Source organism: Ligilactobacillus saerimneri DSM 16049 (genome assembly GCF_000423265.1).
Classification (GTDB): Bacteria; Bacillota; Bacilli; order Lactobacillales; family Lactobacillaceae; genus Ligilactobacillus; species Ligilactobacillus saerimneri.
The window spans coordinates 1-49251 of sequence record NZ_AUHQ01000013.1 but is presented as its reverse complement, the minus strand read 5'-3'; the positions used below and the strand labels follow the sequence as shown (position 1 = coordinate 49251).

The following is a 49251-nucleotide window of genomic DNA, read 5'->3' as shown; positions in this document are numbered from 1 at the left end:
GATTAGTCGCTTGAGGTTAGCCGTTAATGAGCATTTACGACCACGATAACTAAGTTTAGTTTCGTGGTCGGCTTGCGCACTAGTCGCATGGTATTCACCCTTTAACCGGTGAATTTCATTAAAGATAGTAGTCTTACTAAAGCCCAGGTAATCAGCGATATATCGAAGAGATCGCTTTTCATGACGAAGCGTTTCGATGACAATGCGGTCTGAAAATGATAAGATAGTGGTGCCCATAAAGGTCCTTCTTTCTAATGGAATGTTGTAACGACACCATTAAAGACCTTTATGGGTTTTTCTGTCCACTAAAATGTTCAACTTAAATTTTACAATCTGCCATTTTAAATTGTTAATAAAAGAATATAATAAAGCCAAAAGAGGAAAGTTAGGGAGGAAATTGCTTGGAAAAAGAAATTTATCCAGGAGTAACACTAACGGTTATTCCTACAAAGCAGTTCACAACAACACAAATCATTGTTTCATTTACGGGAGTTATTCCTGATGCAAATTATTTAACGACCCGGTCGTTACTGGCATACATGCTTGAAACAAGTAGTCAAAAGTGGCCTACTCAAAAAGCCGTTGCTCAGAAGCTATCCCAGATGTATGGGGCAAGCTTTGGAACGACAATCAATCGCCGCGGACGGACCCACAGTTTAAGTTTTGTTGCGGGAGTAGTGCATGATAAATATTTGCAGACTGATACAGATTTAGTACAGGAAGCAGTGATGTTTTTAAAAGAAATGATTTTTCATCCCTTAGTTAAGGAAGGGGCTTTTGATGAGGATACCTTTAAGTTGCAAAAAAGCAACTTGGCAACGTATATGGAATCAGTAGATGAAGACCCCCGGTTAATGGCCTTATACGGCTTGCGATCGCACTACTTTGATGATCCTAGCCAAAAAGTACCACAGTTTGGGACACCAGCAACACTGAAAGATGTAACCAACCAAGACTTGTACCAGGCCTATCGTACGATGGTTACCAAGGACCAGGTCAATATTATTGTGACGGGGGATGTTGATCCAGCGATAATTATGGGGTTGGTAGCGACATTGCCCCTGGGTCCTCGAACCAAGCTAGATAGTACGATCCAGTATGATCAACCAGCACAAGGATCAGTCCGAAAAGTGACAGTCAAGCAGCAGTTACAGCAGACCAAGTTGAATTTTATGTATCATTTGCCATTGGATCTTAACAGTAATGATTTTTTTGCCGCTATTGTATTCAATGCTTTATTTGGGGGCGATCCTCAATCAAAATTATTTATGAACGTTCGGGAAAAAAGCAGTATGGCATATTATGCTAGCAGTAATTTTGATGTTTTACGGAATGTTTTGTGGGTCCAAACGGGAATAGAAACTGCCAATAAAGAAAAGGTAAAATATTTGGTGGCTGCGCAATTAGCGGCCCTCCAACAGGGGGACTTCACAATGGCAACTGTGGAGAATATAAAGAAAAGCCTTATTAATGAACGGATTAGTCGGGAAGATACCCAAGCGACTTTAGGCACCCGGGCCCTGATCGGGAACTTACTAGGGCGGCAGTATTCAACTGCAGAATGGTGCCAGCGGATCAAAAATATCACTAAGGATGATATCGTAACCATAGCGCAGCGGGCGTCGCTGCAATTAGTATATTGTTTAGAAGGAGGACACTAGCATGCAGGAAACATTATACCCATTGTTTGCGGAAAAAATGCAAACAGAGCGTTTAGCCAACGGTTTATTGGTGAACATGATTGCGCGTCCTAATTTTCATAAAACATATGCTATTTTGACAGTCGACTTTGGTTCGATTGATGACACGTTTACCACTGAACAAGGGGAAAAGATAACGGTTCCGGCAGGAATTGCACACTTTTTAGAGCATAAACTTTTCGAAAAAAAGGATCATGATGCATTTGATCTTTTTGGGAAATACGGCGCTGATGCCAATGCCTTCACTAGTTATACACGGACAAGTTATTTATTTGCTACTACAAGTCACCTGGACGAATGTATGAACGTATTATTAGACTTTGTGCAGACACCGTACTTTACGGAACAAACAGTGGCAAAAGAAAAGGGCATTATTGAACAAGAAATAAAAATGTATGATGATGATCCTTCATGGCAGCTGTATCAAAAGACAATGGCAAACCTTTATCCAGGTTCCCAGCTAAGTTTGGATATTGCAGGCAGTGCAAGTAGTATCGCACAGATTACAGCCCAGGATCTTTATACATGTTATCGATATTTTTACCAGCCAAGTAATATGAACTTGTTTGTAATTGGTAACTTTGTGCCGGATGAACTTTTGGCAGTGATCAAGCAAAACCAAGCACAAAAAACTTTCCCTGAAAAAGTTGTGCCCCAACGGTTCTTTACGCCCCTTGCACAACCAGTTGTACCTCAAACAGTGGTTCCTTTGGCAGTTAAGGTGCCAAAAGTTATGCTCGGAATCCGGGGTACAGAGGCGTTACCGATGAATCGGGAGGGGTTAAAGAAGAAGGTTGCATTGGAATTGTTATTACACCTCTTATTTGCGGAAACCTCCCCAACATACCAAGAGTTGTACGACCAAGGGATAGTGGATGACAGCTTTGATTATGAGTTGCAAGTGGAACGGGGCTTTTATTTCATATTGGTTGATGGCAATACTCGGCAACCAGAAGCATTTGTAGCAGCGATTAAGGAAATTTTGCAGACTGCCCCAACGACTGTGGCCAAACTTACTGAGGAATTAGCCTTAGCTAAGAAAGAATTTCTGGGGCAGACAATCAAGAGCATTAATTCTTTGGAAGCAATTGCTAACCGGTATGAAGGACCGTTGTTTGGCTATGCTACGATTTTTGACTTAGTACCGTTGGTTCAGGAAGTAACTTTAGCGGATGTTCTTGCTGCCACTAAGATAATCGACTTTGATAATCTAACAATCAACCAGGTTGTGCCACAGTAAGGAGATAGAGAAATGACAAAATGGGCATTGATAATTGGTGCATCAGGAGGGATTGGTCAGCAAATTGCAACGACTTTAGCAGCTGACGGCTGGTCATTATATTTGCACTATCACCACCATGAAGAAACAATTCAGCAAATGGTCGACTATTTTAATCACCAGTATGCCGGGCAAGAATTTATCCCCGTGCAATATGATCTGACTGATGAAGAGAATTTATCGGCTTTGACAAGCAACATTTTTGCTCTAGATGCACTGGTTTTTGCACAAGGAACAACGCATTATAGCTTATTTAAGGACTTGCCTTTGGTAAAATTGCAGACGATGTTACAGATGCAAGTGGTAACCCCACTGCGCTTGGTCCAGGAATTTGAGGATAAGTTAGCACGATCATCTCACGGCCGGATCGTTTTCTTGGGTTCGGTATATGGTGGTGCTGGCAGCCCAATGGAAGTAGGGTATAGCACGGTCAAAGGAGCATTGTCTGCCTTTGCTAGGGCGTATGCCCAGGAGGTCGCATCGACAGGAATTACAGTAAACGTGGTTGCCCCTGGAGCAGTGGCTACGCCGATGAATGATATTTTTACCGGTGCGGAAAAAGCAGCCGTGACAGAAGAGATTCCGGCCGGGCGGTTTGCAGATCCTAACGAAATCAGCTACTGGGTTAAGGTCCTTTTGGACCCGGCAGCCCAATACTTAACTGGGGAAACAATCTACGTTACCGGAGGATGGTTAAGATAAGCTTAATCCATATTAATCTTTGCTGGTCTGTGTGATATACTTTAAAACAGATTATTTTATTAGAGATTGAAATTTAAACGGAGTGTAAATTCAATGAGTGAAATTGGTGAAAAACTAAAGAATGCGCGGGTAGAGAAGGGCTATACCCTCGATGATTTACAACAAATTACTAAGATTCAAAAACGGTATTTAATTGCAATTGAAGAGGGGAGATTTGAAGCTTTACCGGGAGCATTTTACATCAAAGCATTTGTGCGGCAATACGCAGAAACGGTTGATTTAAATCCCCAGGAGTTATTGGCTGAACTCAATGCTGAATTAGGTCAAGGAGCACCAACTGAACCAGTAAAGCAAAATGAAGCAGTGACTAGAACAGCAATTTTGCGGGAAAAACAAAAGACATCCCAGCCATCGAAATTGGAACGCTTTTTATCATACTTACCAACTATCATTATCGTGGCGGTTGTCATCGCTATTTTGGGTTCGATTTATATCGTTGCTTGGGGGAATCACCAAAAAAATGCGGATCAGCCAATTGATGTTTCATCCGCCAAGGTTGAAAAAACAAGCGATGGTTCAACAACTCCTAAGAAGAAAAAGAGTTCATCCAAGGCGGCTAAATCTGCTGTTACAAGTCGTAAGCAAAAGATCACTTATATTAGTGGTACCACCTACACTTACCAATTAAAGAACGGGGCTAAAAAGAATAAGATCACATTGAAAGCAACTAACGGAGCTGCATGGAATGCGGTTACTGTTGATGGGACACAGGTTTGGCAAGGAACATTGACCAGCGGGAGCACCCATACCGTGACAGTTCCAGCCGACGCTACTAAAATCAAGCTTTCGATTGGGAATTCTAAAGCAACGAGTTTGACAATTAACGGACAAGAATTCAACTACAAGAAGCAGGGAAATGGCGAAACTGTTCGGACGCTGATCATCAATGTTGGTAAAGCGGCCTAAGCTCACTCTGTAAGGCGTGTGGTTGTTAATGTGAGGAATGGATAAGGGAGTATATTTAAGATGAATTTACCTAATAAGTTGACAGTTATCAGAATTTTCTTAATTCCGCTGTTTATGCTGGTTTTACTTTTGCCACTAGAATGGGGCGAAGTAACTTGCTTAGGAACGGTAATACCAGTTACGCAGTTAGTAGGCGCAATCATTTTTGCGGTGGCTTCGATCACTGATTTTGCTGACGGACAGATCGCACGACGACGGCACTTGGTATCCAATTTTGGTAAGTTTGCAGATCCCTTGGCCGATAAGATGTTAGTCATGACAGCATTTATTATTTTGGTCCAAATGGGAAAGGTGCCTGCATGGATTGCAGCGATTATTGTTTGTCGGGAATTAGCGGTGACCGGGTTGCGCTTGATCGTCGTAGAAAATGATGGTGAAGTTATGGCAGCTGCTATGCCGGGGAAGATCAAGACTTTTACGCAAATGTTTGCGATTATCTTCTTGTTCCTTAACAATGTTTTATTTGCACCGGTACACTTTCCAATTGGTGAAGTTCTCTTATATATTTGCTTATTCTTCACTGTATATTCGGGAGTAGAATACTTCTATAATAGTCGAGACGTTTTTGCTGATTCGTTTGGAAAAAAATAAATTAACCATCAAATAAGGGCTAAGCGGAATTTTTCCGTCTAGCCCTTATTTTTGTAAATCGATGAAAAATTAATGCTCTTTATGTGTATCTATATTTTAGAAGGATAAAGAGTAAAATAAGAGGTAAACAAGGCAAAGGTAGGGACAGATAATGAGGGCAGAAATCATTAGTGTAGGAACGGAGCTTTTATTGGGCGAAGTGACGGATACCAATGCACCGTACTTAAGTCAGCAAATGGCGCGGCTAGGAATAGATGTCTACCACCGGACGACAGTTGGGGACAATGAGCACCGCTTAGTGGCAGCCCTTGAACAGGCACAAGCAAATAGTGATTTAGTGATCATAACAGGTGGTCTCGGTCCCACTGCTGATGATATTACTAAGCAGGTTGTAGCTCGGTTTGTTAACCAACCGTTAGTGGGCGACCAGGCAGCTGCCAACAAAATCGCACACTATTTTGCTGGGCGAAACGAAGTGCCGGCACCGAATAACCGCACACAAGCGGAGTATATCAATGGGGGCCGAAGTTTAGCTAATTCAGTAGGGTTAGCGGTGGGAACGTATTATTATGCTCAAGCAACCCAAACCCACTATGTTTTGTTACCGGGGCCACCTCAAGAATTGCAGGTTATGGTAGAACAAGAACTTATGCCAGTGTTACGTCAGTCATTGCCAAACTTGCAGCCATTATTTACTCATGTGATGCGCTTTTTCGGGATTAGTGAATCGCGACTAGCAGCTTTACTCGCAGATGTGATTGCCCAGCAATCTGACCCGACTATTGCATTGTATGCGCAACATGGTGAGGTAACTATTCGTCTGGCCAGTCGGGCTAATACGAGTGCAGAGGCTGAAAAGAAGTTAATACAGTGTGCCAACGTGATTTTAGAACGGGCTGGTCAATATTATTATGGACATGGGGCTGACAACTCATTAGCCAATGTGCTTGTCCAGAAACTGCAGCAAGAGCACTTGACGATTGCGGCAGCGGAAAGTTTAACGGCTGGCTTGTTCCAGAGCACATTAGCGACTATTCCAGGAGTTTCAGCAGTGTTTTATGGGGGCTTTGTGACATATGCGACAGAAGCCAAGGAACGTTTTTTAGGTGTTCCCCACGAATTGATTGCTCAAAACGGGGTTGTAAGTCAAGCGACTGCTCAAGCAATGGCACAGCACACACAAAAACGTGCCCAAACAGATATTGCAGTTTCGTTTACTGGTGTTGCTGGACCAGGGCAAGTGGACGGACTTCCAGCCGGAACAGTTTGGATAGGGCTACAATTCAAGGATCAAAAACCACAAGCCCGGGAATTTCACTGGCCAAAAATGACGCGCCAAGAAGTACGGCAGCGGGCTGTTTTAGCTGGCTTGATGATGGTTTTACAGGCACTCAAAAAGCAATAAGGGAACTTTTGTTCTTGTGTTTTGAAGTGAAAATCAGTATTATAAAAAGTATGAAGAAGGAAGAAGGAGGCACATTAAGTGGCGGACGAAAGAAAAGCGGCCTTAGAAAAAGCCTTGAAAAAAATCGAAAAAAATTTCGGTAAGGGTTCCATCATGAAGATGGGGGCTGATACCAATACAGAAATCGCAACGATCCCAACTGGTTCTATTGCTCTTGACGAAGCTTTAGGCGTGGGTGGTTATCCTAAAGGGAGAATTGTTGAAATTTATGGTCCTGAAAGTTCTGGGAAAACAACAGTTGCTTTGCATGCAGTAGCTGAAGTTCAGAAACGTGGGGGGACAGCAGCTTATATTGACGCTGAAAACGCACTTGATCCTAAATATGCTCGGGCACTAGGGGTCAACATTGATGAATTGTGGCTGTCACAACCAGATTCTGGGGAAGAAGGCTTATCAATTGCGGAAGCATTGATTACCTCTGGTGCGATTGACATTATAGTTATTGATTCTGTGGCGGCTTTAGTTCCTAAGGCAGAAATTGACGGAGAAATGGGTGACGCCCATGTTGGTTTACAAGCACGGATGATGTCCCAGGCCCTGCGGAAGTTATCTGGGATGATTAACAAGACCAAGACAATTGCAATCTTCATTAACCAAATTCGGGAAAAGATTGGGGTAATGTTTGGTAACCCAGAAACGACTACTGGGGGACGGGCATTGAAGTTCTACTCCACTATTCGGTTAGAAGTTCGGCGGGCTGAACAGATTAAAAAAGGCTCAGATATCATTGGTAACCGCGTACGGATCAAAGTGGTTAAGAACAAAGTTGCTCCCCCATTTAAGGTTGCTGAAGTCGATATTATGTACGGCGAAGGTGTTTCTAAGACCGGCGAATTACTTGATATGGCTGTGGAAAAAGATATCATCCACAAGAGCGGTTCATGGTTCTCATATGGCGACAAACGCATTGGTCAAGGTCGGGAAAACGTTAAGAAGTACCTAGCAGACAATCCTGACTTCATGGCGGAAGTAACTACCAAGGTGCGAAGTGCTTATGGCATTAGTGAGGCGGGAACGGCTGAAGACGCTGCTGAAAAGCCAGCAGCGACTACGAATGCTAGTGATAAGCAGCTAGATCTCAAGGTTGCACCTACAAATGCTACTAATACTAAAGAATAATTAATTGCATATTTAAAACAGGGACAGCCAGCACTACGAGATAGGGCTGTCCTTTTGTTGTCCGGTAAATAAATATTTAAATTAGTGGATCCTAATGCGACCAACTAGGAGTAATTATTGACAGTAACCGGGCAAAAACATTAAAATATCAATGTGTATGTAATTCAAAATAAAAACATCAATGATTGGTGATTAGATTAGTGATCATTAATGATGGTGTGGAGGTGTAAAGATTTGAGTATGATAATCGTAATCCTCGCCATCGCTATTATTGCGGCTTTAATGATCGGTCTTGTTATCGGATATAGTTTACGTAAGGCTTTTCACGAAAAGGCTTTGGATCAAGCTACGCAGACAGCAGAAGGGATTATTGCTACCGCCAAAAAAGACGCGGCAGCTCGCAAGAAGGAAGCTCTGTTAGAGGCTAAAGATGAAAGTCATCGTTATCGTAAAGAAATCGAAAGTGAACTAAAAGAGCGGCGAGCCGAAGTTCAAAAGCAAGAAAATCGGCTTTTACAACGGGAAGAAAACCTTGATCGCAAAGACTCCCAACTTGACAAAAGAGAAGGAGCACTTGAACAGCGGGAAAGTAAGTATACCCGGGATAACCAGATCTTAAAGCAAAAGCAAGAAGATGTTTCCAACTTAATTCAGCAACAACAAGATAAACTAGCTCAGATTGCTGCTATGACGCAGGATGATGCTAAGCAATTAATCTTGAAGCAAACACGGGCTAGTCTTGATCATGAATTAGCAGTAATGATCAAAGATAATGAAGCTGAAATCAAAGCAACTGCTGATAAGACAGCCAAGAACCTTATTGCGCAAGCAATTCAACGGAGTGCTGCCGATATGGTTTCTGAAAGCACGGTTTCCGTCGTTACCTTACCTAACGATGAAATGAAGGGACGGATTATCGGGCGTGAAGGACGCAATATTCGTACCTTAGAAACGTTAACAGGGATCGATTTGATTATTGACGACACACCAGAGGCAGTCGTTTTGAGTGGTTTTGACCCAGTAAGAAGAGAAATTGCCAAGGTGGCATTAGAGAAGTTGATTCAAGACGGACGGATTCATCCCGCTCGGATTGAAGAAATGGTTGAAAAAGCTACTAAGGAAATTGATTCTAAAATTAGAGAAAAAGGGGAGCAAGCCTTGTTTGATCTGGGCTTGCATGCAATGCACCCTGATTTAATTAAAACCGTTGGGCGGATGCACTACCGGACCAGTTATGGGCAAAATGTTTTGGTTCACTCCATCGAAGTAGCTAAAATTGCGGGAGTGCTAGCAGCTGAATTAGGCGAAAATGTCGTAATGGCAAAACGCGCAGGATTATTACACGATATCGGAAAAGCAATTGATCATGAAGTAGATGGTTCACACGTAGAAATAGGTGTCGAATTGGCTAAGAAGTACAAAGAAAGTGACGTAGTTGTGAATACTATCGCATCACATCACGGGGATGTAGAACCAAAATCAGTAATTGCAGTGTTAGTGGCTGCAGCTGATGCGATTTCTGCAGCTCGGCCAGGGGCACGGAGTGAATCACTTGAAAAGTATATTCACCGTTTAGAAAAACTGGAAACAATTGCTAATGATTTCTCAGGAGTTAAGAAGAGTTATGCAATCCAAGCAGGACGCGAAGTTCGGGTGATTGTAAAACCAAGCGAAATCAATGATTTACAAGCAACGGTCTTAGCACGAGATATCAAGAATAAGATTGAAAATGAGTTAGAATATCCAGGACATATTAAGGTCACGGTTATTCGCGAAACGAGAGCAATCGAATATGCCAAGTAGGTTGCTTAAAAAGTCACGCTTGACGTGACTTTTTTTATTTTTTAGTGATAAATGTTAAAATTAAACAGAATGAAATCGAGAAGAAATGGGGCAAGTTGATGGCTAAAAAAAGTGTAACACCTATGATGAAGCAATATCTGGAGATCAAGCAGGATTACCCAGATGCTTTTTTGTTCTATCGTATCGGTGATTTTTATGAGATGTTTTATGATGATGCGATTAAAGGGGCACAAATTTTAGAATTAACTTTGACCCAACGGAATAAAAATGGGCAAGAACATATTCCAATGTGTGGTGTTCCCCACCATGCAGCCAGTAACTATATCGATATTTTAGTGGAAAAAGGGTACAAGGTGGCTATTTGTGAGCAACTAGAAGACCCAAGTACAGCTAAAGGGATGGTTAAGCGGGGGGTTATTCAACTAATTACTCCCGGAACATTAATGGAGCAAAAAGCTGGTGAAAATAAGAGCAATAATTATTTGACCGCAATCCACCAGACAGATGACCAGTATGGTTTTGCCTATGTTGACTTATCAACCGGCGAAATGCGGTCAACGGTGCTGAAAGATTTGACTGCTGTTGAAAATGAATTAGTCGCAACCCGGACTAAAGAAATTGTTATTGATGAGAGTGTGACTGCACCAACCCGCGCTGTAATCGATAAGCTTAAAATTCTCCAGTCCCAACAGAATACGGTGGAGCAAAGAAGCGAGTTCAGTTATGTTAGCCAGAACCTAACAGCAGATGCTGAAATTCAAGCCGTTAAGCACCTATTGATGTATTTAACGGTAACGCAAAAACGAAGCCTAGCCCATTTACAGCAATCAGTTCATTATCAACCAGCAGACTTTTTGCGCCTAGACCGCTATGCCAAGCGCAACCTTGAATTGATCAGCAACTCCCGTACGGGCAAGAAGAGTGGGACACTTTTATGGTTACTAGACGCAACTAAAACGGCTATGGGGGGCCGGCTGTTGAAGCAATGGATTGAACGGCCATTACTTGAACGCCAACAAATTGAACAACGCCAAGCCTTGGTCCAATTGTTATTAGATAATTTCCTGGAACGCAATACCATCCAAGAAGAATTAACCCACGTGTACGACCTGGAACGGTTAGCAGGGCGGGTGGCATTCGGAAATGTTAATGGCCGGGATTTGATTCAATTGAAAACGTCATTACAACATATTCCGCAAATAAAATATGTTTTAAGCGAGTTAGATGGTCAGGCTTTCAAGCCCCTGCTTGACCAACTCGATCCGGTTGAAGAAGTAGTGGACTTGATCGATCAGGCGATCGTCGACGACCCCCCAATTGCAGTAACTGATGGTAACTTAATTCGACCAGGATACAACGCAGAGCTCGACCAGTATGTCGATGCGATGCAGAATGGCAAAAAGTGGCTAGCACAGTTAGAGGCACAGGAACGTCAGGCCACAGGAATTAACAACTTGAAAATTGGTTATAACCGGGTTTTTGGCTATTATATTGAAGTTTCTAAAGGGAGCTTGGCTAAGTTACCTGAAGATCGTTACCAACGGAAACAAACCTTAACCCATGCCGAACGGTTTGTGACACCAGAATTGAAAGAGAAAGAAAATCTCATCTTGGGAGCTAAAACCAAAGCGACTGAATTACAGTATCAGCTGTTTGTAGCTTTGCGGGAACAGATTAAAGATCAAATTAAACGGCTGCAGCGGTTGGCCCATGGCTTGGCGCAACTTGATGTTTTGCAGAGTTTTGCTGTTATTAGCGAAGAAGCACACCTTACCCGGCCCCAGTTCACCGATGGGCATGATTTGCAGGTGACAGGTGGGTGGCATCCCGTAGTGGAAAAGGTAATTGGCAAGCAAAGTTATGTCCCAAATGACATCAATATGCCGGCATCTTTGGACATTCTTTTGATCACGGGACCAAACATGTCGGGGAAGAGCACTTATATGCGGCAGTTAGCGTTGACAGTAGTGATGGCGCAAATTGGCTGCTTTGTGCCGGCTACCAAAGCTACCTTGCCATTGTTTGACCAGATTTTTACCCGGATAGGGGCTGCGGATGACTTAATTTCCGGAGAATCAACCTTCATGGTAGAAATGATGGAAGCCAATGATGCTTTACGACAAGCAACACCTAATAGCTTGATCTTATTTGATGAAATTGGCCGGGGAACAGCTACTTACGATGGGATGGCCCTGGCCCAGGCAATCATTGAGTACGTCCATGACCACATCCACGCCAAAACTTTATTTTCAACGCACTACCATGAGTTGACCGCGTTAGAAGAATCATTGCCAGCATTGAAAAACATTCATGTTGGAGCGATGGAACAAAATGGCGATTTGGTTTTCTTGCATAAGATGCAAGATGGACCAGCAGATAAATCATATGGGATCCATGTGGCTAAGCTAGCTGGGATGCCAACTTCATTGTTAGAGCGGGCTAACAAGATTTTACAGCAGTTGGAAGCGGGGGCTGACAATCAAGACGCCAAAACAGAGCGGGATGTTCGTCAGGCAAGTAGTGTCCACATTGCTGAACAGGTGCCAGCTGAAAAAGGTCAGCTATCGCTCTTTCAACCTGAGGCAACGGCAAAGCCGCGGTCTAGTCAAGAGGACCAAGTCCTAGCAGCTATTAAGAATTTAGACCTTATGGATATGAAGATGTTTGACATTGTTAAGGCAGCTGTCAAATGGCAAGAGATGTTAAAGAAATAAGCGAAAGGAAGGATTGCTGTGGGCAAAATCCATGAGTTAGCACCTAATTTAGCGGATCAAATTGCGGCCGGAGAAGTCGTAGAACGTCCAGCTTCGGTAGTCAAAGAATTAGTTGAAAATGCAATTGATGCCCATGCGACAACGATTGACATTGTAGTCGAAGAGGTGGGCTTGAAGTCAATTCAGGTGATGGATAATGGTGACGGGATTCCGGCTGATGAGGTGAAACTTGCCTTTAAGCGCCATGCCACCAGCAAGATCAGTGCGCGCGAAGATTTGTTTAAAGTGCAGACCCTTGGCTTTCGGGGGGAGGCGTTGCCAAGTATTGCCTCAATCGCCGATGTGCAGCTAACTACTGCAACGACTGATCAGCCCGGAACTGCTATCCACCTTAAAGGGGGAACTGTTTTGGAATTTGGGGTGAGTGCCAGTCGTCCCGGAACTACCATCACAGTTACTGAGCTATTCTATAACACCCCTGCGCGTTTGAAATACTTGGGCTCCTTAGCGACAGAGTTAGCGGCTGTTAGTGATATTGTTAACCGGTTGGCGTTAGGTCATCCTGAAATTGCCTTTTCACTGACCAATAACGGACATCAATTATTGCAAACAGCGGGCAATGGCAATTTGCAACAAGTGATTGGGGCAATTTATGGGGTGCAAAGTGCCCGGCAGATGCTAGCTATTACCGGTGAAGATCACGATTTCAAGGTAACCGGTTTTGTTTCCCTCCCCAAGTTAACGCGGGCAGCCCGCAAATACATCAGCTTATTAATTAATGGCCGGTACATTAAAAATTTTCAATTGACTAAGGCTTTGATCAAGGGATATGGTTCAAAGTTGATGATTGGCCGTTATCCAATTGCTGTGCTTAATATTGAACTCAACCCGCTATTGGTGGATGTTAATGTGCACCCGACTAAGCAAGAAGTCCGCATTTCTAAGGAAGAACAGCTAACGCACTTGATCGAAACAACAATTGCTAACCGGCTGACGACGGAAAATTTGATTCCAGATGCTTTAGAAAATTTGCATGCCAATAAGAAAGTCGATTTAGTGCAGCTCCAAGCCGGTATGGCGGCAGCCTTTGAGGATTCACAGACCGATAAAAGAGAAAAGCAGCTTTCAGAAGCAGGATCTACTGCATACCACCAGCCCCAAGAAGGCCCGCTGGGCACGTCGGCTGAAGTTCGGGAAGATGCCGGACCTGAACCACCAACCGTAATTATCAAAAATAAAGCAGACCTAACTAAACCACTAGTACAAAAGTGGGATCAAAAATACAGTGCTAAAGAGCACACTTCAGCAACGGAACCGAACTCAGAATTGGTCCCAGCGGAACAGACAGAAGCAGGAGAAACAGCCCGTTTCCCTGAGCTCAAATATATTGGCCAGATGCATGGAACCTATTTGTTGGCGGAAAGTCCAGCAGGCTTATATATTGTGGACCAACATGCAGCCCAGGAACGAATTAAATATGAATATTTTAGGCAAAAAATTGGGGAAGTATCTCCCGATCAACAGAAGTTATTATTGCCAATTGTATTGAACTATCCCGTGACAGATATGGTCCGGATTAAACCCAATCTAGAGAAGTTGGCACAACTTGGGATCATTCTGGAAGACTTTGGTCCTAATAGTTATGTTGTGCGGCAACATCCAACCTGGTTTATTGCTGGACAAGAGGAAGATACGATCAAAGAAATGATTGATTATTTTCTGCAAGACCAACAGCTTTCGATTGCTAAATTTCGGGAGAAGACAGCGATTATGATGAGCTGTAAACGGGCCATCAAGGCTAACCAACATTTGGATGACCGCCAGGCCAAAGCTTTGTTGACCCAGTTAAACCAGTGTGAAAATCCCTTTAACTGTCCGCATGGGCGACCAACGTTAGTTCACTTTACTAGCCGGGACATTGAGCGCATGTTCAAGCGTATTCAAGATCCACACCATACAGACTTTATTGACAAGGAATTGAAATAAGGAAAGGATTGGAGTAAATGTACGAATACTTTATTGGAAAAATTACTGATGTTACCCCTTATTACATTGTGATCAACGTTGGTGGGGTGGGGTACCGCGTTTTAGTGGCTAATCCTTTTCGCTATACGGCAACTAATGACGACCAGAAAGTCTATATTTATCAAGCTGTGCGTGACAACGATATTAGCTTGTATGGATTTCAAACTTTTGATGAAAAACAACTTTTTATTAAGCTATTGAGTGTTTCTGGAATAGGGCCTAAAAGTGCTTTGGCGATATTAGCCAATGAAGACCACAGTGGGTTGATCAATGCGATTAATACTAACAATGACAAATTCCTGACTAAGTTTCCAGGGATTGGTAAGAAGACAGCCCAGCAGATTATCTTGGATCTCAAGGGAAAAATGAAGGAAATTACCCCTGCCAACTTGGTGGGACAGCAGGCTTTAGATGTAACACCAACGGATGCTAGTCCGGCCTTACGGGAAAGCTTGGAGGCCCTAGCTTCTCTCGGTTATACTAAGACTGATATTAAAAAAGTTGGGAAACAATTACAAAATTTTGCAGGCAAGGATACAAACGAGTATCTGAGCCAGGCACTACACTTACTCAACAATAAATAAGTGAGGTGAGAAGATGACAGAGGATGAACGCTTAGTTTCTGGTACGAGCAGTGACCAGGCTGAACGGACGGACGAACTTTCCCTCCGTCCCCATTTACTGAGCGAATATATTGGACAGACTAAACTCAAAGATGAAATTGGGGTCTATGTTCAGGCTGCCAAACAACGGGAAGAAGCGCTCGACCACGTGCTCTTGTATGGACCACCGGGCTTGGGGAAGACCACTATGGCGAGTGTGATTGCAAACGAAATGGGGGTCAATATCAAAACCACTTCGGGGCCGGCGATTGAAAAGAACGGTGATTTGGTTGCCCTATTAAACGAGCTTAACCCGGGCGATGTCCTATTTATTGATGAAATTCACCGTTTACCCAAGGCAGTAGAAGAAGTATTATATTCTGCAATGGAAGATTTCTTTATTGATATTATCATTGGTCAAGGACCGACTGCCCATGCAGTCCACTTCCCCTTACCACCATTTACGCTGATTGGGGCGACTACCAAAGCTGGGATGCTGTCTGCACCGTTGCGGGAACGGTTTGGAATAGTGGGACACATGAAGTATTATTCGGTTACGGAGCTGACGGCCATTGTTGAGCGGTCAGCAGCCGTTTTTAATAGTCGGATTGCTAGCAGCGGGGCGGTCGAGATTGCCCGGCGATCACGGGGGACCCCCCGGATTGCCAACCGGCTATTGAAGCGGGTGCGTGACTTTGCTGACGTGGCCCAAATGGATGAGATCAATGCGGAGATAGTTGACTATGCCCTGGCAATGTTGCGGGTCGACAAGAAAGGGTTGGATGAAACCGACCGCAAATTACTGACCACAATGATTGAGCTCTATGATGGTGGTCCGGTCGGGGTTGCAACTTTAGCGGCCAATATTGGTGAAGAAACTGAGACAATCGCGGATATGGTTGAACCTTATCTCATGCAAATTGGTTTTATTAAGCGTACTCCACGGGGACGGGTAGCCACAGCAGCTGCTTATGCCCACCTGGGAATGAAGCAAACAAATAAATAAAAGAAGGTAAGAGAAATTGAGTACACCACATTACACAACTAGTGATTTTGATTATGATTTGCCAGAAGAATTGATTGCCCAAACACCACTAGAAAAAAGGGATCAATCACGGATGTTAGTGCTTGATGCACAAACTGGTGAATATCAAGACGATTATTTTTACAATGTTATTGACCAGTTAAACCCGGGTGATGCGTTGGTTATGAATGACTCGCGGGTGATGCCTGCCCGGATTTATGGGACCAAACCAGAAACGGGTGGCCACTTGGAAGTGCTGTTGTTGAACAACACCCATGGTGACGAGTGGGAAACTTTGGTCAAGCCAGCTAAAAGAGCAAAAGTGGGGACAACCATTAGTTTTGGTGATGGCGAATTGACCGCTACGGTTACCAAGGAATTGGAGCACGGTGGGCGGATGATTGAGTTCCATTATGATGGGATCTTCATGGAAATATTGGACCGCTTGGGGGAAATGCCGTTACCACCTTATATCAAAGAAAAGCTGGACAACCCAGAAATGTACCAAACAGTTTATTCACGGGAAGTCGGCTCAGCAGCAGCTCCTACGGCGGGGTTACACTTTACTAAAGAATTGCTACAAAAGATCGCTGATAAGGGTGTGAAGTTAGTTTATCTAACCCTCCATGTGGGGTTGGGAACGTTTAGACCAGTCTCAACTGATAATATTGAAGAACACAAGATGCACAGTGAGTTTTACCGGTTAACTCCTGAAGCAGCGGCTACGCTTAACGAAGTGCGGGCCAATGGGGGCAAGATCGTTGCGACCGGGACCACCTCAATTCGAACTTTGGAAACGATTGGTACTAAGTTCAATGGTGAAATCAAGGCTGACAGTGGTTGGACTGATATTTTCATCAAACCAGGCTATGAATGGAAGGTAGTCCAAGCTTTCATTACTAACTTCCACTTGCCAAAGTCAACGCTAGTGATGTTGGTAGCATCCTTTACGGGACGCGAAAACATCTTGAATGCATACAAGCATGCAGTTCAAGAAAAGTATCGCTTCTTTAGCTTTGGGGATGCAATGTTTATCAAATAACAGGGAGGAATATGAATGACGGAACCAGCTGTGAAGTATCACCTAAAAAAGAAGGAAAAGCATACTGGTGCCCGCCTGGGAACATTGGAAACCCCTCACGGGACATTCCCAACCCCAATGTTTATGCCAGTAGGAACTCAGGCCACGGTGAAAGCAATATCGCCGCGTGAGTTAAAGGAAATGGGCGCAGGAATTATTTTGAGTAATACCTACCACCTGTGGCTCCGACCAGGAGAAGAGCTGGTGGCTGAAGCAGGGGGACTGCACCACTTTATGAACTGGGATCAGGGAATTTTGACTGATTCTGGGGGCTTCCAAGTTTTTTCACTGGCGCAAATGCGGGACATTACCGAAAAAGGAGTCCACTTCAAGAGTCATTTAGATGGACGGAACTTATTCCTATCACCAGAAAAAGCGATCGCGGTAGAAAATGCTTTAGGAGCCGATATCATCATGAGTTTCGATGAATGCCCGCCGTTCTTTGAATCATATGACTATATTAAAAAGTCAGTTGAACGGACATCACGTTGGGCAGAGCGGGGCCTTAAAGCACATAAACATCCTGATCGGCAAGCATTGTTTGGGATCGTCCAAGGGGGCGGTCACAAGGACCTCCGGGAACTAAGTGCTAAAGCGTTAGTATCACTGGACTTCCCGGGCTATTCTATCGGGGGCTTGTCTGTTGGGGAGTCAAAAGCTGAGATGAACCATGTGCTCGACTTTACAACCCCATTATTACCAGAAAATAAACCACGATACTTGATGGGAGTAGGGTCACCTGACGCTTTAATTGACGGTGTGATTCGGGGCGTTGACATGTTTGACTGTGTTCTCCCCACTAGAATTGCCCGCAACGGAACTTGCATGACATCACACGGACGCGTGGTAATCAAGAATGCGGTCTATGCCCATGATTTCAATCCTTTAGATGATAATTGTGATTGCTATGTTTGCCAGAACTATACGCGGGCATATCTCCGCCACCTGTTCAAAGCGCAAGAAACATTGGGATTGCGTTTGGCATCGTATCATAATTTGTATTTCTTGTTACACCTGATGAAGCAAATCAGACAGGCAATTGCTGATGATAACTTGCTGGATTTCCGGGAACAGTTCTTTGAGGAATATGGCTACAATAGACAAAATAGCCGTAACTTCTAAAAATTTAACTATTAACTTGTGAAAAGTTTTGTTAAAGTATTCAATGAAATAGTTGAAGGAGTGAAAATAATGAACAGCGGTACAATGAGTTATGTATTACTATTTGCAGTTGTGATCATCATGTTATGGTTCACAATGCGGAGCCAATCCAAGCGACAAAAGCAACACCAACAATTGGTGGACAGCTTGAAGCGGGGCGACGAAGTTGTGACAATCGGACGGTTGCACGGTGTGATTGATAGCATCAACACTGAAGATAAGACTGTTACTTTAGACTGTGACGGGGTATATTTGGTATTTGATAGCGTGGCAATTGCACGGGTAGTTAACCGGGCTAAGGACGCAGCTCCTGCTGCATCCGCAGAAGCATCAACTGAAGAAAAAGCAGATAAGGACGCAGAATAATTATTCTGGAGTGGTTGAATAAAAGTCATCTGGTACTATTTGAGTGCACTGACTAATACCACAAATATTTAGGAGGAGAGGATGTTAAGTGATTAGCATTTTTTCCTCCTCTTTATTTCGCTCCATATTTTATAAATTCTAAATATTTGTGATTTATTGGGGATAAGTTTAAAATTGATTTAGTTAATCTTGAAAGTAGGAACGAACCATGAGAGAAGAAAAAGCGCTATTTATTATCTTTGGGGGGACAGGAGACCTGGCCCAAAGAAAGTTGTATCCGGCGTTATTTAATTTATACCGGCGGGGACATATTCAAAAGAGTTTCGCTGTTATTGGGACAGCCCGGCGGCCATGGACAGATGAGCACTATCGAGAAGTAGTCGCTGATTCTATTCGGGGAAGTGTCGACGCAGACTTTTATACCGAAGCGATGGTTGAAAATTTTGCCGACCATTTTTATTATCAATCACATAATGTAAATGATACGGAACACTACATGATCCTTAAAAAGTTGGCTCAACAGCTGGATGATGAGTATGAAATCGGGGGAAACCGGGTCTTTTATTTGGCAATGTCACCACGTTTCTTTGGGACAATTGCCGAACACTTAAAGACGCAAAAGTTAGTGACTGATCACGGCTACAACCGGGTCGTAGTGGAAAAGCCTTTTGGGCGGGATTTAGCCACTGCAACTGAACTCAACCAATCAATTGAGAAGTATTTCCCGGCTGACTCGATTTTTCGGATTGACCATTATTTAGGTAAGGCGATGATTCAAAACATTACCGCCATTCGGTTTGGAAACAGTATTTTCCGGAATTTATGGAACAACCGCTACATCGATAATATTCAAATCACTTTGAGTGAGTCCTTGGGGGTTGAAGAACGGGCAGGCTATTATGAAACAGCGGGCGCTTTACGGGATATGGTTCAAAATCACATCCTGCAAATTGTGTCCCTGCTGACTATGAATGCCCCAGTTTCCTTCAATGATCAAGACCTGCGCCAAGAAAAGATCAGTGCGCTCAAGTCGCTGAAGGTATATACTCCGGATGAAGTGGCCCACAATTTTGTGCGGGGGCAGTATGGACCAGGCGAAGGAGTACATGCTTACCGGGATGAAGATAATATTGCTGATGATTCAGCGATTGAGACGTTTGTTGCGGGTAAGCTCGAAGTGGAAAATATGAATTTCGCGGGGGTGCCGGTGTATATTCGCACAGGGAAGCGGTTGGCAACAAAGGCAACAAGAATTGATGTCATCTTCAAGAAAATGCCAACTAACATTTTCCCAGGTGTTGCTTTAACCAACAATGTTTTATCGATTGATGTTGACCCTAATGAAGAAATTACGCTGTACATCAATGATAAAGATTATGATACAGGTTTCAAGATGAAGCAGTTGCCTTTGGCATACCGGAATCAAAATCGGGATTGCCCAGAAGCATATGAGAAGTTGTTGCATGACTTGCTGCGGGGGGATGCAACAAACTTCACTCACTGGGAAGAAGTTAAGTATTCGTGGCAATTTGTGGACGCAATCCGCTCTGCTTGGGATATGGAAACACCAGCCTTCCCGAACTATGAATCAGGATCAATGGGGCCCCAAGCTGCAGATGAATTGCTGGCCCGTGACGGCAAGCAATGGTTCTTTGATCCAACTAAAACAAATTAGGTGATGTTGCCCCCTAGGACTTATTTGGCTTAGGGGGTTACTAGAATCAATAATCTTTTATCTAATCAACAATAGATAATAATTGTAGTAAGAAAAGATTATGTTTATTGTCAGTATATGGGTTTTCTAGTAGAATGAGTAAAGAAGATTGTGGAGGTGGATATTATGGGTTCGTTGGATAAAACTATGTATTTTAACTTTAATGACAAGCGACAAAAAGACGTTCATGACACCCTTTTGACGGTATATGCAGCTCTGGAGGAAAAGGGCTACAATCCAATTAATCAAATTGTGGGTTATCTATTGTCCGGGGATCCTGCTTACATCCCACGTTTGAACGATGCCCGCAATCTAATTAGAAAGTATGAACGCGATGAAATTATTGAAGAATTAGTACGGTCATACTTGGACAAAGATAGTGAGGCAAATTAAGTGGCACGATTAATGGGCTTAGATGTTGGTTCGCGGACAGTTGGGGTGGCGATCAGTGATGAGTTGGGCTGGACAGCCCAGGGGGTCGAGATCGTCCCTATCAACGAAGATGAACAAGATTTTAACATTACACGAATTAAGGAATTAGTTGACCAGTATGGGGTTGTCGGCGTGGTTTTGGGCTTGCCCAAGAACATGAACAATACTTCAGGCCCCCGGGTTGATGCCAGCCGTGCTTATGGGGACTTGCTGGTGCAGCAATTAGGCTTGCCCATCGACTTCCAAGATGAACGGTTGACCACGGTTGAAGCCGAGCGGATGTTGGTTGAAGAAGCCGATACATCGCGCCGTAAGCGCAAGCAGGTGATTGACAAATTGGCAGCGGCATTAATTCTGCAAAATTATCTTGATCGGCATGGCGAATTAACTAAAGTATTTTAGAAAATGAGGGATATTAATGGCGGAAAAGCAAAATATGAATGATGATAGCTTGATTACCCTAGTAGATGATAAGGGGAATGAAACACTGTATCAGATCCTGTTTACTTTCCAACCAGATGAATCTGATAAAGGCTATGTCTTATTGGTTCCGGATGACGCACAACCAGGCGAACAAGTTGATGTAACGGCATTTGCTTACTATCCTGATGAAGATGGTTCAGCGACAGAAGCGGAATTTTTTGAAATTGAAGATGATGCTGAATGGGAAATGGTTGAAGGTGTGTTAGATACATTCCTTAACGATCCCAACATGCAATAACAAAAGCTAATAGGGCTGTCACACATGTGGGCAGTCCTATTCTTTTTCTATGGTTGCATCACGACCAGTGTGCAAGAAGAATTATGGTAAAATGACGATAGAAAATTTTTGTGAGGGATTTTAGGTTTGGCAAATAAAAGACGATTTAAGATTGAAATTGATGGAAAAGATTATACAATCATTGGCGAGAGCTCGGCGGAACATATGCGGGCGGTAGTACATGTGATCCAGGAACAGCTAGCGGAGGTCAAGGAATTGATGCCAGGGATTTCAGATGAACGGGCCGCAATTTTACTGGCAATTAATGCAGTTTCAGACCAACTTAAACAACAAGAAAAGATTGACCAGTTGCAACAACAATTGGGCAAGACCGACCAGGAGCAGCAATGATAGTTTCGGTAATAATCTTGGGGTTACTCGCGATCTCGTTTCGGATCGGAGTAAAAAAGGGGCTATTAGCGATGTTGATCAACCTTATCGGGTACGGCGTAGTTTTGGGCTTGGCCTTTTTCTTAGCGCGGTATCTGGGGGATGGTCTCGCCAACATCTTTGATTTAGCCCATTTAACGGCGGGCAGTCGCTTGTTTTGTCGCTTACTAGCTTTTTGGACGGTGATTTTAGTCGGGGGAATCATCTGGCGGATGATCGCTCATACCTTACGCACCGTGACGAAAATGCGCGGTTTGCGGCAACTGAATGCGCTAGCCGGTGGGTTATTGGGCATGATGGTTGCGTATATCATGATCTTCTTTGCGTTAGTCTTCTTGGTCAGTTGGCCAACAACAACTTGGCAAAATCGGATTGAACAGTCCCAGGTTGCGCAATTTATCCTTAATAACACACCAGATTTGACACAATATTTACAATAGGGGTGATAAATGTGAATGAAAAAGCCCTCCAAGTGCTTGAATATGATAAAATTCGGAAAAAACTTGTAGAGTATACGACAACGGAAATGGGGCACCGCCTAGCATTGCGGATGCACCCGCTAGTAAAACAAGAGCAGATCCAACATCATTTAGATCAGACAAAAGATGGGGCGGATATTTTACGCCTTAAGGGCGGAATTCCTCTACCTCGTTTAGGCAATATTCGCCCATTTTTAAAACGTTTGGATATTGGGGCAAGTTTGAACGGGCAAGAACTAGCTGCGATTGGGCTGGTTTTGCGGACGACCAATCAGCTTAAGGTCTTTTTCCGCGACTTGCTCGATGAAGAAGTCCAACTCCTGTCATTAGACCAACTGGTTGATGAGTTGGTGTCATTGCCCCAGGTTGGACGGCGTTTGTTGACAGCTATTGATAATGATGGGTTTGTGACTGACGAGGCTTCGTCATTGTTACGCAGTTTACGGCGCCAAATTGCAACTACGGAAACACAAATTCGTGAGCAGTTGGGCCAGTTTACCCGGGGTAATAATGCTAAGTATTTGAGTAATGCGATTGTAACTATTCGGAATGATCGGTATGTGATCCCGGTTCGCCAGGAGTACCGGAATAAATTCGGGGGCGTTGTCCACGATCAAAGTGCTTCCGGGCAAACCGTATTTGTCGAGCCGAAGGCTATTGTTGAGTTGAACAACCGCCTAAAGCGGCAACAAAGTGCTGAACGGGAAGAAGTCAAACGGATTCTGGCAGAATTGTCAGCCCTGATTGCACCGTATACAGAAGAACTGCAAGCCAATGCGCATATCATCGGGCAGCTAGACTTTGTGAATGCTAAAGCCCGGTATGCCCATGCTATCAAAGCAACCGAGCCAATAGTTGACACGGATAATAACGTCTACTTGCGGCAAGTGTGGCACCCATTGCTGGTCCCCCAAAAAGCCGTACGCAATGATATCATGCTGGGGAAAGATTACCAGGCGATTATCATTACCGGGCCGAATACAGGTGGGAAAACAATCACCCTCAAGACTTTAGGCTTAGTACAAATGATGGGACAGTCGGGCTTATTCATTCCGGCCTATGAGGAAAGCCGCATTGGGATCTTTACTGATATTTTCGCTGATATCGGGGATGAACAGTCAATTGAGCAAAACCTCAGTACCTTTTCTTCCCATATGGTGAATATCGTTAATATCTTGCAGCATATCGATGCCCATTCCCTCGTCTTGTTTGACGAATTGGGAGCAGGGACTGACCCGCAAGAAGGGGCTTCTTTGGCGATTGCAATTTTAGATGCGGTCGGGGCGACGGGGGCCTACGTAGTGGCAACTACGCACTATCCAGAGTTGAAGGCCTATGGGTTTGAACGGCCAGGAACAATCAATGCCAGCATGGAGTTTGACGTTGAAACCCTGCAACCAACGTACCGGTTGTTAATCGGGATTCCCGGGCGGAGTAATGCCTTTAACATCTCCCGACGCTTGGGCTTGGATAAGACAATTATTGCAGCTGCCCAGGAATTAACGACCCAAGACAGTCAAGACCTCAACGCTATGATTACCGATTTGGTAGCTAAGCGCCACCAAGCGGAAGAAGAGGCCATTGCCTTGCAAAAGCACTTGGAAGAAGCAGAGAAGTTGCACCATGATTTGGCACAAACCTACGAAAAATTAGTTGCGGAACGAAGTCATCTCACTGAACAAGCTAAGATGAAGGCCAATGATATTGTCCAAGAGGCCCAGAAAAAAGCTGATGCGATTATTAATGACTTGCGGGCCATGCGGCTTAACGGGGCAGCGACAGTCAAGGAAAATCAGCTGATCGATGCCCAAACCCAACTTAACGCCCTGCACCAAGATATCCGCTTGCAACATAATAAGGTGCTCCGGAAAGCGAAAGAAAAGCAAGCTCTGCACCCAAACGATGATGTGTTGGTCCGCTCATACGGTCAACAAGGTGTCTTGATTCAAAAATTGGGAGACAAACAATGGGAAGTCCAGTTGGGAATTCTCAAGATGAAGATTGATGAGGATGACCTGGAGAAGATCCATGTTCAAGAAAAGAAGCAACCGCGATCAGGGGTTGTCTTACGATCAGCCCAAGCGAGCCATGTCAGTTCTAGTTTAGACTTGCGGGGCCAGCGTTATGAAGAAGCGCTGACCAATATTGATCGTTATATTGATGCAGCGCTTTTAGCGGGTTATAAACAGGTGACAATTGTCCACGGGAAAGGAACCGGAGCGCTGCGTTCCGGAATTACCAAGTATTTGGAAAACAACCGGTCAGTCAAGAAGTTCCAGTTTGCCCCGCCGAACGCTGGGGGCAATGGGGCAACAATTGTTTATTTCAAGTAAAATGGTAAGTGAGCAATTAAATTGCTTTCGGGATGGTTAATTGATATGATTACTTACGAAAAGAAAGTAGGAGGTTCACTATGGTTAAAGAACTAACTGATAAGACATTTAAGGAAGAAACAGCACACGGAGTTACATTTACAGACTTTTGGGCAACATGGTGTGGCCCTTGCCGGATGCAAGGTCCTGTGGTAGAAAAGTTGGCTGAAGAAATGGGCGATAAGGTTTCCTTTGGAAAAGTGGACGTTGATGCCAACCAACAAACGGCTGCTGAATTGGGAATCATGAGTATTCCAACGATGATCATCAAGAAGGATGGCGCAATCGTTGATACTATTATTGGTTACCACAGCAAGGAACAATTGGAAGCTAAGTTGAACCAATACGTCTAATAAATTGCTCTTGAATGCAGCATGAAAAAGCGGTGATAGCATGAGGCCTGGTGGCGTCATGTTATCACCGCTTTGTTGTATTATTTATCTTCAGGATGAAGTAAGGCCGTGAAAGCAAGTGGGGTTGTATCAGGGGATAATTCATCACTGGTAGGAGTTTTAGGATCAGTTTGGATGAGAATGCTAATTTTGTTGTTCTTTTTAGTATCATTCTCGAGCACACCTTCAGTTACCAAGCCGGTTTGTTGCTCAATGGTTTGGGCTAAAAATCCGGTTTCCAATAAAAATTGGGGAGTGTGGCTGTTGTTTTGGTGGCGGAGGGCAATGATTGGCCCAGTCAGAGTGAATTTTTGCTGGTGGGCATTGCTCTTTACCCGGGTTAGCTCACCCCAGTTAGCGGCAGCAAAAAAGCTGAAAATATCTTCGTCTGTTGCCAGGGCGATTTCGCGGGCTAGTTTCTTGCCGGCCCAATACATGAAATTACTGTCTTCGCCTACGATACTAGGGAGAAGCATGTCCCGAATGAGTTCGTAGCCCAGAGTAGAACCCAGCTCTGGGTGTGCGAGTGCTTGTTCAATTAGTTCCTTGTGCATTAGAGGTACTCCTTCGTTTAATATCAGTGCTTATTATACAGGTTTTTTAACCGAATTGTTAAATTCTATCCCATAGTGTAGTATAAACTTAAAAATATGCTGGAGGTAGCTGCGATGGATAAGATTTTGATTGCAACAAAGAATGCCGGCAAAGCACGCGAGTTTGCCCGGCTCTTTGCGCCCAAACAGATAGAGGTAATGACGCTTTTGGATTTGGAAGATGTTCCGCCAATTGAAGAAAACGGACAAACATTTACTGAAAATGCCTTGATTAAGGCACAAACTATCAGTAACTACTTGCACATTCCGGTGTTAGCGGATGATTCGGGATTAGTCGTGGATGCGTTGGATGGGGAACCAGGTATTTACTCAGCCAGGTATGCTGGTGATCATGATGATGCGGCCAACAACCGTAAGTTGCTTAATAAACTGGCGGACGTAGCTCCAGCGGACCGGACGGCCCACTTCCATTGTTCAATCGTGGTGGTCCAAGAGGGCAAAGAACCGTTAATCGCAACGGGGGACGCATATGGTCAAATTTTGACGGCACCACGGGGGAAGGATGGCTTCGGTTACGATCCGCTGTTCTACTATCCAGCAAAAGATAAGACCTTTGCTGAGATGACTGCTAGTGAAAAGAATACGGTTAGTCACCGGGGCTTGGCATTGCAAAAACTGCTCCAAGACTTTGACCAATGGTGGCAATAAAAAGCTTGACAACTAGGCTTTTTGGACTATACTTAGGAGAGTAATTGCCCGTTGGTCAAATTGGTTAAGACGTCGCCCTCTCAAGGCGGAGTTGCGGGTTCGATCCCCGTACGGGTGATTTGACTAAGTAAATTAGGAATGTCCTATTCGTTAGGGCATTCTTCTTTTTTTATTATTAAAATATATGATAGTATTTTATTCAATTAACTTTTTCTGTTAGAATATGGGTAGTTATGATTAATTGTAGCTGCTGAGGAAACTATCAAAGGGAGGTAAAACATGCTTAGAAAGACAAAGAACTTTTTAAAGTCACAAAATATAGCATATAGTAAAGAGCACGTTAATCCGTTGATGGTGCCTGAAAAAGTATATGTTCTAAAATTTGGGGAGGATCCCAATGATCTTAACAACCGGTTCATTGTAGAACATACCTACACATGGACGGGCCGGATCAAGATTACCAAGATTACTGTGCGTTTGCACGGGCAAAAGAAACCCCACGAGTTTGCTAATGAAACAGAGTTGTTACGGTACCTGAAGAAGAAGGCTTACCGTTACTCAGAAAAAGCAATGCGCGAACGGGAAGAACGCAAAAAGCTCAAGAAGATGCGACGGATGGAAAAGAAGCGTCTGAAAGAAGCTAAAGCAGCACAAAAATAATTAATATCCAGAGAAAGAGCACGCGGAGATGATCTGCGTGCTTTTTTGTATGCGACGGACGCGGTCAGGCATAGGCGCTACACATTCCCTGTTGGTTAGCATAAAATAATATTATTAAAGAGAGAAAGAAATCTTAGCTATACGGGGAAATATTAAAAAAGGTAATGATGGACGAAAAGATTGAGAAAATACTGGTAGACCAAGATATTTTGCAGTTTTTAAGGGGAGTATACTTTGGCAATTTCGCTGATCCCCTCCTGGCAGCTAGTAGTCGGGCTTACCGCGATATGAATCGAACGATCCGTTTTCACGGGGTAGCTGATGAAGTGCGGTGGAACTTGCGCAATCAGGTAAACCAAGTCCTAAGAGAACAGGTGGCGTGGCTCACACCACAAAATATTAAGAGTGCAAGGGACTTTGATGGTTGGCACCAAGAGGTTTGCAGTCAAATTAAAAGAATTTATGTAGCACAAGGGATCACCTTGACATATGGGCAGGCACAAAAGTGGGTCAATATGACCATCAAGTACCTCTATATGCTGGAGGCCAATGATTTTACCGGTGTTTTCCAATATTTTCATGTTCCATTGGATAACTATATTTTTGATATTGCACAGGATGCCTTGGGCATTGCTCGTCCCAAGCAGGCGTGGAGCAGGTGGGATAACTACCAGGACCAATATCTGCAATATCAGTACCTATTGCGAACCAAACTGGGAAGCCAGGCACCGTTACGGTGGGAGTTTAGAAATTGGCGAACACCAGAGAAGTGACAATTAAGAGGTGTTTTTGGGACAAGAATCCCAGTATAATAGGAATGAATATGGAAATAATGTAGCTTTAAACGTTAAAATATATCTGATTGAAGCTACAAATAGCAGAGGAGTTGTAGTAATGGCAACTAAATCAAAAGAACTTAGTATTGAAGATAAACTTTGGAAAACAGCTGATGCGTTGCGAGGGAGTATGGATGCCTCAGAGTACCGCAATGTTGTTTTGGGACTAATCTTTTTAAAATATGTTTCAGATTCGTTTGAAACCCGTTACGCAGAGTTAATGCAGACTGATTATCCAGAAGATGCCGAAGATCCAGACATGTATTTATCAGAAAATATTTTCTGGGTACCAAGAGAAGCACGGTGGTCTTTGATTCAGCAATCAGCCAAAACCCCACAAATCGGTGAAATTATTGATAATGCAATGGATTCAGTCGAAAAAAATAATGATTCACTCCGTGGAGTTTTGAGTAAAAATTATTCTTCTCCGGATTTAGATAAGACCCGTTTAGGAGAAGTCGTCGATTTGATTTCCGACATTAAACTTGTCAATCAACAAGCAAATCAAGCTGACGTTTTGGGTAGGGTATACGAATACTTCCTAAACCAATTTGCTTCTAGTGAAGGTAAAAAGGGGGGAGAATTCTACACGCCACGTTCGATTGTACGGACACTGGTTGAAATGATTGAACCCTATAAGGGACGGATCTATGATCCTTGTTGCGGTTCTGGTGGGATGTTTGTTCAATCTGATAAGTTCGTTCAGGAACATCAGGGAAGGATTGGTGACTTATCTGTTTATGGTGAAGAATCCAACCCGACGACTTGGAAACTAGCCAAAATGAACCTTGCAATTCGTGGAATTGACAATAATCTGGGACCTCACCAGGGTGATACTTTTGCAAATGATTTGCACAAAGGTGAACGGTTTGACTATATCCTGGCGAACCCACCTTTTAACGTTAAACGCTGGGGTGGCGACAAATTGAAGGAAGATGCCCGTTGGAAGTACGGAGTACCACCAGAAGGGAACGCCAATTATGCCTGGATTGAACATATTATTAGTAAACTTGCGCCGGATGGGAAAGCAGGCTTTGTCCTTGCCAATGGAGCGTTGTCGACTTCGAGTAAGGATGAATATGCAATTCGTAAAGCTATACTTGAAGACGATAAGATTGATGCGATTGTATCCTTGCCTCCCCAAATGTTTTATTCAACCCAAATTCCGGTTTCACTATGGTTCATTGATATGAATAAGGAATCGGCAGGTGAACGGTCACGTAAGGGAGAAACACTCTTTATTGATGCCCGCAACTTGGGTGAAATGGTTGACCGGACCCACCGTGCCTTTAAGACAGAAGATATTAAAAAGATTGCGGACACTTACCATGCTTACCGGAGCACCAACGATCAAGAGTACCAAGACGTTGCTGGTTTCTGTAAAGTTGCGACGTTGGAAGAAATTGCTAAAAATGACTATGTTTTAACACCAGGGCGTTATGTGGGACTTGCAGAGCAGGAAGATGATGGGGAACCATATGAAGTGAAAATGAAACGTTTGACAAGTGAATTAAAGGAACAGTTTGAAGAAAGCAATAAATTACAGGTTCAAATAAAAGATGTGTTGAAGGAGCTTGGGTATGAAATATAAAACAATCCAGTTAAAAGATGTGGCTGATGTAGTAATGGGACAATCACCTAAATCGAACTTCTACAATACAGAGGGAAAGGGGGTGCCTTTTCTACAAGGAGTAAGGACTTTTGGCGAAAACTACCCATCTATAGATACTTATACCACTTCCTTTAATAGAGAAGCACAGAGTGGAGAAATACTATTTAGCGTAAGAGCACCGGTTGGAAGGGTGAATTGGGCAAATCAAAGGATAGCTATAGGTCGAGGGTTAGCTGCGATTAAAGTTAAAGAAGAATATTCAAAAAATTATCTGTACTATTTGTTTAAGAAAATAGGAGAGCATCTGGATTCATTGGCTTCGGGAACTGTATTTACTTCTATAAATAAAAAAGAATTAGGTGAATTAAGGCTCAAGATTCCAGTTGATTTAGCTAACCAGGAAAAAGTGGCTAACTATCTAAAGAAATTAGATAATAAGATTGAAGTAAATACTCAGATAAATGATAATTTAGCAAGCATTAAGACTACATTGTTTAATAATATTTTCGGTTCTCATCTTGAAGAAAAACCTAATGGAACGATTCAAGATATTGCAAAGATAAAGACAGGCAAAAGGCCCAATAAAAAGTATGATAAAAAAAACGCAGATGCTATCTATCCTATAATTGGAGCAAGTAAAATTATGGGATACACAAATAAATTCTTATACAATGGTTCAATAATTACTACGGGACGAGTCGGCACTCACGGAATTGTCCAGCGGTATAGAGAGCCAGTGTGGATTTCTGATAATAGCTTTGTACTTATATCAAAACATGAAGATTATCTTTTTGAACTATTGAGTCATCGCATTAATTATAATGCCCTTAATACTGGATCTACTCAACCTTTGATTACTCAATCTAATCTTAAAAATGTTAGTATATATGTGCCTTCAAATGAAGAGTTTGAATTATTTGAACATTGCACTGCTCCGATAACAAGTCAACAATTTCAACTCAAAATACAAAATAACGTTCTACAAGAGATCAAATCGAAGTTACTATCTAAATATTTCTAAACCGCTAAATTATCATTTATCACACCAAATAAAGAAAGAAGAGTGATTTTTATGTCCAAAGGTTTTTTGTCGGAATCTGATGTTGAAAACTTAGCATTGGATACTCTTGGGCAAATTGGATATCAAGTTTATAAGAGTAATAGTAAAGTTTCACCTAATGTGGAGCTTGATGCTATGCGAAATAATAATCACACAGTAGCAATTTTGCCTGCGGTGGTGAAAAAATCTCTTCGAGAACTTAATCCTGGTTATTCTGATGAGGTTTATCAGGAAGCATTTCGGCAGTTGGTACAGTTAGCCGACAACCCGGACATGATGATCAATAATCACTATTTTCATAAATTGTTGATTGAGGGGATTCGTATAAAAAACACAGTTGGCGGAGAAAACAGAACGGATGTACTCTATCCAATTGATTTCAACCAAGTTGAACGCAACAATTTTATTGCTACTAATCAGTTTACTTTTAAAGATAGACATGTCCGCCGACCGGATACAACCATTTTTGTTAATGGATTACCCGTTGTAACTTTTGAATTCAAAGATGCGGCCAATCCTAACGTAAGCATTAATAATGCTTATCAACAGCTGCAGACGTATAAAGAAGAGATTCCAGAATACTTGAAGTACAATGAGATATTAATAATTTCAGATGGTATTAATTCGCGAGCGGGCTCATTAACCGCTGGATTTGATCGTTTCATGCGGTGGCGGGCTCCAAAAAGTACGCCAATTGATGATGAACTGGAATTGGAAACAATGATTAAATATATGTTGTCACCAAAAGATTTACTTAATTTGATTGAGAACTTCATTATTTTTGAAACTGATGGTGACGACACAATTAAAATCCTAGGTGCTTATCATCAATATTATATGGTTAATAAAGCAGTTCATGCAGCTAAGCAAGCACTCACAAACCCTGATGATAAACGAATTGGGGTTGTTTGGCATACAACTGGTTCAGGGAAGAGTTTATCAATGGTCTTCTTCTCGGGTATTGTAGCAAGGAAGCTTAATAACCCAACGTTAGTAGTACTTAATGACCGTAATGATCTTGATGATCAGTTATTTGGAACATTTGCAGCTGCTCATGAATTTCTGCGGCAAAATCCAGAGCATGCTAAAGATGGTGAGGAGTTACGGCGCTATTTAGATAAGCAGTCTGGCGGTATTGTTTTCTCTACCATTCATAAATTCTCACCAAATTTTGACAAAGGTGAGAAAGAAATGCCTGTATTGAGTAGTCGAAGTGACGTAATTGTCATTGCCGATGAAGCTCATCGTACTCAGTACGGAATGGAAGCGAAATTTACCGACAAAGGTCTTCGGTATGGTTATGCTAAATATTTGCGAGATGCTTTACCTAATGCATCTTATATTGGTTTTACTGGGACACCAATTTCAACGGCTGATAAGTCTACCGTAGCAATGTTTGGTAAATACATTGATATTTATAACATTACGCAAGCGGTAACAGATCAGGCAACAGTTAAGATCTACTATGAAAGTCATGTTTTTCCTTTGAAATTAAAAGAGGATGCTCAGGAGAAGTATCAACGATTGCTCAAAGAAGCTAATTTGGACGATGATCCTGAAATTTCGGAAAATGTGCGTCGTAGTCGGGAATTTTCGCGTCTTGAGGCCTTAGCCGGAGCAAAGTCACGTTTAGAGAGCATTGCAAAGCATTTCATTGAACACTTTGAAGCTCGCCAAAAAGAAACCTTTGGTAAGGCAATGATTGTTGAAATGTCACGGAGAAATGCGGTTCGATTGTACAATGAAATTATTAAACTTCGTCCTGAATGGCACAGTGATGATCTTAATGAGGGGAAGATTAAGATTGTTATGACTTCTTCGGCAGCCGATGGACCAGAGATGGCAAAACACCACACTAGCAAAGCAGATCGACGCATTTTACAAAGGCGAATGAAGGACAATAGCGATGAACTGCAGATAGTTATTGTTGTTAGCATGTGGTTAACTGGATTTGATGTTCCATCAATGAATACGATGTACATTGATAAGCCAATGAAGGGCCATAATTTAATTCAGGCAATAGCTCGTGTCAACCGGGTCTTTAAGGATAAAGATAGTGGTTTAATTGTTGATTATATTGGTATCGCAGAAAACTTAAAGGAAGCTCTTAACATCTATTCTAAAGATGACAGAGGTAAAGTAGGCATCAACATAAAGAAAGCAGTAGCATTATTAAAAGAGAAATACGATATCATCACTCGTGATTTTTTGTATGGGGTAGACTATTCTGGTTTCGATTCAGAAGACAGTATTACAAGAATGAAAATAACACGCCGAGTAGCAAATAAAATTCTTCATGAAGATGAAGAAATGCAAAAAAAGTTTTTGGATGTCGTAACAGAATTGCAGAAGGCTTATGCTTTAACTTCTACTCAACCGGAAGCTCAGGCTTATGGAAAAGAAATTGCTTTCTTTAAAACTGTTAAAGTATTTATCCAAAAATTGAAGAATCCAGATAGTTCTTCCATGCCAGCTGATAATGCTGATGTTAAGTATCGAATGCAACAGCTGTTAGATCAATCAATTATCTCTGAGCCGAATGTTGATATATATAATGAGTTGGGGCTTGAGCGTCAAAGTATCGATTTAATTTCCGATGAATTTTTGCAACAAGTTAGTGATATGCCAGAAAAAGATGTGGCTATTGCTTTATTAGAAAAGTTATTAAAAGGAAAAATAAAGGCGATGACTAAAACTAATAAAGTAACATCACAAAAATTCGAAGAAATGCTTAAACAGTCAATCGATGAGTATAATAAGCGGGGAATCACTAGTGAGTTGATTATTCGTAAACTAATTGAGATGGCTAAAAAAATTAATGCTGAAAAGAAAAAAGGTAAGAAATTAGGGTTGAATCAAGATGAAATTGCCTTTTATGACACTTTAGCCGATCATAAAAAAGCTGTTGAAATCCTAGGCGAGAAAAAACTGCAGCTTATTGCAAAAGAATTAGTAAAATTAGTGAAAAAAGAAGCAGGTGTAGACTGGGAGAAAAGAAGCAATATTCAAGCTAAGATGAGAGTTGCTGTAAAGAAATTATTAAGAAAATATGGATACCCACCAGATATTCAAAAACAAGCTGTAAGCAAAGTGGTGGAGCAAGCGGAAATTATGGCAGCAAATCAGTAAATAAATAATTCCCTCAACCACTCAATTCCTCATCCCATCCGGATGGGGATTTTTTTACAGCTTTCAAACTCATCCGTTCAGAGATTTTATTTTAAAAGCAATCGCAAAGAATTTGGGTATTTTTTTCTAGGGGACACGATAAATAGTAAAATATGTGCAGCCAATTTTTTAAAAAGCTTGATTGGACAAGCTTTCTTACTAGCACATATATTTTTATATATCGTGTGAGGTTAAAAAAAGGCATGGTGGCAAAATTTTGCTTTTGAAAAATTTTTTTATTTTGGGTGTGCCATTACTGCCAAAGGTCACCACAAAAATTCTATAAAAATTGGTTGACAATAAAATACAAAAAGACTATCATGAAATAGTTGAATTTTTGGGTGTTAGCCAAACTGGTAAGGCAGTGGACTCTGAATCCATAATGTACTGGTTCGAATCCAGTACACCCAATAGTTATTAGACACTGGTGCTGATGAGGCGCCAGTGTTTTTTTATTTATGAGAAACTACCCATTTTCTAGTCACTCTGTTATCATAAAAGTATGTTGACTCACAAGGGGGCTTTAGTATGATAAAAGTGGTCTTAGTAATGCACGACCGCCAACATGAAGATTATTACCGGATTAACAAAGCAGAATTTGCTGTTATGCCACAAAAAGGGCAATACATATATAATTCTGACGGTAAAACTTATGAAGTGGAGCAAATCGTCTCTTTTGCGGGATACGAAGCCCACAATGGCGCAGTAGCGATCATTATTGTTCATCCACTTAGTCAAGATGATCCTGCTAGTGGGATCTACGGCCTCAGTGAAGATGACCTATTAGATACGAAAAAATAAATTAACAAGAGCGGGTAACAACTCAACTTCTTAAAAAGGGAAGGACGTGACAACGGGTCCTTCATAGGGGAGAGATGAGCCCGCTTTTTACTTACCAAGGGGTGATGGGTTTGTTCAATCCACAAACAACGCAATACCTACATGATTTTGTCACAGCCGGAGTAGTGCCCGGGATGTCATATGCGATGATTCAGGATGGAAAAATTCAAACAGCAGTCTGGGGGCAGGCCCAGCTCGTACCGCACACGGAACCATTACGGCCGGGCATGCTGTATGATGTTGCCTCATTAACTAAAGTGATTGGCACGACTACGGTCATTTTAGAGCTGATGGTTGCCGGCCAGGTCGACATTGATGTACCAGTGCAAAAGTATTTACCCCGGTTCCGTGACCGCCGGGTTACCCTCCGCCACCTATTAACCCACACGTCCAACTTACAGGGCTATATTCCCCACCGCGACGAACTGACAGCCGACCAACTAATTACCGCTTTGTATGATGAACTAAAAGTTGGGGATGGGTTTGGTCACCGGATGGTCTATGCTGATGTGGGCTTGATTCTGGCTGGCCAGGTGATCGAGCGGATATACCACATGCCAGTCCAGGAAGTGATCACCCAACGGGTACTAACCCCTTTGCAGATGACGCATAGTACGTTCACTCCCAACCCTGACCAATGTGTCCCGACCGAACTGAGCAAGAAGCGGGGCCGCCTGCTCTGGGGAGAAGTGCATGATCCCAAGGCTTACACTCTCAAGGAACATTGTGGGTCAGCGGGGTTGTTTGCTAACCTGGACGACATGATTACCTTTGCCCAATGGGTAATGGACGATAGGGTCCCGCATCCTGTCTTAGCCCCGGCTTTAATCGACAGCCTGTACCAGGACTGGACCCCCAACCACCGGCTGCACCGATCGTTGGGCTGGGATTTGCGCTATACCCCAACGGGGCGGCCCGTTCTCTACCACACCGGGTATACGGGCACCGTGTTACTGGTGGACAAACCTAACCGCTCAGCCCTAATCGTGCTTACCAACCGGGTCCACCCGACGGCAGATAATTATGAATTTATCCGGCGGCGTGAGATCCTTGTCGGTAAGTATTTAAAAGAAGAAACCAGCAACTAAAAAGGCAGTTGCCCAACAATGTAGCTTCACCAACTACGTGTTAGGCAACTGCCTTTCATTTATATATTAATAGGTAGGTTTGATCACCAATGCTTCCTGAGCACTGAGGTCTGCCTGCAGATACTTACGTTTTAACGCAGTCAGCAAGATCCGTTTAGCTAACTCACCATTCCGGGCCAAGATCGGACCATGGAAGTACGAGCAGTAAACGTTCTTGTAGATCGCTCCTTCAGTCCGATCGCTCCCATTGTTCCCATTTCCAGAGATAACCTTACCCAAAGGCCGTTCGCCATGACCGAGGTAAGTTATCCCGTTGTGGTTTTCAAAACCGTGGTATTCTTGCCCAGTTTCTTCATTTTTAATGACAATATCGCCGATAAAACGGTGGTTGTCTTGGGATTCTGTCCGGTGGTCAAGGGCATGGATCCCCTTGATCTTTTCACCGTGGGCCCCAATATAATAGGAACCTAACAACTGGTATCCGCCACAGATCGCCAACATCGGGCCACCGTCTTCAATATAAGTAATCAGGTCATCCTTTTTACTTTGAATATCTTTTGAAACAATCACTTGTTCAAAATCTTGCCCCCCGCCAAAAAAGGCGATGTCATATTTTTTAGGGTCAAAGGGTTGATCAAGGCTGACCACTTCGTCAGTTAGTTTAACCCCCATTTGCTGGGCATAGTACTTCAAAACGAGGATATTCCCGATATCGCCATAGGTGTTCAATAAATCACCATACAGGTGGGCCAAATGTAATTGGTATTGCATTGTTAGTCCATGCCTCCTTTTATATAACCTTCATTGGCTAGTTTTTCCCGCAATTGTAAGACCGCAGTATACGTAGCCAGGACATACACGTGGTCTGTTGGCATGTGCTTGATATATTCTAAGACATCATCGAGGTCAGGCCGTTCGGCAAAGCGGTCTTCACTGACTCCTGCTACCCGGAGGCGGAAGGCGATGTCCTTGTAACGTTCACCACCAGCTAAGACCGCTGGGATCCGGGCAAAGGGGAGGTCTTCGAACCGGCCGTCCCAGATCCAGCTAGTATCAATCCCATCGGCATAGTTAGCATTCAGTAAAACGGCCAATGAGAACGGCTCCTGATCGGTTTTAATCATCTGCAAGACTTGGTCGAGGCCGACAGGATTCTTAACTAGGATTAAGGTTACTTCTTTTTCACCGAGGCGAATGACTTCTTGGCGTCCAAAGACTTTTTCATCCTTATCGCTGAGCATCTGGGCACTAGCTTGTGGTTCAACCCCGAAGAAGGAAGCAACAGAGAACGCGGCTAAAGCATTGTAGATGTTATAGGTTCCGCCAATATGCAAGGTAACTTCTTGGCCGTTGATCACAAATGTTGATGAAGCTGGTGTTTGATCCACGATCTGGGTCATCTGATAAGTCAATTCTGGCCGGGCAAAAGAGCAGTTTGGGCAGTAATATTTCCCTAAGTTGCTGTAACTCCGCTGTTTGTAATGCAAGATGTGTTGGCACTTAGGACACAGTAGTCCGTCGGTATTGGCCGGTGCCATTTGTTCCTGGTCAGGTTGATTATTAAACCCATAATAAATAGTGGGATTAGGTAGTTTCTTACTATTAAAGATCGGGGCATCCCCGTTAGCAATAATAGTCGCTTCAGGTGCCATCTTGATCCCGGCAATGATTTTATCGTACGTCGTATAAATCTCTCCGTAACGATCCATTTGGTCCCGGAAAATATTGGTTAAAACAAATGCTTTAGGGGTGACATACTGGCAAATGATCGGCACGTTGGCTTCATCAGTTTCCAAAACAGCTAATTTCTTGCCGTTAGCTCCCTTTTGGGCCGTTAGGAAAGCCCCAGTAATCCCTTGGATCATGTTGGAACCACTAGGATTAGTCAAAATCTGGGTGTACTTGGCTTTAAGTGCCTTAACCGTCAGGGCGGTGGTCAATGTTTTACCGTTAGTCCCCGTGATAACGACAATGTCGTAATCCTTGGCCAGGGTCCGTAAAACTTTAGGATCAAGCGCTAAAGCAAGCTTGCCTGGAAAGGACGTCCCACCATGACGAAATTTGTGCAGGAACCAATAAGATGATTTTCCTGCTGTGATTGCAATTGAACTTCTTAATGACATAAAACTTATTCTCCTCTGCTTTTCAGCTGCTAAATAAGATCATCATGTATCATATCACAAAATGTGATTACCTACTATCTAGAAGTATGCGCGGGAATTTATCAGAGAATAATGCAATTTATTTAGAAATCAGCTATACTAAAAACCGAGTGTAATTTGAAGAGTGGAGTGGTGAAGAGTGGCACAGCTCTTTTTTCGATATGGTGCAATGAATAGTGGGAAAACAATCGAGATTCTCAAGGTTGCCCATAATTACGAAGAACAGAATAAGCATGTTATCATTATGACGAGTGGTCTGGATAATCGGGAACAAGTAGGGATGGTTGCTAGCCGGATCGGGATGAAGCGGACAGCCCACCCGATTTTTGCGGAAACCAATATTGCCGATTTGGTGGCGCAAATCAACCCCCAAGCGGCATGTGTGCTGATTGACGAAGCCCAGTTCTTATTAAAGCACCATGTCTTGGAATTAGCCCAGATTGTCGATGATATGAACATCCCGGTGATGGCTTTTGGACTGAAGAATGATTTTCAAAATAACTTATTTGAAGGGTCCAAATACCTCTTGCTGTATGCTGACAAAATTGAAGAAATGAAAACGATTTGCTGGTTCTGTGCCAAAAAGGCCATCATGAACTTGCGGGTGCATAACGATCAGCCGGTATATGCGGGCGAGCAGATACTGATCGGGGGAAATGAGTCATACTACCCAGTTTGTCGGCGGCATTACTTCACACCACCAATGACAGATGGAAAAATTAACCTGAGAAAGGAAGAATAAGATGGACGAGTTGTTCGATAGACTACAAGCGCTTGAAGATCGGTATGAAGAACTAGGCGGATTGCTTTCTGATCCGGATGTGATCTCTGATACCAAGCGTTTTACTAAACTCTCGAAGGAAATGGCTGACTTGCGGGAGACAGTAGAAAAATACAATGAATATAAAAAGGTTACTTCATTAGTAGATGAAGATTTAGAGATGTTAGATTCGGGCCTTGACGATGATATGTACGAGATGGTCAAAGAAGAACTGGCTGAGAGCAAGGAAAGAAAAGCCGAACTCGAAAAAGAAATCGAAATCCTCTTGCTACCTAAGGACCCTAACGATGACAAAAACATCATTATGGAAATCCGGGGTGCAGCTGGTGGGGATGAAGCTAGCTTGTTTGCTGCTGATCTTTTCGGGATGTACAGCAAGTATGCTGAACGTCAAGGTTGGAAGGTCGAAGTGCTGGACAAGAACCTGACTGAAGTTGGGGGCTTTAAAGAAATTGCACTATTGATCAACGGTGACAAAGTATGGTCCAAACTGAAGTACGAGAGTGGAGCTCACCGGGTACAACGGGTCCCAGTTACTGAATCTGCTGGCCGAATCCATACTTCAACCGCGACCGTTGTTGTGATGCCGGAAGAAGAAGACGTTGAAATCGAAATTGACCCTAAGGACATCCGGGTTGATGTCTATCGTTCTTCTGGGGCCGGCGGACAGCACATTAACAAAACTTCTTCAGCGGTTCGGATGACGCACTTGCCAACCGGGATTGTCGTAGCAATGCAAGATGAGCGTTCGCAACAACAAAACCGGGCCAAGGCGATGCAAATCTTAAAGGCGCGGGTATATGATTACTACGCATCCAAGGAACAAAAAGAGTACGCTGCCAATCGTAAGTCAGCTGTCGGAACCGGGGATCGTTCGGAACGAATTCGGACATACAATTATCCACAAAACCGCGTGACTGACCACCGCATTGGGTTGAGTTTAAACAAATTAGATCGCATTATGAATGGTGAGCTCGAAGATGTCATTGATGCTTTAGTTCTCTACGAACAAACTAAGGCAATGGAGAAATTAAAGAATAATGGATAAAATGACGTTCTTTAAAGCCCGACAATGGGCTTTTTCTTTTGCAAACACGCATAATAAGGAAACTAGTGGGGTAGAGCTCCTGTTATTGGGGCAGATGCACTGGTCTGCTACGCAACTATTAGTTCATTTCCATGATGTAATGCCCGACCAGGAGTGGCAAACCTTTCAAACCAACGTCCAACGGTATTGTTTGGAGGACTATCCGCCACAATATTTGTTAGGGAAAGCTGATTTCTTTGGTTTGAAGTTGGCGGTGAGCCCAGCCACTTTAATTCCCCGTCTGGAGACAGAGGAATTGGTAGAGTGGATTTTAGCCGAGCATTCTAATAAACCCCATAAAGTGCTCGACTTGGGGACGGGAACCGGGGCGATTGGTTTAGCCCTGAAGCAGAATCGCCCCCAATGGGAGGTCACCCTGGCAGATATTTCATCTGCAGCTTTGACGGTGGCCCGAAAAAATGCTGCGGCATTAGCATTACCAGTCACTTTGATCAACAGTGACTTGTTTGCTGATATTAGAGATGATGACTATGACATCATCGTTTCTAACCCGCCCTATATAAGTCCCGCTGAACGGCCGTTGATGGACCAGAGTGTATTGCAATACGAACCGGCATTGGCTTTATTTGCAGCCGATGATGGTTTGGCAGTCTACAAAAAGATTGCGCACCAAGTTCAGGCCCATCTGCAGCCTGCGGGTATGCTCTATTTGGAGATTGGGTTTAAACAAGGCCCAGCAGTGAAAGCACTGTTTGAGCAAGAAATCCCCACTAGTCAAGTAGTTGTGCGACAAGATATCAGTCAAAATGACCGGATGGTCCGAGTAAAAATGAGGTGAGAGAATGTTGATGACAAAAATTTATCAGCCTGATGAAGTAGACCAGGCTGCTCAGGAACTCCGGCTGGGAGAGTTGATCGCCTTTCCCACGGAAACAGTTTATGGGTTAGGGGCAGATGCCACTAATGAGCAAGCAGTTAAGCGGGTATATTTGGCTAAGGGACGGCCATCGGATAATCCGCTGATTGTGACTATCAGTTCTGTGGCCATGGCTGAACAGTATATAGCAGAAATACCACCTGCTGCCCGTAAGTTAATGGCCAAGTTTTGGCCGGGTTCATTGACAATGGTCTTTAAGATCAAACCAGGATCACTGTCCAAGACTGTGACGGGAGGTTTGAAGACAGCTGCCTTCAGAATGCCCCAAGAGCCGACAACGTTGCGCTTGATTGAAGCAGCTGGTGTACCATTAGTAGGTCCTTCTGCTAATACATCGGGCAAGCCTAGTCCAACAACTGCCCAACACGTATTCAACGACTTAGAAGGGCGGATCGCAGGGATCGTTGATGATGGTCCAACTAAAGTTGGGGTTGAATCAACGATTTTGGACATGAGCGTTCCCGTGCCAACTATTTTGCGGCCGGGGGTAGTGACTGTCGAAGAAATTGAAGCAGCATTGGGAATGGAAGTGGTAGCAGACCGCCACCACGTCGGACAAAAAGAAGTTCCCAAGGCACCGGGGATGAAATATAAGCATTACGCTCCAGCAGGTCAAGTAGTGATCGTGGCTCCTGACCAATGGGAGGCAGCCCTAAAGTGGGCCCAAGCTAAGGCTGAAAAGGTTGGGGTGATGGTTGACCAGAGCCTGCTCGACCAGCAGACTATTCCAGCTAACGTGGAAGTCTTTGACTACGGTTCAGGGATAACCAACGCTACGCACAAATTATTTGCAGGGTTGCGGTATTTTGATGGACAAGCAAAAAAAGTTAACTGGATCTTAGTTGCAGGCTATCCTGAGGAAGGCCTTGGTGCAGCTTATATGAACCGCTTACGCAAGTCAGCAGGAAACGTTTTCTTTTCTGATTTAGAGGACTAGAAAAAAAATATTAAGTCTGCTAGAGTATTATGAGAAGAATTGAGAAAAATTCATTTTTATAAAGAAGGAGCGCATTTCACAATGGGAAAATTTGCAGTTTTAGATCATCCACTGATCCAACATAAATTAACACTTATTCGGGATAAAAAGGTTGGTACCAAGGCTTTTAGAGAAACCGTTAACGAAATCTCTGCTTTGATGGCATATGAAGTTTCACGCGATATGCCTTTGGAAGATGTTGAAGTAGAAACACCAATCACAACAACCACCCAAAAGCAGTTGAGTGGTAAGAAAGTTGCAATTGTGCCAATTTTACGGGCTGGCCTGGGCATGGTTGATGGGATGACTAGTTTAATTCCAGCTGCTAAAGTTGGTTTCATTGGGATGTACCGTGATGAAGAAACTTTGAAGCCACATGAATACTTTGTTAAGTTACCTGGTGATATTGCTGAACGGCAATTATTCGTTGTTGACCCAATGTTAGCCACTGGTGGTTCTGCAATCATGGCAATTGATGCTTTGAAGAAGCGCGGTTGCAGTGGTGAAAACATCAAGTTTGCATGCTTGGTAGCTGCTCCAGAAGGGGTTAAAGCATTACAAGAAGCACACCCAGATGTCGACATCTTCACGGCTGCTTTAGATGATCATTTGAACGAAAATGGTTACATTGTGCCAGGTCTCGGGGATGCTGGTGACCGTTTATTCGGGACAAAGTAACAATTAAAAAAACAAAGAGTGATCGATGAGGAATAATTCATAATGTTCTCATATTGACTAGCGCAATAGATCACAATGTTAAGCGTTTTCCATACTGTCAATTGTATAGTGTGAGAAACGCTTTTTTATTTATGTGAATTTAATAATATGGCTTTATCTTTCTTTTGGTTTGGTGGTATCATTTAATTTGTATCCAAGGAATCCTGGCCCTTGGGTCGCAGCTTATGGTTCAACCATGTTTGTTAGACCGTATCGACAAATTTTGAAAAGAGGTGAGACTTGGTGAATGAAGAAGCTCTAGTTGTGAAGCTTTTTGGCATTCCTTTTAACGTTGGAAATGTTCTTTCCGGATTAATTGCAGCTATTATTGTTTTTGCAGTGGTTTACTGGTTCTCGCGTGATGTGCAACTGAAACCAACGGGCAAACAGAATGCTCTAGAGTACCTGATCGACTTTACGAATGGCATTGTTAAGAACGCTCTTCCTGACAGCGAAGGGCGGCAGTTTCGGCTGTTAGCCTTTACGCTGTTTGTGTTCATTTTCGTGTCCAACCAATTAGGGTTGATGATCGAATTTATCGTTGGTGACATAACTTACATTAAGAGTCCAACTTCATCTGTTGTGACAACTTTGTCATTAGCATTTATGGTGCTGGTACTATCACACGCAATGGGGGTTAAAAGATTTGGTTTCTTCGGTTATCTGAAGAATTCATACATAAATCCTAACCCAATCATGTTACCAATCAATATTCTTGAACAGTTTACTAACTTCTTAACAGTAGCTCTTCGTTTGTACGGTAACATTTTCTCTGGGGAAGTTCTATTGACAACAATTGGAGCATTCGCCAAATCAAAAGGAATAATGACCGTTATTCCAGCCATACCATTAGAAATGATCTGGCAAGGGTTCTCTGTCTTTATTGGGGCAATCCAAGCCTACGTGTTCGTTACATTAATTATGGTTTATGTTTCTCAAAAGGTCGAAAAAGAATAATTTATTACATTTAGGATAATTCTAAGGAGGAATTATATTATGACTACAAGTGTCGTCGCTTTATTAGGTGCAGCAATTATCGCAGCCGTTGCTGCCATCGCAACTGCTATGGGTAACTCCCGTGTTATTTCAAAGACTATGGAAAGTATGGCTCGTCAACCAGAAATCCAAAACAGTTTACGGACTACAATGTTCATCGGTGTTGGTCTTATCGAAGCTGTTCCTATCATTGCTATCGTTATTGCATTCATGCTTTTGAACAAATAATTCCTTTAACGGTCAATATGCATATCAATATTGAAAATTAGAGGAGGTGTCAATTGGTGAATTCAACATTTTTATTAAGTGTAGCTGGCGGTCAAGTTGAATGGGGGGACTTTCTGTTCTACCTATTAACATTCGTTATCCTGGTAGCACTGGTTAAGCACTTTGCGTGGGACTCCATTGCTGGTATGATGGACAAACGTGCCGAAAAGATCGCTGATGACATTGATTCTGCGGCTAAGGACAGGAAAAAAGCTGCTGAGTTAGCTAAAAAACGCGAAGCTGCGCTTAAGGATTCCCGTGCTGAAGCTTCCGAAATCATCAATAATGCTAAGAAATCTGGGGAAGAGCAGAAATCTAACATTATTAATGGTGCTAATGAAGAAGCAACAGCAATGCGTGAACGCGCTGAAAAAGACATCGCTCAACAAAAAGAGGATGCACTTAAAGGCGTTAAAGCTCAGGTAGCCGAGTTATCTGTTGAAATTGCTTCAAAGGTCATTCAAAAAGAACTTGATCCAAGCGGACACAAAGCTTTGGTAGATTCTTATATCGAAGGGTTGGGGAAGCAAAATGAAACTAGATAACAAAATGGTAGCACATCGCTACGGAAAAGCCTTATTTGAAGTTGCTCAGGAACGTAACGAAACCCCAACAGTTCAAGCAGAACTGAGTGAGATCAAAAAGGTAGTCTTGGAAGAACCAGAATTGATGGTTTTCCTGAAGAGTGCACAGATTAGTAGACAGGCTAAGAGAGATGCACTTGCAACTTTAACCAATAACACAACTGAATTAACCCATAATCTGGTAACAATGTTATTTGACTATGGACGAATTACTAACTTAGTTGGTGTTGTTGATGAATTTAACAGATTAATAGATGAGTTCAACAAGACTGTTCGGGCTGAAGTTCGGACAGCTGTCGAATTAGATGAAGATCAGAAGCAAAAGCTCGCATCTTCATTTGCTAATGTTGTTGGTGCTGAAAGGGTTGTTTTTGAAACAGCTGTTGATCCCGAAATTATCGGTGGTGTTGTTATTACAGCCAACAACACTGTCTATGACGGCTCACTGAGAACAAAGCTAAACAGCATCAAACGTCTGTTACTTAAATAAATTTAAAGAGGTGAGACTTTTATGAGCATTAAAGCTGAGGAAATCAGTGCTCTGATTAAACAACAATTAGCAAATTATAAAGATGAGCTCTCAGTTGATGAAGTTGGTACTATCACCTACGTTGGTGACGGTGTTGCTCGTGCAAACGGGTTAGATAATGCTGTTGCAGGCGAATTACTAGAATTCGAAAATGGTACCTTTGGTCTTGCACAAAACTTGGAAACCGATGACGTTGGTATTGTTATTCTTGGTGACTACAAAGGCATTCGTGAAGGTGACAAAGTTAAGCGTACAGGACGGATCATGGAAGTCCCTGTTGGTGAAGGACTCATTGGACGGGTTGTTAACCCATTAGGTCAACCAATCGATGGCATGGGCGAAGTTAAGACTACTTCTACTCGGCCAATCGAACGGAAGGCTCCTGGGGTTATGGCACGGCAATCAGTTTCCCAACCATTACAAACAGGGATCAAGGCGATCGATGCCCTTGTTCCAATCGGACGGGGTCAGCGTGAGTTGATCATTGGGGACCGTAAGACTGGTAAGTCATCCTTGGCGATTGACACGATCATCAACCAAAAAGATCAAAACATGATTTGTATCTACGTTGCGATCGGGCAGAAAGACTCAACTGTGAGATCTCAGGTAGAAACTTTGCGTAAGTTTGGCGCAATGGACTACACAATTGTTGTTTCTGCTGGACCATCTTCACCAGCACCATTATTGTGGATTGCACCATATGCCGGGGCAGCAATGGGTGAAGAATTTATGTTCAATGGTAAAGACGTCTTGATCATTTATGATGATCTTTCCAAGCAAGCTGACGCTTACCGTGAACTTTCATTGATTTTGAGACGGCCTCCAGGACGTGAAGCTTATCCTGGTGACGTCTTCTACCTGCACTCTCGTTTATTGGAACGGGCTGCACGGTTAAACGAAGAATTAGGTGGCGGTTCAATGACTGCCATGCCAGTTATTGAAACTAAGGCCGGGGACGTTTCAGCATACATCCCAACTAACGTAATTTCAATCACTGACGGCCAGATCTTCTTGGATAGTAATCGTTTCTACTCTGGTGTCCGCCCAGCGATCGACGCCGGGACATCTGTTTCCCGTGTTGGTGGGGCTGCCCAAGTTAAAGCGATGAAGAAAGTTTCTGGTTCCTTACGTACTGACTTAGCTTCTTATGCAGAATTGGCAGCGTTTGCCCAATTCGGTTCTGACCTGGATAAGGCCACTAAGGCTAAGTTAGACCGTGGTGAACGGACAGTTGAAGTCTTGAAGCAAGGCTTACACGAAACATTGTCTGTTCCAAAGCAAGTATTGATTCTCTTTGCTTTGCAACAAAAGTTCTTAGATTCTGTTGCAGTTGAAGAAATCGGTCGCTGGGAACATGAACTGTTTGATTACTTCGATGCAAACCACAAGGATATTCTTGATGGAATTGCAGAAACAGGACAGTTACCAGATAAGGATAAGTTTATTGCAGCAATTAAGGAATTTGCTGAAACATTCCAACCTGCAGATAAATAGAAAGGGGGGTGAATACAGATGGCTACTTCTTTGAAAGAAGTTAAAGAAAAAATCAATTCTACTAAAAAGACAGGCCAAATCACCGGTGCAATGCAGATGATTTCCACCGCAAAGTTAGGGCAAATTCAGAGCCATACGGTTAGCTATCAAAAGTATTCCACTAAAATTAAAAGTGTTATCACCCACCTTGCACAAGCACATTTTCTTTCTGCAGTAGCTCAAAAGAATGTAGTGGCAGAAGAGACTGAAGAGCAACCATTCATCGATCCTCAGGGAAAACGCAATTATTTTGGTTTATTAGAACAAAGACCTGTTGAAAATGTCGGTATTATCGTGGTTACATCAGACCGTGGTTTAGTTGGCGGTTACAACAGTAACGTTCTTAAGCAAACAATGGAGCTGATTAACCAGCTTGATTTTTCCAAGGAAAACATTAAGATCATCGCGGTTGGGCGAACAGGTTTGAAATTCTTCAAGAAACAGGGCTACAACGTTATTCATGAATATACTGGGGTTAAGGATATTCCTGATTATAAGGAAACTAAGTCCTTGACACGTAAGGTCATGGTAATGTATGAAAATCAAGAATTTGATCATTTATATGTTTGCTATAACCACTTCGTTAACATGTTAACGTCTGAATACCGCTCCGAATTACTCTTACCGGTAACGGAAGAGAGTTTGGGTGTTAAGCAACCAAATGAATTTGAAGATAATGAAGTTCAAGTCGAAATGGAATACGATATTGAACCTTCTGAAACAGAAATTTTAAATGTTGTTCTTCCTCAGTATGCTGAAGGTTTGGTCTATGGTGCGATTTTAGATGCCAAGACAGCCGAACATGCTTCGAGTGCCACTGCTATGAAATCTGCTACGGATAACGCTCAAGATATTATCTCAACTTTGCAGTTGCAGTATAACCGTGCTCGGCAAGCTGCTATCACAACAGAAATTACTGAAATTACTGGTGCCCAAGCAGCTATTGAATAGAAATAAACTTAGGAGGAATTAATTACATGAGTTCTGGTAAAGTTGTACAAATTATCGGACCTGTTGTCGACGTAGAATTTCCTCTGGATCAACCTCTTCCAAAGATTAACAACGCTTTGAAAGTAAAGCGTTCTGACGGCAGTGAACTTGTTGTTGAAGTTACTGTTGAACTTGGTGATGGTGTTATGCGGACTATCGCCATGGACTCAACTGATGGCTTACAACGTGGTGCAGTTGTAGAAGATACTGGTGCATCAATCAGTGTTCCTGTTGGTAAGGAAACTCTAGGACGGGTGTTCAATGTCTTAGGTGATCCAATCGACAATGGTCCTGAATTTGGCGAAGACGCACGCCGTGATCCAATTCACCGTGCAGCTCCTGCCTATGATGAATTAAGTAATGGTACTGAAATCCTTGAAACAGGGATTAAGGTTATCGACTTGTTGGAACCTTACGTTAAAGGTGGTAAGGTCGGGCTTTTCGGTGGTGCCGGAGTTGGTAAGACTGTTTTGATTCAGGAATTGATTCATAACATCGCCGAAGAACATAACGGGATTTCTGTGTTCACTGGTGTAGGTGAACGGACTCGTGAAGGGAACGACCTTTATTCTGAAATGAAAGAATCAGGTGTTTTATCCAAGACTGCCATGGTATATGGTCAGATGAACGAACCACCTGGAGCCCGGATGCGGGTTGCTTTGACTGGTTTGACAATTGCGGAACACTTCCGTGATGTTGAAGGCCAAGATGTGCTTCTTTTCATCGATAACATCTTCCGGTTTACTCAAGCTGGTTCAGAAGTTTCTGCCCTGTTAGGACGGATTCCTTCTGCCGTAGGTTACCAACCAACGTTAGCTACAGAAATGGGTCAGTTACAAGAACGGATCACTTCAACTAAGAAGGGTTCAGTTACATCAATTCAGGCCGTTTATGTGCCTGCCGATGACTATACCGACCCTGCTCCAGCTACTACTTTCGCCCACTTGGACGCAAGTACAAACTTGGAACGTGCCTTGACACAGATTGGGATTTATCCTGCCGTGGACCCATTGGAATCAACTTCCAGTGCGTTAACACCAGAAATTGTTGGTAAGGAACACTACGAAGTAGCAACCGAAGTCCAACACATCTTGCAACGTTATCGTGAATTGCAAGATATCATCTCAATCTTAGGGATGGATGAATTATCTGACGAAGAAAAATTAGTTGTTGCACGTGCACGGCGGGTACAATTCTTCCTGTCACAAAACTTACACGTTGCGGAACAATTTACTGGTCAACCAGGTTCTTACGTTCCAGTTAAGGAAACGGTCAAGGGCTTCAAGGCTATTCTTGAAGGTAAGTATGATGACATGCCGGAAGAAGCATTCCGGAGTGTTGGTACAATCGAAGAAGCAGTTGAAAAGGCCAAGACATTAACTGATTAGGGAGGGAGCGTCACATGAGTAAAAATGACGAACTGACGGTTAGCGTCGTTACTCCCGCAGGTAGTGTTTATGAAGGCACAACATCGCTTGCTATCTGTTCAACACCAGAAGGTAAGATCGGTATTATGCCTAACCGTTTACCATTATTGACTACCTTAGTAATTGATGAAGTTAAAATTCAACAACCTGATGGTAGTTTTGAAAATATTGCTATTAGTGGGGGATTTTTAGAATTCTCCAACAATGAGCTTTCAATCGTTGCTCCAGCTGCTGAACGGGCAGAAGACATTGATGTCGAACGGGCAATGAGTGCACGGGACCGTGCCCAAAAGCGGATTGCAGAAGCTAAGAGCAATAAGAAGAGTGTAAACGATTTGGAACGTGCCGAAATTGCTTTAAAGCGTGCCATCAATAGATTAAATATCTCCAAAGGCTAAAATTTGGAGAACTTCGCGGAGGAAGCTGACGTAGAGTCAGGCTAATTCCAGGAGCAACAAAACGAGGTTGGAAAAATTTCCAGCCTCGTTTTTTATATGGCAGATTGTAAAATTTAAGTTGAACATTTTAGTGGACAGAAAAACCCATAAAGGTCTTTAATGGTGTCGTTACAACATTCCATT

General features: G+C 43.0%; 48 protein-coding genes and 2 tRNA genes. 46 read left to right on the top strand and 4 right to left on the bottom strand.

Annotated elements, in window-relative coordinates; genetic code table 11:
* A partial coding sequence (locus G541_RS09400) for a helix-turn-helix domain-containing protein (RefSeq protein ID WP_155824494.1) occupies positions 1-237 on the bottom strand: 237 nt, incomplete at its 3' end.
* Positions 238-401: 164 nt separating this feature from the next.
* Between G541_RS09400 and yfmF the strand changes: the two genes are divergently transcribed.
* From yfmF to trxA, 23 genes are all read left to right on the top strand, one after another.
* Entirely contained in the window at positions 402-1661 is a 1260-nt protein-coding gene (gene yfmF / locus G541_RS0104760; protein WP_027826666.1) for an EF-P 5-aminopentanol modification-associated protein YfmF, read from the top strand.
* Between the two features lies 1 nt (position 1662).
* Positions 1663-2940 carry an EF-P 5-aminopentanol modification-associated protein YfmH gene (gene yfmH, locus G541_RS0104755; RefSeq protein WP_027826665.1) on the top strand — a complete coding sequence of 426 codons (1278 nt, stop codon included), beginning with the start codon at positions 1663-1665 and terminating at the stop codon, positions 2938-2940.
* Between the two features lie 12 nt (positions 2941-2952).
* Positions 2953-3681, top strand: a complete 729-nt coding sequence (ymfI, locus tag G541_RS0104750; protein WP_027826664.1) for an elongation factor P 5-aminopentanone reductase — start codon at positions 2953-2955, stop codon at positions 3679-3681.
* 93 nt (positions 3682-3774) lie between these two features.
* Positions 3775-4647, top strand: a complete 873-nt coding sequence (locus tag G541_RS0104745) for a helix-turn-helix domain-containing protein (protein WP_027826663.1) — start codon at positions 3775-3777, stop codon at positions 4645-4647.
* Positions 4648-4707: 60 nt separating this feature from the next.
* A complete protein-coding gene (gene pgsA / locus G541_RS0104740; RefSeq protein WP_027826662.1) occupies positions 4708-5298 on the top strand; it encodes a CDP-diacylglycerol--glycerol-3-phosphate 3-phosphatidyltransferase in 591 nt (196 codons plus the stop codon).
* Positions 5299-5449: 151 nt separating this feature from the next.
* Positions 5450-6703: a competence/damage-inducible protein A gene (locus G541_RS0104735; RefSeq protein ID WP_027826661.1), complete on the top strand. Its 1254-nt coding sequence runs from the start codon at positions 5450-5452 to the stop codon at positions 6701-6703.
* 78 nt (positions 6704-6781) lie between these two features.
* Positions 6782-7882, top strand: a complete 1101-nt coding sequence (gene recA / locus G541_RS0104730; RefSeq protein ID WP_027826660.1) for a recombinase RecA — start codon at positions 6782-6784, stop codon at positions 7880-7882.
* A gap of 240 nt (positions 7883-8122) precedes the next feature.
* A complete protein-coding gene (gene rny, locus G541_RS0104725; protein WP_027826659.1) occupies positions 8123-9685 on the top strand; it encodes a ribonuclease Y in 1563 nt (520 codons plus the stop codon).
* Between the two features lie 98 nt (positions 9686-9783).
* Entirely contained in the window at positions 9784-12399 is a 2616-nt protein-coding gene (gene mutS, locus G541_RS0104720) for a DNA mismatch repair protein MutS (protein WP_027826658.1), read from the top strand.
* A gap of 18 nt (positions 12400-12417) precedes the next feature.
* Entirely contained in the window at positions 12418-14385 is a 1968-nt protein-coding gene (mutL, locus tag G541_RS0104715; RefSeq protein WP_027826657.1) for a DNA mismatch repair endonuclease MutL, read from the top strand.
* Between the two features lie 17 nt (positions 14386-14402).
* Positions 14403-15008, top strand: coding sequence for a Holliday junction branch migration protein RuvA (gene ruvA / locus G541_RS0104710; protein ID WP_009553834.1), 606 nt, complete (start codon positions 14403-14405; stop codon positions 15006-15008).
* 13 nt (positions 15009-15021) lie between these two features.
* Positions 15022-16032, top strand: coding sequence for a Holliday junction branch migration DNA helicase RuvB (gene ruvB / locus G541_RS0104705; RefSeq protein WP_009553833.1), 1011 nt, complete (start codon positions 15022-15024; stop codon positions 16030-16032).
* Between the two features lie 16 nt (positions 16033-16048).
* Positions 16049-17092 (top strand): tRNA preQ1(34) S-adenosylmethionine ribosyltransferase-isomerase QueA, encoded by a 1044-nt coding sequence (gene queA, locus G541_RS0104700; protein ID WP_027826656.1) that lies wholly within the window; start codon positions 16049-16051, stop codon positions 17090-17092.
* 15 nt (positions 17093-17107) lie between these two features.
* A complete protein-coding gene (tgt, locus tag G541_RS0104695) occupies positions 17108-18253 on the top strand; it encodes a tRNA guanosine(34) transglycosylase Tgt (RefSeq protein ID WP_027826655.1) in 1146 nt (381 codons plus the stop codon).
* A 69-nt stretch (positions 18254-18322) separates the two neighbouring features.
* Positions 18323-18658, top strand: coding sequence for a preprotein translocase subunit YajC (gene yajC / locus G541_RS0104690; RefSeq protein ID WP_027826654.1), 336 nt, complete (start codon positions 18323-18325; stop codon positions 18656-18658).
* Between the two features lie 208 nt (positions 18659-18866).
* Positions 18867-20333 carry a glucose-6-phosphate dehydrogenase gene (gene zwf, locus G541_RS0104685; protein ID WP_009553829.1) on the top strand — a complete coding sequence of 489 codons (1467 nt, stop codon included), beginning with the start codon at positions 18867-18869 and terminating at the stop codon, positions 20331-20333.
* Positions 20334-20498: 165 nt separating this feature from the next.
* Positions 20499-20765 (top strand): IreB family regulatory phosphoprotein, encoded by a 267-nt coding sequence (locus G541_RS0104680; protein ID WP_009553828.1) that lies wholly within the window; start codon positions 20499-20501, stop codon positions 20763-20765.
* Positions 20766-21206 carry a Holliday junction resolvase RuvX gene (ruvX, locus tag G541_RS0104675; protein ID WP_009553827.1) on the top strand — a complete coding sequence of 147 codons (441 nt, stop codon included), beginning with the start codon at positions 20766-20768 and terminating at the stop codon, positions 21204-21206.
* A 16-nt stretch (positions 21207-21222) separates the two neighbouring features.
* Positions 21223-21525: a DUF1292 domain-containing protein gene (locus tag G541_RS0104670; RefSeq protein ID WP_009553826.1), complete on the top strand. Its 303-nt coding sequence runs from the start codon at positions 21223-21225 to the stop codon at positions 21523-21525.
* Positions 21526-21651: 126 nt separating this feature from the next.
* A complete protein-coding gene (gene zapA, locus G541_RS0104665) occupies positions 21652-21915 on the top strand; it encodes a cell division protein ZapA (RefSeq protein WP_009553825.1) in 264 nt (87 codons plus the stop codon).
* A complete protein-coding gene (locus G541_RS0104660; protein ID WP_027826653.1) occupies positions 21912-22394 on the top strand; it encodes a CvpA family protein in 483 nt (160 codons plus the stop codon). Before zapA ends, G541_RS0104660 begins: the two co-directional genes overlap by 4 nt.
* Positions 22395-22405: 11 nt before the next feature.
* Positions 22406-24766: an endonuclease MutS2 gene (locus tag G541_RS0104655; protein WP_027826652.1), complete on the top strand. Its 2361-nt coding sequence runs from the start codon at positions 22406-22408 to the stop codon at positions 24764-24766.
* Between the two features lie 80 nt (positions 24767-24846).
* The gene (gene trxA, locus G541_RS0104650) at positions 24847-25158 is read left to right on the top strand and encodes a thioredoxin (protein WP_009553822.1); all 312 of its coding nucleotides are present in this window, start codon (positions 24847-24849) and stop codon (positions 25156-25158) included.
* Positions 25159-25238: 80 nt separating this feature from the next.
* On the opposite strand, the gene G541_RS0104645 is transcribed toward trxA, so the two are convergent.
* On the bottom strand, positions 25239-25751 hold the full coding sequence (locus G541_RS0104645; RefSeq protein ID WP_027826651.1) for a YslB family protein: 513 nt from the start codon (positions 25749-25751) through the stop codon (positions 25239-25241).
* A 114-nt stretch (positions 25752-25865) separates the two neighbouring features.
* On the opposite strand from G541_RS0104645, the gene G541_RS0104640 reads away from it, so the two are divergent.
* The 10 genes from G541_RS0104640 (at position 25866) to G541_RS0104595 (ending at position 35723) form a co-directional block, all read left to right on the top strand.
* On the top strand, positions 25866-26459 hold the full coding sequence (locus G541_RS0104640) for an XTP/dITP diphosphatase (RefSeq protein WP_027826650.1): 594 nt from the start codon (positions 25866-25868) through the stop codon (positions 26457-26459).
* Positions 26460-26504: 45 nt separating this feature from the next.
* Positions 26505-26577, top strand: a tRNA-Glu gene (locus G541_RS0104635).
* Between the two features lie 161 nt (positions 26578-26738).
* Positions 26739-27119: a hypothetical protein gene (locus G541_RS09395; protein ID WP_051174561.1), complete on the top strand. Its 381-nt coding sequence runs from the start codon at positions 26739-26741 to the stop codon at positions 27117-27119.
* A 164-nt stretch (positions 27120-27283) separates the two neighbouring features.
* Entirely contained in the window at positions 27284-27892 is a 609-nt protein-coding gene (locus G541_RS0104625; protein ID WP_235806347.1) for a hypothetical protein, read from the top strand.
* A 121-nt stretch (positions 27893-28013) separates the two neighbouring features.
* Positions 28014-29546 carry a class I SAM-dependent DNA methyltransferase gene (locus tag G541_RS0104620; RefSeq protein WP_027826648.1) on the top strand — a complete coding sequence of 511 codons (1533 nt, stop codon included), beginning with the start codon at positions 28014-28016 and terminating at the stop codon, positions 29544-29546.
* Complete coding sequence (locus G541_RS10540; RefSeq protein ID WP_169439837.1) at positions 29536-30588, top strand: restriction endonuclease subunit S; 1053 nt, start codon at positions 29536-29538, stop codon at positions 30586-30588. Before G541_RS0104620 ends, G541_RS10540 begins: the two co-directional genes overlap by 11 nt.
* A 51-nt stretch (positions 30589-30639) precedes the next feature.
* Positions 30640-33756, top strand: coding sequence for a type I restriction endonuclease subunit R (locus G541_RS0104610; protein WP_027826647.1), 3117 nt, complete (start codon positions 30640-30642; stop codon positions 33754-33756).
* Positions 33757-34133: 377 nt separating this feature from the next.
* Positions 34134-34206: transfer RNA gene (locus G541_RS0104605), tRNA-Gln, on the top strand.
* A gap of 117 nt (positions 34207-34323) precedes the next feature.
* On the top strand, positions 34324-34596 hold the full coding sequence (locus G541_RS0104600; protein WP_009553807.1) for a hypothetical protein: 273 nt from the start codon (positions 34324-34326) through the stop codon (positions 34594-34596).
* Positions 34597-34670: 74 nt separating this feature from the next.
* Positions 34671-35723 carry a serine hydrolase domain-containing protein gene (locus tag G541_RS0104595; protein ID WP_155824492.1) on the top strand — a complete coding sequence of 351 codons (1053 nt, stop codon included), beginning with the start codon at positions 34671-34673 and terminating at the stop codon, positions 35721-35723.
* Between the two features lie 66 nt (positions 35724-35789).
* On the opposite strand, the gene G541_RS0104590 is transcribed toward G541_RS0104595, so the two are convergent.
* Together G541_RS0104590 and G541_RS0104585 are read right to left on the bottom strand one after the other, a co-directional pair.
* A complete protein-coding gene (locus G541_RS0104590; RefSeq protein WP_027826645.1) occupies positions 35790-36494 on the bottom strand; it encodes a type 1 glutamine amidotransferase in 705 nt (234 codons plus the stop codon).
* 2 nt (positions 36495-36496) lie between these two features.
* Positions 36497-37846 carry a Mur ligase family protein gene (locus tag G541_RS0104585; RefSeq protein WP_027826644.1) on the bottom strand — a complete coding sequence of 450 codons (1350 nt, stop codon included), beginning with the start codon at positions 37844-37846 and terminating at the stop codon, positions 36497-36499.
* A gap of 178 nt (positions 37847-38024) precedes the next feature.
* On the opposite strand from G541_RS0104585, the gene G541_RS0104580 reads away from it, so the two are divergent.
* From G541_RS0104580 to G541_RS0104520, 13 genes are all read left to right on the top strand, one after another.
* Positions 38025-38627, top strand: coding sequence for a thymidine kinase (locus G541_RS0104580; RefSeq protein WP_009553798.1), 603 nt, complete (start codon positions 38025-38027; stop codon positions 38625-38627).
* Between the two features lies 1 nt (position 38628).
* Positions 38629-39714 carry a peptide chain release factor 1 gene (gene prfA, locus G541_RS0104575; protein WP_027826643.1) on the top strand — a complete coding sequence of 362 codons (1086 nt, stop codon included), beginning with the start codon at positions 38629-38631 and terminating at the stop codon, positions 39712-39714.
* Positions 39707-40552 carry a peptide chain release factor N(5)-glutamine methyltransferase gene (gene prmC, locus G541_RS0104570; RefSeq protein WP_027826642.1) on the top strand — a complete coding sequence of 282 codons (846 nt, stop codon included), beginning with the start codon at positions 39707-39709 and terminating at the stop codon, positions 40550-40552. Before prfA ends, prmC begins: the two co-directional genes overlap by 8 nt.
* Before the next feature lie 4 nt (positions 40553-40556).
* Positions 40557-41588, top strand: a complete 1032-nt coding sequence (locus G541_RS0104565) for an L-threonylcarbamoyladenylate synthase (protein ID WP_027826641.1) — start codon at positions 40557-40559, stop codon at positions 41586-41588.
* A gap of 81 nt (positions 41589-41669) precedes the next feature.
* The gene (gene upp, locus G541_RS0104560) at positions 41670-42305 is read left to right on the top strand and encodes a uracil phosphoribosyltransferase (RefSeq protein ID WP_009553790.1); all 636 of its coding nucleotides are present in this window, start codon (positions 41670-41672) and stop codon (positions 42303-42305) included.
* Positions 42306-42587: 282 nt separating this feature from the next.
* A complete protein-coding gene (atpB, locus tag G541_RS0104555; protein WP_009553789.1) occupies positions 42588-43301 on the top strand; it encodes a F0F1 ATP synthase subunit A in 714 nt (237 codons plus the stop codon).
* Positions 43302-43340: 39 nt separating this feature from the next.
* Positions 43341-43568 carry a F0F1 ATP synthase subunit C gene (gene atpE / locus G541_RS0104550; RefSeq protein WP_009553787.1) on the top strand — a complete coding sequence of 76 codons (228 nt, stop codon included), beginning with the start codon at positions 43341-43343 and terminating at the stop codon, positions 43566-43568.
* A gap of 56 nt (positions 43569-43624) precedes the next feature.
* Entirely contained in the window at positions 43625-44152 is a 528-nt protein-coding gene (atpF, locus tag G541_RS0104545) for a F0F1 ATP synthase subunit B (RefSeq protein WP_009553785.1), read from the top strand.
* Positions 44139-44681, top strand: a complete 543-nt coding sequence (gene atpH / locus G541_RS0104540; protein ID WP_027826640.1) for an ATP synthase F1 subunit delta — start codon at positions 44139-44141, stop codon at positions 44679-44681. The genes atpF and atpH overlap by 14 nt, the downstream gene beginning before the upstream one ends.
* Before the next feature lie 21 nt (positions 44682-44702).
* Positions 44703-46214 carry a F0F1 ATP synthase subunit alpha gene (gene atpA, locus G541_RS0104535; RefSeq protein ID WP_009553780.1) on the top strand — a complete coding sequence of 504 codons (1512 nt, stop codon included), beginning with the start codon at positions 44703-44705 and terminating at the stop codon, positions 46212-46214.
* Positions 46215-46232: 18 nt separating this feature from the next.
* Positions 46233-47204 (top strand): F0F1 ATP synthase subunit gamma, encoded by a 972-nt coding sequence (locus G541_RS0104530; protein WP_027826639.1) that lies wholly within the window; start codon positions 46233-46235, stop codon positions 47202-47204.
* A 26-nt stretch (positions 47205-47230) separates the two neighbouring features.
* Positions 47231-48631: a F0F1 ATP synthase subunit beta gene (gene atpD, locus G541_RS0104525; RefSeq protein ID WP_009553774.1), complete on the top strand. Its 1401-nt coding sequence runs from the start codon at positions 47231-47233 to the stop codon at positions 48629-48631.
* Positions 48632-48645: 14 nt separating this feature from the next.
* The gene (locus G541_RS0104520) at positions 48646-49068 is read left to right on the top strand and encodes a F0F1 ATP synthase subunit epsilon (RefSeq protein ID WP_009553772.1); all 423 of its coding nucleotides are present in this window, start codon (positions 48646-48648) and stop codon (positions 49066-49068) included.
* The last annotated feature ends 183 nt before the right edge of the window (positions 49069-49251 follow it).

What these genes read in the sequence shown, in the direction of transcription:
- G541_RS0104585 (WP_027826644.1), bottom strand. Translation starts at nt 37,846, where the DNA reads ATGTCATTAAGAAGTTCAATTGCAATCACAGCAGGAAAATCATCTTAT.
- G541_RS0104620 (WP_027826648.1), top strand. Translation starts at nt 28,014, where the DNA reads ATGGCAACTAAATCAAAAGAACTTAGTATTGAAGATAAACTTTGGAAA.
- G541_RS0104660 (WP_027826653.1), top strand. Translation starts at nt 21,912, where the DNA reads ATGATAGTTTCGGTAATAATCTTGGGGTTACTCGCGATCTCGTTTCGG.
- tgt (WP_027826655.1), top strand. Translation starts at nt 17,108, where the DNA reads ATGACGGAACCAGCTGTGAAGTATCACCTAAAAAAGAAGGAAAAGCAT.
- G541_RS0104640 (WP_027826650.1), top strand. Translation starts at nt 25,866, where the DNA reads ATGGATAAGATTTTGATTGCAACAAAGAATGCCGGCAAAGCACGCGAG.
- yfmH (WP_027826665.1), top strand. Translation starts at nt 1,663, where the DNA reads ATGCAGGAAACATTATACCCATTGTTTGCGGAAAAAATGCAAACAGAG.
- ruvB (WP_009553833.1), top strand. Translation starts at nt 15,022, where the DNA reads ATGACAGAGGATGAACGCTTAGTTTCTGGTACGAGCAGTGACCAGGCT.
- G541_RS0104745 (WP_027826663.1), top strand. Translation starts at nt 3,775, where the DNA reads ATGAGTGAAATTGGTGAAAAACTAAAGAATGCGCGGGTAGAGAAGGGC.
- upp (WP_009553790.1), top strand. Translation starts at nt 41,670, where the DNA reads ATGGGAAAATTTGCAGTTTTAGATCATCCACTGATCCAACATAAATTA.
- G541_RS0104680 (WP_009553828.1), top strand. Translation starts at nt 20,499, where the DNA reads ATGGGTTCGTTGGATAAAACTATGTATTTTAACTTTAATGACAAGCGA.
- prfA (WP_027826643.1), top strand. Translation starts at nt 38,629, where the DNA reads ATGGACGAGTTGTTCGATAGACTACAAGCGCTTGAAGATCGGTATGAA.
- G541_RS0104600 (WP_009553807.1), top strand. Translation starts at nt 34,324, where the DNA reads ATGATAAAAGTGGTCTTAGTAATGCACGACCGCCAACATGAAGATTAT.
- trxA (WP_009553822.1), top strand. Translation starts at nt 24,847, where the DNA reads ATGGTTAAAGAACTAACTGATAAGACATTTAAGGAAGAAACAGCACAC.
- G541_RS0104670 (WP_009553826.1), top strand. Translation starts at nt 21,223, where the DNA reads ATGGCGGAAAAGCAAAATATGAATGATGATAGCTTGATTACCCTAGTA.
- atpH (WP_027826640.1), top strand. Translation starts at nt 44,139, where the DNA reads ATGAAACTAGATAACAAAATGGTAGCACATCGCTACGGAAAAGCCTTA.
- G541_RS0104610 (WP_027826647.1), top strand. Translation starts at nt 30,640, where the DNA reads ATGTCCAAAGGTTTTTTGTCGGAATCTGATGTTGAAAACTTAGCATTG.
- G541_RS0104530 (WP_027826639.1), top strand. Translation starts at nt 46,233, where the DNA reads ATGGCTACTTCTTTGAAAGAAGTTAAAGAAAAAATCAATTCTACTAAA.
- ymfI (WP_027826664.1), top strand. Translation starts at nt 2,953, where the DNA reads ATGACAAAATGGGCATTGATAATTGGTGCATCAGGAGGGATTGGTCAG.
- pgsA (WP_027826662.1), top strand. Translation starts at nt 4,708, where the DNA reads ATGAATTTACCTAATAAGTTGACAGTTATCAGAATTTTCTTAATTCCG.
- G541_RS0104625 (WP_235806347.1), top strand. Translation starts at nt 27,284, where the DNA reads ATGATGGACGAAAAGATTGAGAAAATACTGGTAGACCAAGATATTTTG.
- prmC (WP_027826642.1), top strand. Translation starts at nt 39,707, where the DNA reads ATGGATAAAATGACGTTCTTTAAAGCCCGACAATGGGCTTTTTCTTTT.
- zwf (WP_009553829.1), top strand. Translation starts at nt 18,867, where the DNA reads ATGAGAGAAGAAAAAGCGCTATTTATTATCTTTGGGGGGACAGGAGAC.
- G541_RS0104520 (WP_009553772.1), top strand. Translation starts at nt 48,646, where the DNA reads ATGAGTAAAAATGACGAACTGACGGTTAGCGTCGTTACTCCCGCAGGT.
- G541_RS09395 (WP_051174561.1), top strand. Translation starts at nt 26,739, where the DNA reads ATGCTTAGAAAGACAAAGAACTTTTTAAAGTCACAAAATATAGCATAT.
- G541_RS0104565 (WP_027826641.1), top strand. Translation starts at nt 40,557, where the DNA reads ATGTTGATGACAAAAATTTATCAGCCTGATGAAGTAGACCAGGCTGCT.
- rny (WP_027826659.1), top strand. Translation starts at nt 8,123, where the DNA reads ATGATAATCGTAATCCTCGCCATCGCTATTATTGCGGCTTTAATGATC.
- G541_RS10540 (WP_169439837.1), top strand. Translation starts at nt 29,536, where the DNA reads ATGAAATATAAAACAATCCAGTTAAAAGATGTGGCTGATGTAGTAATG.
- mutS (WP_027826658.1), top strand. Translation starts at nt 9,784, where the DNA reads ATGGCTAAAAAAAGTGTAACACCTATGATGAAGCAATATCTGGAGATC.
- G541_RS0104645 (WP_027826651.1), bottom strand. Translation starts at nt 25,751, where the DNA reads ATGCACAAGGAACTAATTGAACAAGCACTCGCACACCCAGAGCTGGGT.
- G541_RS0104735 (WP_027826661.1), top strand. Translation starts at nt 5,450, where the DNA reads ATGAGGGCAGAAATCATTAGTGTAGGAACGGAGCTTTTATTGGGCGAA.
- G541_RS0104590 (WP_027826645.1), bottom strand. Translation starts at nt 36,494, where the DNA reads ATGCAATACCAATTACATTTGGCCCACCTGTATGGTGATTTATTGAAC.
- G541_RS0104595 (WP_155824492.1), top strand. Translation starts at nt 34,671, where the DNA reads ATGAGCCCGCTTTTTACTTACCAAGGGGTGATGGGTTTGTTCAATCCA.
- ruvA (WP_009553834.1), top strand. Translation starts at nt 14,403, where the DNA reads ATGTACGAATACTTTATTGGAAAAATTACTGATGTTACCCCTTATTAC.
- atpA (WP_009553780.1), top strand. Translation starts at nt 44,703, where the DNA reads ATGAGCATTAAAGCTGAGGAAATCAGTGCTCTGATTAAACAACAATTA.
- atpE (WP_009553787.1), top strand. Translation starts at nt 43,341, where the DNA reads ATGACTACAAGTGTCGTCGCTTTATTAGGTGCAGCAATTATCGCAGCC.
- yajC (WP_027826654.1), top strand. Translation starts at nt 18,323, where the DNA reads ATGAACAGCGGTACAATGAGTTATGTATTACTATTTGCAGTTGTGATC.
- atpD (WP_009553774.1), top strand. Translation starts at nt 47,231, where the DNA reads ATGAGTTCTGGTAAAGTTGTACAAATTATCGGACCTGTTGTCGACGTA.